The sequence below is a fragment of the Flavilitoribacter nigricans DSM 23189 = NBRC 102662 genome, from assembly GCF_002646595.1.
Classification (GTDB): Bacteria; Bacteroidota; Bacteroidia; order Chitinophagales; family Saprospiraceae; genus Flavilitoribacter; species Flavilitoribacter nigricans.
The window spans coordinates 115,343-173,013 of the sequence record NZ_PDUD01000034.1 but is presented as its reverse complement, the minus strand read 5'-3'; the positions used below and the strand labels follow the sequence as shown (position 1 = coordinate 173,013).

Here is a 57,671-nt window from a genome sequence, read left to right as displayed (position 1 = left end):
GTTTCAGATCGGCCTGGGCGAGTTTTCCTCTTTCTTTTCGCAAAAAGAGCGGCATTTCAAAACTGAGTCCGATCTTATAATTTTCCGTGATCAGGTTGCTGATCGCGGCATCGTTGCTACTCTGGTAGTTGAGATCGAAACCATTGCCGAGGAAGTTGTATTCCAGGTCCAGTCTTGGTTTGAGCTGTTCGGCGGCCAGTCTGCGGTCAATTTCCAGTTCGGAGATCTTGATCTGGTATTGCCGGAGTTCGGGGTGGATATCCTGTAGATTGGGTAGGATCTCCGCCAGCTCAAACGGTAGTTGTTCATTCACCCGGAACAGGGTATCGGGTAAGGTAGTCATATCCAGTTCGAGCGGGATCTCTCCTTCTTCCCACAGATAATTGGCCAGTTGTAAGCCCGCTTTGCGAAAATCCAGTTCGGCCTGCTGGACTTCTAGCGTACGATTCTGGACCTGGACGAACGATTCGAGGGTATCGATGGCCGGTTTATCACCCTGAATAAAACTCTCTACAATGGCAAACTGACGCTCCCGGGCGTTCTCCAGGGCTCGCTGGTATACCTGCCATTGCTGGTACGCGGCCCACCATTCCCAGTAGGCTCTGGCCGATTCCCACTTCAATTCGTTCAGCAGTATTTTTTGTTCGGCTTCATTGCGGGCCTGCATGAGTTTGGCCTGCTGCAAGGTTGCCCGGCGCTCATCGATAAACAGGCCGCGCAGTGCCGACGCTTTCACTCCGACTACCGCCTGCCCAACCGCCGGCAATCCGTTCTCGGGATTAACGTAGGTACCCCGGGCGGTCTTATAGGAACCTTTCAGTTCCAGTCCGTACCAGGTCGGGATTTTCAGCCCGCTTTCGCTGAAGGTATAATATTCGGTCCCTTTGAATGATTTCTGCTGCCATTCGGCGTAAGCCTTGGGATCAAATGCGCCTCTGGCCGCCCGGAGTTTTGCCTCCGCCTGACGTTCCAGCAGGGCGGCCTGCAGCGCAACCGGATGGTGGTCCTGTATACGTTGGTAAACTGCTTCTAGGGAGAGCTGGCGGGGGGCATTCGATGACTGGGCCAGGATCGTCCGGGAGCCGAACAACAAGGTAACCGCAAGGAATGCCAAAAGTGAACCATTGAATTTCATGTCGAAAAATTGAATTGCGATTTGCAAAATCACTGCCTCGAAAAAGATAGCACGGAACGACCTTCCGCTATTTTATACTTTTCGCCGGAGCCTTCATCTTGGGTTCTTTCTCCGTTTTGTTCCTGGCGTAAAAGTCCGGAGGGAAGCCATTCAGTTGTCGCCAGATCTCGTACCACACCGGAACATCATTGAGCAACGCTATACCCCGGGCACCCGAACCGGGGCGTAAGGCCCGGGGCCATTCCATACTGTCCTGAGCCAATTTGGGAGATACGAGGATCCGGTAGCTGCCATTTGGACTAATGTTGTTATCAATAGCAACGACGTTTCCGCTGAAAGTACCGAAAGACTGTCCGGGCCAACCGGAAAAAACGAAAGCCGGCCATCCGTCAAAAATGAACCGCACTTCCTGACCGGTCGTGATGAGCGGGAGATCCATTGGCTGGACGTACATTTCCACGGCCAGTTCGTAATTGGCGGGCATAATGGTCAGGATCGGATCCCCTTCCTTGACGATCTCACCGAGGCCGGCCTTTATGGCCTGCGTGATGTAACCGTCCTGGGGAGCGGTGATGAAGTACATGTTGTTCCTTTGGGCGTAATTGGCCGTCTGTATCCTCAATTTGCTGGCCCCCGCTTCAGCTTCGTGTAAGCTGGATAGGGTAGCGAAACGATCGGACTGCGCTTTGGCTACCTTTTGGTGGTATTCGTATTCGGCGGTGCTGAGGGCCAGTTTGGTATTCGCCAGTTCGTTTTGACTTTCCGCCAGTTTGTTGCGGTTCGTGATCACTTTGGCGGCGGTCTCCTGTACCTTTAGCCTCTTTTCCTCCAGTTCGGTCAGCGATTTGATACCGGCATCGTAGAGTTCCTGGGTACGTACCAGCCGCTGCCGGGCGATGTCGGCGTCCAGCTCGCTCTGCACTACCGCGGCACTGTCGGCGGTGATCTTGAAAGCCATTTGCCGCACCTTGTTTTCCAGTTGTCCGCGTTTATTCTGCCATTCCAGGTGTAGGGCCCGGATCTGATCGTCCAGGGCTACCGCTTTGGAATTATAGGCGCGAATGGCGCCCTCTTTGGCGAATACCTGTTCCTGTGTCCGGTTGACGAGGTCCGGATCAAAATAATCCGTTTTCACCTCGGTGATGTGAACAATGGTGTCTCCCTTTTTAACGAGTTGGCCTTCCTGTACGTACCAGGTGTCGATCATGCCGCCGATAGCAGTCGTGATCACCTGTGGACGTTCGGAAGGGCGCAGGGTCGTCACTTTACCGTCGGCCTGAACGTTTTGCGTCCAGGGAAGGAACAGGATCAGAATGACGGTGATCAGTATCCCGATCAGCCAGCGCTGAAACATCCGATGGGAGCCGGATAGGCTCGTTTGCTGAAAGGATTGGAAATGCTCCGTAACAACTTTCGGATTGATGGAATTTTTTGAAATATTAAGCATGGCATTTGCCGATTTTAATCTGGATAATGAAGGCTTATAACTTAAACACGGCTTTAAAATGGTGCTGGTCCTTGAGTTCCTCGTAACTGCCGGAAGCAATGATGTTTCCGTCCTGCATAATGATGATGCGGTCGCATCGCTGGGCCAGTAGGGGATCGTCGGATATTGCCAGCATCGTCCAGGTGCGATTCGGTGCGGTCAGGGAGTTGATCACCAGCTCGCGATCTCCTTTTTCCATTCCCGAGAAAAAGCCCTCTACGGTGAGCAGCAGCGGGTTGGCGAGGATAGAGCGGGCCAGCATCAGGCGGGTACGCATGTGGTGCGGAATGTTTCGCCCCTCGGGCAGTAATTCCGTATGGTAAGCATCAGGCAGGGAGGCGATGAATTCATGAAGGCCGAGTTCCTGCGCTGCAGAGATGACCTCTTCGATCGAAACACTCGGGTGCCCCAGGGTGATATTTTCCAGAATACTGCCTTTGAAAATGTCCTCATATACAGAGTAATCGCCGATGTATTTGCGCAGGCTTCCCAGGTTGAGATTATTGACCGGGAATCCGTTGAAACACAGCTGGCCCGAAAAATCGGTTAACAGCCCGGAAATTACCCTCATCAGCGTAGCGCGGCCGGATCGGTTGTAGCCGGCAATGACAACTTTCTCGCCGGAACGGACTTCCAGGTCCAGTCCCCTAAGCGTCGGTGAACGCGCATCGGGAAACTGAAAGTGAAGATTGCGCAGTGATATGGAAAGTCCTTCGTTTTCCTGCAGATCGGTGAAGGTCATATCACCTTCTTTTTCCAGTGGAATATCCGTGACTTTCCCCAGTTTTTCCACACTTGTGAGCACATCGTAGACCACATCCATATTGATGATCAACTTCTCAACCGCAGCGATCACCAGAATGATGACGATCTCCGCGGCAACGAATTGTCCGATATTGATCTGATTTTCGATCACCAGGTATCCACCCAGCAAGAGCAGACTTGCCGTAATGATGGTCTTAAAAGCCACGATACTACCGTACTGCATCAACAGGATCCGGAAGTGCTTGCTACGGGCAAACAGGTAATTACTCACCAGGTTGTCGGTCTTATTGAGCGCCATGGTGTCATTACCGGCCAGCTTGAAGGTATTGACCGCCCGGGCCTGTTCTTCCAGCCAGTAAGCTACCTCGTATTTGTAATCGGACTCCTTGAGGCTGGTCCTTAACCCCTGAGGCCCGGTATACCGGACGATCAGGTAGAATAATACCAGCAGGAAAGCTCCGAAAAACACAAAGAACGGATGGTAAAACGCAATGAGCACCAGCCCGAAAAGGATCTGCAGGGCAGCGGCCGAAAGCTCTACAATGATCTTCGGTAAGCCCTTTTGGAGGGTCACTGTATCGAAAAATCGGTTAACCAGTTCCGGCGGATAATAGTTGGCCAGTGAGTTCAATTTCATGCGGGGCAGCCGGTAGGAAAAGTCAAAAGCCGAGCGGGCGAATACCCGTCGCTGAATGGTCTCCATAACCGATAACTGCATCACCTTCAGTATGCCCGCGAAAGCGGTGCCAACCGTTACTATGGCAACCAGCACGAACAGCGAAGCCGAAAGGCTGCCGCCCGCAATGAGTCCGATGATCGCTTGTACTCCCAACGGCAGACTCAGGGTGATCAATCCGGAAATGATCGCGTAAATGTAAACGTAGGTGATGTCTTTTCGATCCAGTTTCAGTAAACTGAAAAACCGTTGGTGTGGTTTCATCTTAGGAGTAGGTGTGGCAACCATAATATATAGTTAGTAAGACTTTGTGTTATAATAGTAAAACTATCATGTAGTTACATCTATCTGAACGCATAAATTCGTTTAAGGTTTGCGTAATGACGATTTTTTGCAGAAAAAAAATAGAGCCGGTCGTATTTTCTTTACCGGAATATATTGATCTGCAGGGCCTAACCGTTCCCAGTACCTTAAACAAATTTTTTCTGTAATTGATAACAGCCCGGATCGGCGATTGTAAAGATCTTTGCTCGAATTCAATGTCGATCGGATGCCCGGGCCGGGAATGTTCTGCTAAAATAACGCGCTGCACGGTATGGAATATTGATTTTCCGCACTTTGGGGCAAATTCTTCCTGAGAAATCTTTGATGGGTAGCCGGGCGTACTTTATACGCTACCTGACGCCTTTTGCCGAATTTCATTCTAAGCATTCGCCGAAGTGGGCGGTGTTCGTTTTAGCACTTACCCCATATTCCGCTTTTTCCAAGCGTAAGCGCCTGATTTACTGTTTCCTTTTGACAATTATCTGATAGTCAGAATTTGCATTTTTCTTTTGATTATCAAGACAAAAGCCTATTTTTGCGCTGGTTTTTAGAAAGCCCTTCGAAAACGGCACTAGGTGCTGTTGGAGTTGTGAGTCCGGAAGGCCGGAGTGGATAGCGGTTGATTTTTAATGGCTTCCATTCGATTTTCGGCCCTGGATTTGTAACGTCAAGACTAGCTGACAATCAAAATACAGTTCAAATAATAATATCAGTATGGCAAATATCGGTCAGGTAAAACAGGTGATCGGGCCTGTAGTTGACGTAAGTTTTTCGGCAGAAGGCTCTGCACTTCCCGAGATCTTCAATGCACTTGAAATTATTCGTCCGAACGGAGAAAAATTGGTTCTTGAGGTGCAGCAGCACCTGGGAGAGGATAGTGTTCGGGCCATCGCAATGGATTCTACCGACGGACTTACCCGCGGTACTAAAGTAACCGACACCGGCCTCGCCATCGCGATGCCTACCGGTGAAGCGATCAAAGGACGTCTGTTTAACGTGGTGGGAGAAGCCATCGACGGTATGCCGAACGTACCTAAGGGTGAAAATGCCCGTCCGATCCACGCCAAGCCGCCTACCTACGAAGAACTTTCTACTGAGAAAGAGGTACTGTATACCGGTATTAAAGTGATCGACCTGATCGAGCCTTACATGAAAGGGGGTAAGATCGGTTTGTTCGGTGGTGCTGGTGTAGGTAAGACCGTACTGATCCAGGAATTGATCAACAACATTGCCAAAGGATACGACGGTATTTCCGTATTTGCCGGTGTGGGTGAGCGTACGCGTGAAGGGAATGACCTGATGCGGGAGATGCTGGAAGCCGGTATTATCAAATACGGCGAACACTTTATGGAATCTATGGAGCAAGGCGGCTGGGACCTCAGTAAGGTTGATGCCGAAGAGCTGAAAGAATCCAAAGCGACTTTCGTGTTCGGTCAGATGAACGAACCTCCGGGAGCACGTGCACGGGTGGCACTTTCCGGACTGACGATCGCCGAATACTACCGTGACGGGGACATGAGCGACCCGACCGGTGGCCGTGATATCCTGTTCTTTATCGATAACATTTTCCGTTTCACGCAGGCTGGTTCTGAAGTGTCTGCACTCTTGGGCCGGATGCCTTCAGCGGTAGGTTACCAACCTACACTGGCTACCGAGATGGGTCTGATGCAGGAACGGATTACTTCTACCAAGCGCGGTTCCATTACCTCCGTACAGGCAGTATACGTACCTGCGGATGACTTGACGGACCCCGCCCCCGCAACCACTTTTGCTCACCTTGATGCTACTACGGTACTTAGCCGTAAAATTGCTTCTCTGGGTATCTACCCGGCAGTGGATCCTCTGGATTCTACCAGCCGTATCCTGGATCCGGCAATCGTTGGTGATGAGCACTACCGCACCGCTCAGCGCGTGAAAAACATTCTGCAGCGTTACAACGAATTGCAGGATATCATCGCGATCCTGGGTATGGAAGAATTGTCTGACGAAGATAAGCTGGTCGTTACCCGCGCCCGCCGGGTACAGCGTTTCCTTTCTCAGCCTTTCCACGTGGCCGAACAGTTCACCGGTCTGCAGGGAGTACTGGTACCCATCGAAGAAACGATCCGTGGTTTCAACATGATCATGGACGGAGAAGTAGATGAGTATCCGGAAGCCGCCTTCAACCTGAAAGGTAACATCGATGATGCGATCGAAGCAGGTAAGAAGTTGCTGGCTGACGCCGAAGCGAATGCATAACGATTAGGCGAAGGCCGAATCGTAGTCGTCAGTCTCAGTCGGCGAAAGATTGAGCTTAGGCCGGATGAGGCTGGCGAAAAATATATTATTTAGTTCAGGTTGCGCTACCAGAGCGGGTAAGTACCGGAAATAAAGACCTGCCGGCAAAGGTAGCCACCGAGATATTATCGAAGATCGATTATGACAATTACGGTATTAACTCCGGATCGCCAAATTTTCAATGGCAATATCACTTCTGTGAAAGTGCCCGGTACGCTGGGTGAATTCCAGGTACTCAAAGGCCACGCGCCCATCGTGTCTTCTCTGGAAGCCGGGAAAGTGAGCCTGGTGACCGCAGACGGTGAGCACCGTGTTTTCGATGAAGCCAGTGGTACACTGCATACGGCAGCCGATGCCGGCAAAAAGATCACCTTTCAGATCGGTGGCGGTTTCATCGAAGTGTTGAACGACGAAGTTTCACTGTTGGTGCGGGGAGTGAAAGAAGTAGTGAAGTAACCGACAGTTGAAGAGATACATAAAAAGATCCCGGATCTTCCATTTTGGAGGATTCGGGATCTTTGTTTTTGGGAATATGCTCCGGCAACTCCCGCCGGAGAAATGCCGTCTCGGTCAGTTGGATTTCTTCACGTATTTCGTCAGAATGACGATCTGTTGCCCCTCTACCTTACCTTCGATCTGTTCGGCATTATCCGGTACCAGCCGGATGCGACGCACGGCGGTGCCCCTTTTGGCCGTAAAATTGGCCCCTTTTACGTTGAGGTCCTGAATGAGCGTAACGGTATCGCCGGCTTCGAGCTGATTGCCGTTGCTATCCAGGTGGATCACGCTATTGCTGCCGGCCTGGGCCCACTCCAGGGTCGCTTCGTCCAGATACATCATATTCAGCAGATCGGCGGCCCAGTCCGTTCCGCTTAACTGCTTCAGCAAACGGTAAACGACAACCTGTACCGCCGGTACCTGCGACCACATGCTTTCGTTCAGGCAGCGCCAGTGTTCGGGCTGTAGCTGGTCCGGATTTTCGAGCTGATCCAGGCAGACCGGGCATACGGCCACCTGATCGTCGGGATTTTCTCCGGAGCGCGGTGGCACGGTGTAGGCCTCCAGAGGCTCGGTAGCGGAGCAGAGTTCGCATTTGGATTCGGAACGATCGATCAATTCGGATGGTAAGGACATTTTCGTGTATTTGAGCCAAGCAATAAATTCGCGCGAATTTAGTGATCTTCTGACTGGATCGGGCGGCAAACCCAATTTTATTTTGAGACTCCGGCTGGACTGGAAGGCAAAAATGCCCTAGCTTAGCGCTATGTTCGAACAGGCCTTTCAGCAAATATCCATCCGGCACGATGTCTTTTCTTACCTGATCGCCTTCGGCGCGTTTTACGGCCTCTACCTCGCAGTGCTCATTTTTATCCGGAATCGCGGGAGCAACAACCAGGCGAATACTTTGCTGGGCGCCCTGCTGCTGTGTATCGGACTGGCTCTGGCCGATCTCTTCCTGGGCTATACGGGCCTCATGAAATACACGATCCATCTGAATGATACGACCGAAAGTCTCGTACTATTGATGTTCCCGCTGGTTCACCTGATCCTACTGGCGATCATTCGCCGGGAAAAGATCCAACTGCGCACCCACTACCAGCATTTTCTAATCCCGGTGTTCTATTTTCTTTACGAGTGGCTGTACTTTATCCAGCCCCGGGAGATCAAGATGAACGCCCATATCGGGGCTTTTCATCAGGGAGAGATCGACTATATCCGGGCCCAGTGGATCATCGATCCGCATTGGATGTGGCTCAAGGAAAACTTTCGCCTGCTGATCTACCTGATGGGGACTATGTATCTGATCCTTGGTTTTCGCCTGGTCTCCCGTGCTATTCGGGAAGGTCAGCTATCCCTTTTCAAGATCCGGCAAAAGAGCAAGCTGCGGTATGTGCGCAACCTGATCCTGGTTACCGTTCTTTTCCTGCTGGCCATTATCGTGGTCTATTTCAATTACGAGACCGATGCCGGCGATCATTATATTGGAGTGGTACTGGCCTACGGCGTGTTGGCGATCGGATCTTTCATTACCAGCGAATCGCGCATTTTTGAAAATGCCTGGATCGCGGATAAGTACGAAACTTCCGGTATGGCCTCCGAGCACCGCACGGTATTGGAAAAACTCCGTCGCCTGTTAGCGGATGATCCCTGTTATCTGCAGCCGGATTGCTCCCTCAAAACCCTGGCGCAAAAACTGAATATTCCCGCCAATTATCTTTCCCAAAGTATCAATACCGAGCTGAGCCAGAACTTTAATGAATTTATCAATACTTACCGCATCGAAGCGGCACAATTGCGTTTGCTTGATCCGGACTACCAACATCTCAATATCGAAGGTATCGGCAATTCGGTGGGCTTTAGATCCAAATCGGCTTTTTACGCCGCATTTAAGAAACAGACCCAACTGACGCCCAGTCAGTTTGTGAAGCAACAGCGGGGATAATTACCTTACCGGACTTTTTTTAAAAATAGGCGGATAGGGACCGGAAGACCCGGAGAAAGGGAAAGGGCATTGCTTTTCTCACCTTCTCCGAGTCTCCTGGTCACCCTCTCATTCTCATTTCATCCAGTAGCCAGGGAGATAGTTCTCACCGAACTATCCTGTAAATCGGAAAAAGACCCGGATTTCCCTCCATTCCCGTTCGAAATTGCAATTCTGCACTTCCGTACGCCCCAATTTCTGGCATTTTCCCCTTTCTCCCCGCTCCTTTGTGATCAAAAAAAACAGAAAATGGAAACAAAGATTAGACGGTACGACCTCGACTGGATCCGGGTAATTGTCTTCGGATTACTTATTTTTTTTCACATCGGCATGTTCTTCAATTCCTGGGGCTGGCACATCAAGAACAATGTGATCTACGACTGGCTGTATTTACCGATGGGTTTCTTGAGCCAATGGCGCCTGACGGCCTTATTCCTGATCTCGGGCATGGGCACCTATTTCGCCTTATCGTATCGATCGGGTAAGGTTTTTGCCCGGGAGCGACTGATCCGCCTGGGGATCCCGTTCTTATTTGGCACCCTGGTGTTGATCGCGCCGCAGGTTTACGTGGAACGATTAGTGGAAGGGCAGTTCACCGGCAGTTATTTTGAATTTTATCCGATAGAATTTTTCAAGGGCATCTATCCCACGGGTAACTTCAGTTGGCATCATTTGTGGTTTTTACCCTACCTGCTCACGTACACCCTGCTGCTGGCGCCGCTGTTTCTGTACTTTCGCCGACACCCGGAGAACCGCTTTTTGAACTGGTGCCGAAAGCAGATCCGGAAAAAATATGGATTGTTCCTCTTCATCATTCCGCTGTACTTTCCGGAGGCCTTCATCGAGCCTTTTTTCAACGTCACCCACGCCTATTACGGGGACTGGTTTGCCCACGCTCATTACGGCATCATTTTCTTTTACGGTTTTCTCTTTATGCTGCTGCGGGAGGATTTCTGGGCCGCGCTGGATCGCCTGAAGCAACCGGCACTGATCATCGGATTGGTCACGTTCAGCCTGCTGGCGGGAGTATTCTGGCAAATTGAAGATGGGGTAATTGTGCATTTTACCGAAGCAGCCGTTAAGGTGACGAACTGTTTCATGTGGCTGGTCGTCATATTCGGATATGGCGCCAAATACCTCAACCGGCCAAGTCCGCTACTGGCGTATTGCAACCGGGCGGTGTATCCCTTTTACATTTTTCACCAGACCCTGATCATTATTTTTGCTTATTTCCTGATCGAAAAGGAATGGTCTCTGGGCGTGAAATTCACGATCCTTACAGTGGCCACCTTCTTTTCCTGCTGGGGATTGTACGAACTGGTCAGGCGGTTCAAATTAGGCCGAATCCTGTTCGGCATCAAAGAGAAAAAAGCCGTTGAAACCGTTCCGGAACCCAAAGTACAACTGGATCCGCAGCTCACCTAGCGCTGATCTAATTGCCGGCGAGGGCTGTGGCACATGGATTGAAAATTGTCCGGCCCTTCGCCCGACTTTCGGTCAATCGTTTACTGGTCTCGGTAATCTACGGCTTCAATGTCACCCGACGGGCCTACAACATTCGTCTCTTTGCCCGGGATCTGATCCGTATTGTGGGCGGAAATGCAGATCCAGCCCGCTTCCCGTCGCTGGACCACAAAAGAAAAGATATTAAAACGTACCCCGGGCTGGTCGACCATTCCGTGGGCGGTCTGCCCGCTCAGACGCATCCGGGAGTAGACGATGGCGAAGTCTTCGGATAACTCCCTTACTTTGGTCTGGCGGATCTCCAAATGGGAATGATCAAAAATATGCTTCAGGCCGTAATCGTGTGCTTTGAAGATCGCCTGCCGATCGTGCCACCAGAGGCCGACGACATTGATGAATTCGGCATCTTCGCTAAACAGGCCGGCAATGGCCTCGGCTTTCCGCTCGTTCCAGGCTTGTGCGAAGTGTTCCGGTAGCGCTGCGGGCTCCCGAAAATAGATAGGAGGAATGGAGGTCATAGGCATTTGCGTATTTCAACTGTCCAATCAACAGCACAATAGTCGATTTGTTTCTTATCTTCTCTGCGGAAAACGATGACGTCTAAATACTCAATCATGAAGTATCCCTTATTGCTCGCCGTACTGTTATTAGGCAGCTGCCGATCGTCCGAACCGGAAGAACCGGAGGATCGCTTTGCCCAGGTCCAGGATTTGCAGGCCCGCGCGATCATCCGGGAAGCGATCGCCTACGCCGGCGGCATGGACCGCTGGGAAGCCATCCGCCGCCTGCAGTATTCCAAAGATTTTAGTTTGTTGCTGGAGTCAGGGGAGGAAGAGCGCCGGTACGAGCAGGTGCACGATTACCGCTATGATCCCCTGAAGCTGGAAATCGTTTCGATTGAAAATGGAGATACCATCCGGACGATACTCGACAACGATCGCTATACCCGCACCGTGAATGACACGCTGGTGGAAGCATCCCAGGAAAGTTTGGAGCAGGCGGTCAATACATCTACCTACGTAGTGGGACTGCCGTTCAAATTACTGGACCCCGGTTCCCGCCTGGAATATCGGGGTGAGCAGACGCTAGCAGACGGACGCGTGGTGGATGTCATTCAGGTCAACTACGATGCGGACGCCCAGGACAATCACGCCACTTCGGATATATGGCGATACTATTTCGACCGCCCGGATCGCAAGATCGTAGCCAATTGGGTGAAAACCAGTGATCACTTCAGTCTGGTAGAAAACCTGACCTACGAGCGGGTAGGGGGTATCCTTTTTAATAAAGCGAGAAAAAGCTATCGCATAGACAGCCTGGGCAACAAGTTGTACCTCCGGGCCGATTATCTGTACGGTGATTACCGGGTAGAATAAAGGTCCTGGGCTGAGGTCATCGATGCAGTGTCGAATACGCCAGAGTCTCTTGGGTATGTCCGTTGCGAGACGCTTGGCCCCGGAGGATCGATAACCAACATTTACATTTGAACAATTTCGGGGAGTGAACGTATCCTTTAGAAATCATCTGAATAAGCATGTCTATTTCCAGTGTCCAGAAATATCGCTATCAGGAGCCGCTGACTACCGGCACACCTACTTTTTTTGAGGTACAGCGCATCCAACTGGAAACTAGTTGTGTGGCCAATCACAACCATCGTGCGGATCATTACCAGATCTATTTCCTGGAGGAAGGCATGGGCAAGTATCAGATCGACTTCCAGGATGTGGAGATCAATGGCGCCGGGATATTTTGTTTATCTCCCGGTCAGGTGCTTACCGTTGAATCCGAAGCGGTAAAATCCGGCTATCAGATCGGTTTCAACCGGGAATTTTACTGCGTGGAGACCCATGGCAAAGAGATTGCCTGCAATGGGGTGCTGTTCAACAATGTGCACCGGGCCACTACGCTGCAGTTGTCTCCGGCGGAAGCCGCGCCCTACCAGCTGTTGCTCAGCAATATGATCCGCGAACTGGAAAAACCCGGTAAAGCGCACCGGGAAATGCTGGAGACCTACCTACGGATGTTCCTGATCGAAGTCTTACGAATGTACGATGAACGCGCCGGTTGGACCGGGGAGGCCAATGATTCGGAAAGCCGTCTGGCGGAGGATTTCATCGCTCTGGTGGAAAAACACTTCCGTACCATTCACGCCGTTTCCGATTATGCGGAAAAATTATTCGTTTCGCCCAAATCCTTAGCCAAACGTCTCAAAGCGCACGGCTATAAAACACCTACCGAAACCATCCGGGACCGGATCGTGCTGGAAGCCAAACGCGATCTGCGCTACACCGCGAAGACCATCAAGGAGATCGCATTCGAACTGGGTTTTGAAGACCCCGCCTATTTTACCCGCTATTTCAAAAAGGCCGCCTCGGAATCTCCCCAGGCCTACCGGGATACTTACCAGAATGATCGCGTAATTTCCTAGTCCGGACTCTTCTGCCGGCCCGATTATACCTATTTGTCCAAGTGTCGGGAACTTCTGTCCATTCTATCCGCTTGTTTTTGCCTGCATCTTTGCATTGTCAATTATGACAAAGTAATCAAAAACAAGATCATCATGAGAACGATAAAAAATGCAGCCGACTTCCAAGCCATCACCGAAAGCGGCAAACCTGTACTGCTGGATTTCTACGCCGATTGGTGCGGTCCTTGTCAGGTATTGCTGCCGACCGTGGAAAAACTGGCCGAAAAGCACGCCGATGATTTTATCATCGCCAAAGTGAATGTGGATAAGTACCCCGAGCTGGCTCAGCAATTCGGTGTCCGCAGTATTCCAGCGCTGTTCTTCCTGCAAAATGGAGAAGTACAGGAAAGCCTGGTGGGCGTCCAAACCGAAACTGCTCTGGAGAATAAGATCCGTGAGTATTCGGTCACTGCTTAGTCCGGCATCACCCGACAAATCACTATAGGCCAGTTCAGTGACTGAGGACCTATGGTTTGTTTAAAGTTTGATTAGGTATTACTATGTGATTGTTAAAGAGGGGCGGGACTAAAGTGCCCGCCCTATTTTCTCATCCTTGCCGCCGGTAAATTGAGTCGGTGTAACGACCGACCGGGATACAATCGGCCAATTCCTTAAAAATCGAAGATCATGTCTGTTCAAAAATGGATCAATAACCTGCTTACGCCCAATCTGGCCATCTGTGAGATCAATGACTGTCCGAACTGTTGGGGATTTTCTCAGTGGGATAAAGAAGTACCGGCTTATTTCAATCTGGATAAAGGGCAATGTGCCGAGATTAACAGCCGTAATGGATTTATCCGGCGGTTTGTAAAGAAATACATCGGCTACCGGCGCTTGTAAAAGAGCGCCGGTTAGGAGATCTCGTAAGAGTCTCGAATAAAGCGGAGCACCTTTGCGTTGATCTCCGCTTCCCGTTGTAGTCGAATGTGATTTTCGTACTTGCTGTTCCAGGGGATGGATTTCACGATCGGAAATTCATGACAGACCTCCGTCAGGTAGAATTTTAGGTTTACCTGGTTTTTCAGAGGTTTTAATACCAGAAAGGTCTTATTGCGCACAAAGACCACGCAGTTTTTGGTCGGACTGAAAGAAACCCCCTCCCAGCCGATCAGTTCCGCCAGAATAGTGTCGGCAATCAATACCACTTCATCACTCTTACCCACAAAAAGACTGTCGAGATCCACCTTGCGGCAATAATGCCAGGCGTTCGGGTGAGGTAAGGTCCTTTCGCATTTGGGGCAAATATTCATGAGGAAATATGGTTTATGGTAAAATTGAGCTACCTTATCTAACTTTCTGTACTCAATAAGGTTGAGCGATCTGCCCATTAAACCGGCAGACGCCATCCTGCCGTCAAATACTTTGCTCATGTCCTACGATCAACTCTTTCAAATTGCCAATGCCATGGTGCTGCCGGGCTGGTTACTGCTGATCATTGCCCCCAAATGGCAATGGACCAGCCGCATTGTCATCAGTATCATCATTACGCTATTGGCAGCCTTGTACGTTTATCTGGTATTTGGCAGTATCAGCTTTGGAGACTTCGAAAGTTTTGGTAGTCTGGAAGGCATCATCCAGTTGTTCGGAGATCGGGGAGCGGTGCTGACCGGCTGGGTACATTATCTGGCCTTTGATCTGCTGGCGGGTTGGTTTATTACCTTTGATGCGATGCGAAAGGGCATCAATCGCTATTTGATCATCCCGTGTTTGTTATTTACTTTTATGTTGGGGCCTTCGGGACTGCTGCTGTATCTGATCCTGCACTGGATCGTAACCAGGAATTACTTTATCGATTGGACGCAGTCTTCCTAGAATATTCCGACAGCTTTCGCGACGTCGTAAGAAGACAACAGTCCGTATCATTGCGATACCCGGAAAAAATGCCCGTACCGGCTGGGCGTAGTTACTCAACAATCCTTTTTTCTTATGATCAGACCGTACCGGCTTGAAGACAAACCAGTTTTGCTCGAACTACTGAGACTCAATATCCCCCGATATTTTGCCCCTTCCGAGGAGCAGGATTTTGTGGAATACCTCGATCAGCACCTGGAAAGTTACTTCGTAGTGGAAGAAGACGGGCAACTGATCGGAGCGGGCGGTATCAATTACACACCGGACGGTACCGAGGCCCGGATCTCATGGGATTTTCTGCATCCCAACTGGCAGCGGCGGGGGATCGGAAAAAAGCTCATTCTGCACCGGATCGCGGAGATCAAAAAAGATCCGGATATTCGGGCAATTACGGTCCGGACCTCCCAACTTGCCTATACTTTCTACCAAAAAATGGGCTTTGAGCTATTGAAGACCGAAAAGGATTTTTGGGCGGAAGGCTTTGACCTGTACGAGATGAAATTAGTGGTACAGTAGCATAGGAAAAAAACTTAAAGTGATCCCGGCAATTGGAAGATTTCCAATGATTGGCGTTCTTTAGGGAATATTTGAAAACAGAACCCATGATCTACAATCTTCCGCATACCCGCCAGTTTGATGAAAACACCGCAGTCTGCTACAATTCGGATTTTACCGTTGCCGTACCCGTGGTGAAAAACGTCTGTTATTTCAACGAAGCGGACTTTTTTTCCGAAAAACTCCTGCGCCAAAAATGTGAAGACCTACTGCGCGCCAGCGCCGGATTTGAGCAGGAATACGAAAATTTTGTGCGGCAGAAAGCCCGCCGTCCGAGTTACGATATATACGCCTGTTTTCAGTCGTTCAACGAAGCCTGCAAGGCCTTTTTTCCGTTTATCAAATTACTGCAAAAGAAGCTGCCCGCCGGGGCCACCATTCTCAATCTGTGGGATCGTACCGGCTGGCTGGGCGCTTTACTGCAGGGTTTTTTTCCCGAACAAAGGGTGATCACCCTATGGGAAGGGGACAAGGATGTACTGGGTTACAAAGGTTTTCATTTCTGGTATCAGGACGAAGTGGCGCGCCGCGAAATGGAGGTCGGTTTTGCCAATCTGAACAAACCCCTGCCATTTGAGGATGATAGCGTGGCCCTGGTCTTTGGGCTCGATACCTTTCATCGTTTCGACCAGTCTTTGCTGTTGCAGGAATTGCTACGCATCACTCCGGAAAACGGAGCCATTCTTTTCCCGCACGTACACCTGAGCAATTCCGAACCGGAGCCCTTTTTTGAGCGGGGCTGCCGGCAACTACACGGTTTGGATTACGATGCCTTTTTCGGTCAGTTATTTGAGAATACCGGAAGGCAGGGCTTCGTGTTCCCCGAGCCGGAAATGTTTGCGCTGAACGAGCTATACGAGCAGCAACCCCATCCGATCGTTTCCCAACCGAATAGTCATCACTATAATGCAATGCTGGCCATTTTGCCCCAATCCTGGGCGGAATCAGAACAGCTGGAAGCCTATCGTTTTGCCGATCTGCAGGATCCGGAATCCTGCCATATCCTGGTCAATCCGCTCCTGCATATCGACTACAGCCGGCAACTGGTGCGCATCGACCGGGCCAAATATTCGGACCGGGTGGGCTACCTGCTGGATCGCCACCCGATCTATCTGGAAAAACTATCCAGAGCAGAAGATTACCGCTTATCGGGAGTGGCCGCAAAAGCGCTGTATCTGGCTGGTCAATTGTATACCGTACAGGAAATAGCGGCGGAACTGGAACTCCCCGTTGCCGATCTACTGCCAATTCTGCAGGATATGCAGGAACGGGATATTGTGCAATTGGTACCGGTCACCAAAGATCAGATGCGCCTGCAACAATACATCACCACCCAGGAATACGTTTTGCCGGAATCGCAACTCACTCTGACCGTCCTCTGGCAACGATCCGTTGCCCGGTACGGCGATGAACTCTTTCTGATCTCCGAGTGGGACGAAAGTGAATTTACCTACGCCGACTGCCAGGAGATCATCCGGCAGATCCGGCTAAAATTTGCGGCAGAAGGCTTGCAGCGGGGAGATCGGCTGGCGCTGATCACCATCAATAATTTCGAAGCGGTGCTCACTGTTCTGGCGGCGGTGCAAAGCGGCCTGGTCGTGGTACCGCTGGAATATAAGCTGGTACCTGCCACGGTTGCGCATATCCTGGAAGAGGTTAGGCCCCGGCTGACCTTTATCGACGAACACGTTGCCGGTGTTTTCGGGGACCTGCTGACCGACCAGCGGGTGGTTCAGTTTGACGGCGAACACGAGCCGGAGGCATTCGAATTGTTCTCGGACTGGCTGGCCGATCAGGAAGAAGATACCGCATTTCCTTCGGTGGAGGTGTCCCCCGGCGATCTGGCTGTGATCCTGTATACTTCGGGCTCCACCGGGATCCCGAAAGGTGTCATGCTTTCCCACGCACAATTAGTGAGAAGCAGCCGACTGGTCACGGAGAGTTTTCACTGGCAGACGAAAGACCGTTTCTTCGCCGTGGGTGAACTGGATGCGATGAGTGGGCTGCGGAATGCCTGTTTCGCACCCCTGGAAGTAGGAGCCGCCGTGGTGATCCCGACGGTGATGAGTAAAAGTAATATGTTCGGCCTGTGTGAAAGCATCGCTCAGCACCAGGCCACGATCCTGGGTACTACTCCGGCACTGCTCAATCAGATGGTCCAGTTCGAACGCCGGGTACGGGCGGATCTGACCAGCTTGCGCCAGGTGATCTGCACCGGTAGTGCGCTTTCCGTGGAACTCAAACAAGCCTTCCACGAAGCTTTCGGGATCGCAATCCTGAATTATTACGGCCTGACGGAAACTACCGGTATCTGCATCACCGAAAAAGAAGGAGCTGCGGACCTGAATAGCTCTACCATCGGGCGGGCCTGCGATTGCATTGCGCAGGTGGTCGATGAAAGCGGGGAGATCGTTGTGCCCGGTGCGGAGGGAGAGCTCCGGATCTTCAGCCGGAATATTATGCAGGGCTATTACCAAAGGGAAGAACTCACCCGCAGTGTGATTCGGAAAGGCTGGTTCTATACCGGCGATATCGCCACTATCGATGCCGCCGGTAACGTACAGCTAAAGGGGCGGAAGAGAGAGATCATCAAAACGGCCGACGGCCTGCTGGTGTATACGTCGGAGGTCGAACAGATACTGGAACGTTACCCTTCGGTGCAGGAAGCAGCAGTGGTGCCGGTGATCGAAGCAGAAAAAGAAAAAATGTTATCTTTCATCGTCCTGACCGAAGCGGTTACGGACCAAGAGCCCATCCGAATAGCACTCAAAAAATTCATTACGGAAAAGATCGGCGACCGGAATGTACCGGTTGAGATCCATTTTACCGATGCTTTGCCCCGTAATGCCAACGGCAAAGTATTGAAGACTGCATTAACGATATAATCCCGAGAGTAGTGTCAGATATTACAGAGATCTTCCAGCGGTTAGAGCAAAAATCCGTTCAGAATAAAACGTTTGCTCAATTAGAGAAAGCCTATTCCTACGCCGAACTTACCGATACGGTGCACCGCATCGGTGGGGTTTTCCAGGCTCAGGGCCTGACGATCGGCGACCGGGTCATTCTTTCCAGCCGGGATAATTTTGCCCTGGGCAGTCTGGTGCTGGCCGGCCTGCGCTACGGCATCACCGTGATCCTGATGGATCCCGATCTGGGTTCTATCCGGGCCGCGGAACTCATCGCGCTTTGTGCACCCAAAGGCTTCTTTGTGGATGCTTCCCTGGTCGATAAATGGGATCTGGAAAAAAAGGAAGGATTCCTTTTTCGGTGGGTGAAAAGAGCCAAAAAGAAAGGTACGCTCTTTAAAAAAATGCTCGGCGGTAAAAAGTCGACGGGAAAGGGAGAGCAATCCTTCCTGGAAACCCTGGCCGAAATGCCGAAAGCCGATTTCCCGGACCGGATCGATCCGGCGACCATCGCCTACATCCTCTTCACTTCGGGGACGACCTCGACGCCGAAGGCCGTACAGATCAGCCATAAGGCGTTGTGGGCCAATCTGGATACCATCACGCGGGTCTACGAGCTGGACGAGCATTCCCGGATTTTCAATATTCTCACCACCTATCATACCGATGGCATTATGCAGGGACCGGTACTGGCGGCTCTGAATACGGCCGGCTGGTACCATCCCATGGAATTTACCGTGGATCAGGTGCCCCGGATCTTCGATGCGATCTATAAATATCGGATCAGCCATTTCATTACCGTACCGACGATGCTTGCGTTCCTGCTGAAACTCGCCGAAGGTTATGAGGACAGTTTTAGTGGAGAGGAATTTCGGTATATCGTTACTTCAGCGGCGCCCTTTGAAGTGAAATTGTGGGAAGATTTTGAAAAGACCTTCCAGACCCGGGTGGTCAATAATTACGGGCTGACCGAAACGGTGGTCGGAGCGAGCTACAGCGGTCCGGAAGAGCAAACGCGGAAGGTCGGTACCATCGGTAAACCCATCGACTGTGTGTTCCGGATCGTTGATGATAAAGGACGGGAACTCGACTCCGGGGAGGCGGGGGAATTGCTGATCAAGGGAGATAATCTTCTGACGAATTACCTAAATAACGAAGAGGCCACCCGGCAGGCCCTACAAGATGGTTGGTTCCATACCGGGGATATCGCCGTGCGGGATGAAGAGGGATTTTATAAACTGGTAGGCCGGAAGAAAAACCTGGTGATCTCCGGCGGTATCAATATTCAGCCCGAAGAAGTCAGTGAGATCATCAATACCCATCCGGCGGTAGTGGAGTCGGTTTGTTTCGGCGTGCCGGATCCCGTATTCGGAGAAAACCTACACGCCTGTGTGGTCGGAGAAGCCGGTACGGACCTGGACGCGGTGGCGATCATCGAGCACTGCCGCACGCAACTCGAACCGGCCAAGATCCCCAAACAGGTCTTTTTCCTGAACGAACTGCCCAAAACGATCTCCGGGAAGATCAAGGTACGGGCCGTTCGCGAATTGCTGGAAAAGGAAGATGTTGCGGATGCTGTTCAGGGAGAAAGCCACCGGGAGGGCATTTTTGCCGCTGCCGCTGAGGCATTTAAAGTGCCCCGTCAACAGATCAATATCAACACTACGGCCGAAAACCTGGACGGTTGGGATTCTATGGCCCATCTGCTCTTTGTTACCAAATTGGAAGAACAATTCAAGATCCGGCTCAGCTCGAAGGAGATTATGGTCATGAGTACGATCCGGGAAGCGGAAAAGATCGTATCGCAGAAGGCCAGGTAAACGGTAATTACCCATTCAGATTAACGATCCAACTGCTAAACATTAACCCCTCAAAACTTTAACACCTTAGCACTGAAAATTGGACCTACTGACCTACATCCTGTTTTTCGGTCTTGCGCTGACGCTCATCACCTGGCTGAGTCCCGCCCGCTGGCAGATCTGGGTGATCCTGGCCGGCACGGTCCTGTTTCTGGCACTGGAAGCGCCGGTCTCATTACTCATTCTGGGTTTGACTACCGGCAGCAGTTACTGGATCTTTCGGACTTCACTGTCTTTAACAACCGCCACCATACTGATACTAGTCCAGAACATTACCATCTTTGTACTCTACAAAATAGGGATTGGCGCTGCACTACTTTCTCCGGTCGACCGACTGATACCACTGGGCTTATCTTACTACTCCTTTCGGCAGATCCACTACGCTATCGAGCGGTATAAAGGCAAGGTAGGACCGCACAACTTCGGGGATTATGCCGCCTATATGTTTTTCCTGCCGACCATACTGATCGGGCCTATCAATCGCTTTCAACCCTTTTTGCGCAATATCTACCGCCGTCGCTGGGATGCCAATCTTTTTTCCGAAGGGCTGGAACGAATTTTGTACGGCTACGCCAAGATCGTGATCATCGGCAACTTTTTGCTTACCAACAAATTGACCGCCGTGGTGACCGCGCTGGAGGGAAAGAACGAATGGCTGGCTACCTATCTTCGGGTGCTCAATTACACATTGAATACCTATTTTCAGTTTGCTGGCTATTCCGACGTGGCGATCGGGCTGGCGCTGTTGCTGGGCTTTCGCGTTATGGAAAACTTTAATTATCCGTTTCTGGCCCCGAATATCAATGAATTTTGGAATCGCTGGCATATATCTTTGTCATCCTGGTGCCGGGATTACGTGTATACGCCCATGGCGAGCATTACCCGCAAGCCCATCATCGGGATCATTATGACGATGCTGGTCATTGGGTTGTGGCATGAGATCTCCCTCAAATACATCATCTGGGGTGTTTACCACGGTTTGGGCGTAGCGGTCTGGCATTTGTACAATCGATCCGAACTATCAAAGCGGCTGCAGAACAGCCTACCCGCATACGATTACTGGGCTATTCTGCTGACCTTCCACTTCGTTTTATTTAGTTTCGTGATCGTGAAGGAGGAGAACTGGCAGGCGATTGTGCAAACGTATCGATTGTTGTTGGGACTGGCTTAGGGATCTATTACACCGATGAAGGGCAGGGGCCGAGGACTAACTGTTGGAAATGCCCTTTTAACCAATGAGTATGTACGAATTTCTACAAAAATATCTAAGTCGAAAATGGAGTACGGTCCTGACCGGATTGTGGTACCTGATGCTGATCCTGCTGATCCTGTATATGAGCCTGACGCCCGAAGGTGAACTGCGTTACCTGAATTATTGAGCCTTATGTTTGGAAATATTTTCAGATCCGAAAAAAAGCAAATGTTGCCTCTGGGGGCCTGGGCCGTCGTGATTACCCTGGCCGTATTGGTTTTTGGTGGTCTGGGGGCAATGCGTCTGCCTGGGGATACTGCTTTCCTGGACTCTCACGAAATGCGGTATGCCAATTATAAAGTGCGGTTACATAATCTGATCCGTAACGAAGTAGTGCCGGAAGAAGCCTATCACGTAATTATTTTCGGGTCTTCATTGACCGCTCAGGGCGTATTGAGGGATTCCTTCTTTGAGCACTTTTTTCAGCAGCTCGGCAAACCCGTACACGTAAACCGGGTATTTTACGCAGGAGCCTCCTACAAAATGCTGGAAGATCCCGACCTGCTGGCGTACCTGGAAAATGCCCGGCCGGATCTGCTCTGCATCGAGGATCAGGTTCTTTTTTTTGAACCGCTGCCGGAACTGGATTGGCCGAATCCTTTACCGGTCCAATTCCAGAAACGCTACGTTCACAATCTCAATGTCCTGAAACACCGACTCCTTCCTTCGGCTTTTCCTAAGCCGGGACTTAAGCGACAAATAGATTCGACGATCACTTTTGATGTCCGCTATAAACAGGCCGATTCGGTGATCAGTCACCGGGATAGCATCCAATTCGAAATTCAGGAACGCAGCGTTCGCAAACGAAGATATACCCGGAAGTTTAACCGACTGGCCGAACAGCTGACCGATAGCGGCACGGATCTGGTGATCCTGAATTTGCCCCGCCCGGCGGCCATTGAGGGACAATATATGTCCGAGCGGGAACTGCGCCGCAGGGTATCCCTGCTGGAGGCTTACCGGCAGCGATTCGAAGTGGATTACTGGACCTTTGAACGGCCATTGCCATTTCGCTTTTACTGGGACATCAGTCACCTGAATAAATACGGACAGCAGATCTATTCGGAGTGGCTGGCGGAAAGGATCGAACAGCATTATAATGGAAGTGCGGCGGATTCCCGTCAGTAAAGTAACCCGAGAATTTACAGAAACTTAAAAAACAGTTTCCATCGGGGTTTTGCAATTTGCCTAGCTTCGCCGTTTATGAAATACCTACCACTTTTTATGGGCCTGCTCGCCTTTTGGTCGACGGCGGGCTATAGCCAGGAGACCGGCCGTACGATCATCGGCGACTGGACCTTCCATCCAAATTATACGCTCGCCCGGAACGCGGCAAACTATCCGGGGGAGAAAATAGAACCGCCGAAAGGCAGGTTCCAGCGATTTAAGACCCAGGGAGCACCTATTCTTTTTTACGAGCAGCATCCCACCGAGCGCATCACCAATTTTGTGGAAACGGAGACTTTGCCCACCGGACCTTTTTCCGTAGAAATGTGGCTTTTGAACCACGTCAATTTGCCGGTTGGCGCCCTGATCAGCGTACGGGGCAAATCCGAACCGGAAGAGGCTGCCTGGTTATTGGGTAATTACGGCGATGAGGTATTGTGGCACGTGCGGACCGACGGCGGAACCGCATCCCTGACCAAAAAGATCGGACGGGGCTGGAAAAAATACTGGGGCCATCTGGTCGGTACTTATGACGGCCGGAGCACAAAACTGTACCTGAACGGGGAACTGCTGGCGGAATCTGGTGAAGCGTCCGGTTCGCTCCAACTTCCCCCCAATCCGCAGATCGAAGTGGCCGGTTATTTCGGGGAAGAACGTTACATGAAAATCGCCAATCTGGTAAAAGCTTCCCGACTGTATAACTATGCCCTGGAACCCGGGGAGATCAATACCCGTTTTAAGGAATTGCAGCAACGGGTGGAGAGCGGACAACTTTTTCCGGAGACCTTTCACTTCAACGCCGGACCCTATCTGCACTACGCCACGCAGAACAGCATGAATATCCTCTGGGAAACGGATCGCATGGCCCGGGCTGAGATCACCTACGGAACCACTTTACCGTTGGAATATAAGCTCACTATTGACGAGTCGGCCTACATTCAGGAAATAACGCTGGAAGGATTATCTCCCGGGACGCCTTACTACTACGAGATCACCGCCATCGCCGCCGATGGAAGCCGTACGTCTTCCGGTACGCTTACCTTCTCGACGACCGTAGCGGATCGGTCCGCCTTCTCCTTTTGTATCATCGGTGATACCGAAAGCCGGCCGCACGTTAACCACCGCCTGGGGGAATTGATGTGGGAAGAACGCCCCAACTTCATCATGCACCTGGGCGATGTCACCGACGGCGGACAGGAAGATCACAAATTCGAGTGGAATTACGAATATTTTACCGGCATCACGCCGGTGGCGAGCCGGATCCCATTCTATCCGGTACCCGGCAACGGCGAGTCGGATCTCTATTGGTACAATCGCTACCATCGCCTGCCGGATCCGGAAGCCTATTATTCTTTTCGCTACGGAAATGCTGACTTTTTTATGCTGAACAGCAATGCCCGCGCGGAACTGCAAAAAGGGGGTAAACAGTACGAATGGCTAAAGTCTGGGCTGGCCCAATCCAAGGCGAAATGGAAGATCGTTGCCCACCACCATTGCCCGGTCTCTTCGGACGAAAATGATTTTGGGGATACCTGGCGGGGCGAGTCCTCGCGCCGATCGGATCCCCGCTTCGATGACCTGATCGATCTGTACGAATCGGTCGGAGTTGATGTGGTTTTCTACGGGCACGTGCACGCCTACGAACGGACCTGGCCGCTGAAGGACGGCCGGATCGACCAGCAGGATGGCGTCGTCTACATCAAAAGCGGTGGCGGTGGCGGCCATCTGGAAGATTTTACGCCCACACCTTCCTGGTTTTCCAACAAGGTGCAGCGCGGTAATCACTTTTGTAAAGTGGATATATTTGATGGGACTTTTTCCTTCCGTATGTACGATCTGGAGGGACGACTCCGGGATTTTATGGAACTGAAAAAATGATCCTTTATCGGGGAAATGCTATCTTAGGTCACTTAATTTGAACTGCGAAAACTATGTCCGATATCCGCAAATCCAATTTCTGGGTCAATCTGCTCAAAAAGATAGCCAAGATCATTTTGAAAAATATGGGCGTTCGTACGAGCGCCCGCACGCACCACCAGCACGTAGTGCCCTACGAGGACGGCTGGGCGGTACGGGGCGAAGGTAACGAGCGGGTAACCGCTACCTACAAATACCAGAGCGATGCCATCGATCGGGCCAAATCCATCGCCCGCAACTATAAATCGGACGTGATAATCCACCGGGAAGACGGAACGATCCGGGACCGGGTGAGTTATGATTAACCGAAGTCCGGTCATCGGCTGCAACGCATTGTGTCAGACACCCACTTTCTACCTTTATTATTCGGCAAAATCTTAGTGAAACAGGAAGAAGAGGTAGGTTATGACCATTGTCATATTGTATCGCCATCTGGGCCGGGATTAGTTCCCCCGCAGCGGGAAGCCTTTCTTTCTCCAATGATTCCCGCTGCGGATTGAACAACGATCCTACCGGAAAATGATCCGACCGAAGCGTTCCGGTCGGTGAAAACTACCTTCCGTTGGCGACCAGGCCATATATTCGATCGGGCTGGCGTCGTGATTGATCCGGTAGAAGTTGATCTTCCAACTGTTACCCGCCAACTGATCCGGATGGAAATCCTCGGCAATTTCCGCAAAGGGAATAGCCATTTCCACCGTCCAGAAATGGTCCGTATCCTTTCGGTTGTCGGTAGTACCGGACAGGGCCACGGCGGTTTTTATGCCTTTCAGATTGTACTTTAGCGTTTCTTCCACATCGATATTTTTCGGATCGACAATGTAGCTGTCGTACAGCACATTTTTGGGAGAGACTTCCAGCTCCAAATAGTTGTTCGGTTCGTCGTCGGTATCGATAAATACCTCGACGGCTTCTTCTTTCCAGAGGTGCTCATCTCTTTTGCTAAAACTGCTGTGAATATCCCGATCCGGACAGTGAAAAGCTACGTAAAGATGGGTGTCATCGTAGGCTACCTGTACGGTGGTAGCGTAGGCCGGATCATCAATGGCTTCTTTGTTGACGCTATTTCTCAGGTAGACCAGACCGGCCGTTTCGTAAACCGATTCGTTCAGATAACCGTCGATCCGCATGGGTTCCAGGGTTTTTTCGGCCCGGATACTCGGGGTATTTACGCCCAGCATCGGGAATAACTGCCGAATGGCCGCATCATCGGGCTGCCGCCCGTATTCACAGATCTCGAAAGCTTCCGCATTTTGTATTTCCGAAGCGAAGTCGGGCCCGTACCATTTCTCGAGGGCGGTCTTGATGGCCGGATTGATGGGGCGACGTCGGTTATTCGCCAGCCATTGTTTGCGTTTCGTTACATCCTCGGGTACCTGATCGAGGGCCTGTACGGTCCAGGGTAGCCATTCGTAAAACTGAGAGACGTGCGCATCCAGTCCGTCTACTTTCTTTTCAAATACCGGATCGATGTTCACTGCGATATCGGCCTCGAAGGGATTCGGCTTCTGAAAGCGATCCTGGCAGTAGAGGAAGACCGGATTTTTCTCCAGTGGGGGCGTATCCGACGCCACGTTCGGGACAATGACCATATAGGCGGCGTCCTGCACGACCAGTCCGGTATTTCGGTGATCGGGGTGGTAATCGTTTGGCCGGGGCAGGATGACTACATCGGCGTTCCAGCGACGGATCCGGCGGATCACCTGCAGGCGTACCTCGAGGGTAGGAGTGAGCTCTCCGTCGTGGTTATCCAGTACTTCGTATTCAGCAATGCCCAGGCGGCGGGCGGATTCTTTGGCTTCTGCACGGCGGCGTTTGGCCAGGGCACCGCCTCCCGTATCCTGGTGCCCGGCATCACCGTTGGTGAGGGAAAGGAATTTGACATTGTGCCCCATACTGGCCCATAGCGAAGCCGTACCGCCGGCACAAAGATCGGCGTCATCGGGGTGGGCGCCAATGACGATCACCTGCAGGGGAACTTCCTGAGCGGAAAGTGCCGATAAGTTGCACAGCAGGAAAATGGGAAATATCGTTAGGAGCCGATAAAGGTGTTTAAGATGGTCTTTCATGATACTGGGTTTGTAGTGTTAGCTGGTCAGGAAGGGTAACGGTTAATCCTTCGCCCGCTCCTGACTTTCCATCCAATTTATGGATTTAATAGTTAATAAGTACGGAATGGGAGAATTCTGACGGAAATCCTCCTGCCGGTTCCCATCTTTCCCGCTCCGGAACCGGTTGACTGGATTTATTGAAGGATAAAGGTCCGGCCGCATTCCTGTGGAAGACCCTAAATAAAAACAGGCTTCCCGGCTTGCTTAAATTTTAAATGGTTACATTTACCAGTGACAGATTATTTTCAGTCTTAACTAGATACTTTGAAATTCCACAAACTATCCGTTTAATGCTGATCATAGCCATTATTTTTTCGCATTAATAAGCATTTATGGCGGACAGTTTCAACAAAAAGGAAAGAGAGAAGAAAAAGCGAAAGCGGCAGAAGGAAAAGCAGGAAAGAAAAGAACAACGCAAAAACGACGATACAAGTACACCCGAGTTCATGTATGTGGACGAATTCGGCAACCTTACCCCGACCCCTCCCGATCCTGCCAAAAGGAAAAAGATCAAAGCGGAAGACATAGATGTGAGTACCCCGAAACAGGAGAAATCAGACGCTTCCGATTTTGTCCGAAACGGTACGGTGAAATTCTTCAATGAGGAAAAAGGCTATGGCTTCATTATTGATCAGGAGACCAAAGACAGCTTTTTCGTTCATGTAGAAGGCCTGATCGATCGGATCAAGGATAATGATAAAGTCAGTTTTGAGGTCGGCAAAGGACCTAAAGGCCCAATTGCCATCGAAGTAAAACTGATTTGATTAAGGATCGTTTTAGGTGGGATCTGCCGGAACTGCAATGATCGGGGAAGGATAAACGGCAAATAGAAGTGTAAATATTTTTTCTGATCATCAATTCCCAGGCAAAATTATGCGTACGATTCGATCTCTACGGACCTTGGCCGTCCTGGCCATTATCTGCACACCTTTATACTCATTTTCACAAGCAATACCTTCGGAGTGGCTGGAAACGCTGGAATACCGTTTTGCCGGGCCGTTTCGCGGAGGTCGGGCTACAGCAGCTACCGGAGTGCCCGGACAGCCTTTCGTCTTTTACGCCGGCTATACCGGTGGTGGCGTCTGGAAAACCGATGATGCGGGAAATAGCTGGACCAATATCTCCGACAGCGGCATCGAATGCGGCAGCATCGGTTCGATCGCGGTGTCCCATCGCGCTCCCGAGACCATCCTGGTGGGCACCGGTTCGGATAGTCCGCGAGGCAATGTGAGTCCCGGCGTGGGCATGTACAAAACCATCGATGGCGGTGAAAACTGGAAAAAGGTCGGCATGGAAAAATGCGGACAGATCGGCGATATCGTTTATGATCCCCACGATCCGAACGTAGTGTACGCTGCCGCCCTGGGCAATATCTTTGGCCCCAACAAAGAACGCGGCGTTTACAAATCTACGGACGGCGGCGACAGCTGGGAGCAGGTCTTCTTCCTGAACGATACAACCGGCGCGGTGGACCTGGCCATCCATCCGGAGAATTCGGCGATCATCTACGCGGGAATGTGGCGGGCCGAACGCAAGCCATGGACACTGATCGACGGCGGCGAAACCGGCGGCCTTTACCGCTCCGTGGATGCCGGTAAGAACTGGGAACGCATTACCAACGGTCTGCCCGAAGGACTGATCGGAAAGATCGGTGTCGATATTTCACCGGTTAATCCCAAACGTATCTGGGTGATCCAACAGACTGCCGCGGAAGAAGCCGGCGGCGTATACCGCTCGGATGACGGCGGTGCGAGTTTTAAACGCATTAACCGCGACCATAAACTCCGCCAGCGCGGCTGGTATTATTCCCGGATCTTTGCCGACCCGCAGAACGAGAATACGGTCTACGTGACCAATACCGGCTTTTACAAATCGATCGACGGTGGCAAAACCTTTGATACCCGCTTCGGGGTTCCCCACGGAGACTGCCACGCCGTATGGATCAATCCCGACAATCCCGATATTTTCATCAATACCAATGACGGCGGTGCCACCATTACGCTCAACGGGGGCCGGACCTGGACGACACAAAATAACCAGCCTACGGCCGAATTCTACCGGCTGACGGTCGACAATCAATTCCCTTATCGCCTGTATGCGGGCCAGCAGGACAATACGACTATCTCGATCCCCAGCCGGGTTTCCGGTGGGCTCGACGCCAAACAGCACTGGTATGAAGTTGGTGGGGGAGAGAGCGCGGACGTTGCGGTCCATCCCACCGATCCGGATATTGTTTACGCCACCACTTACAGCGGCATCATTACCCGAATCAATCGCAAAACGGATGAGTACCGGGATGTGGGAGCCTATCCACACTACACGGAAGGTACCGAACAACGGAAACTTAAATACCGTTGGCAGTGGAATTTTCCGATCCGGGTATCCCGCCACGATCCGACGGTGATCTATCATACTTCCAACTATGTACATCGCTCTACCGACGAAGGTCAGAACTGGCAATTGATCAGTCCGGACCTGACCAATAAGCTGGATAAATACCACGGTATTCCGGGCGGGCCCATCCAGCACGATGCTACCGGTGTGGAAGTGTACAGTACCATTTTTAGTTTTGAAGAAGACCCCCACGATGCGCGTACGCTGTGGGTAGGTTCGGACGACGGACGGATCCAACTGACCCGCAATGGTGGTAAAGACTGGCAGGATATCACACCCAAAAATATGCCAGCCGAGGGTACGGTCAACGCCATTTGCCCTTCTGCCCACCAGGCTGGAAAGGCTTATGCGGTCGTGTACCGTTACCGGGATAATGATTTCAAACCCTATATTTTCAAAACTGAAAACTACGGTAAGAACTGGGAAAAGATCACCAACGGTATTCCCGATGGCCATTTTGTGCGGGCTATCGATGAAGATGAGGAAATGACGGGCCTGCTTTTTGCCGGCACGGAATTCGGGATCTATTACTCGATGGATGATGGCGCCAACTGGCAAACCTTACAGCGAAACCTGCCGTATACGCCCATCACCGACCTGGAAGTGCACCGCGGGGATCTGGTAATTTCGACGCAGGGCCGTGGCTTCTGGATCATGGATGACATTAGTCTGCTGCGGGAATTGAAGCGGGAGTCCAAGTCGGCATCCGTGCAATTATTCCCACTGGCCGATACGTACCGGACTAATCTGGGATGGAGCGAAGGTGGATATTCGCCTTATCGGGCCAATATCCGCTTTTATCTGGAAGAAGTGGATTCCAGTGAAAAGGTCGAACTCAGTATTTTGGATGCCCGGGGCGAAGAGATCCAAAGCTGGTGGACCGGAGCGGAGGAAAAAGAGGAGCAACTCGAGGTGGAAGCCGGTATCAATCAGGTGGAGTGGGACCAAAGTTATCCCCGTCCGGAACTGGTGCCCGATCTGATGATGATGGATATGCGCTATCCGGGTGAGGGGCCACAGGCGGCTCCGGGAAAATACACGGTACGCCTCCGGGTGGGAGAGAAAGAATTTACTCAGGACTTCAATATCCTTAAAGATCCGCGTTGGGAAGTATCCGACCGCGATCTGCTGGCAAATTTCAAACTGGCATTCGATGTAGCCGCCCTCCTAACGGAAAGCCAGCGGCGACTGCAGAACCTACGGGCCATCCGGGAACAGATCGGGCAGACGAATAAAAATCTGACTTCCCGCGACGAATTTCCGCAGCTCCGGGAGGCCGGGAAAAAACTAAGTGACCGGGCTTTGGAACTGGAAGATATGATCTACCAGCGACAGATCGAGACCAGTCAGGATGAGATCAATTATCCCCGGAAATTCACCAATCACCTGATTCGCCTGTACCGGGTGGTGATCAGTCAGAATGATCAGCCCTCTGCCGGTGAACTGGAGCGCTGGACCGATCTGCAACGGGAATACCAACCTTTTGACGAGGCCTACCAAAAACTGATCCGGGAGGAGCTTCCGGCTTACCAGGCGGCCATCGAAGAGGAGGACATTCCATATATCCTGCTACCGAAGAAATAGTGGGAATAAGCAGGTGCTAAACGGGAGCTTAATGGAAACGGGCAACGGACCAAAAAACTCCGGATGAATTGGAAGAACAGAATACGGAAATGGCTCAATGTGGATATACTGGAGCCCTGGAACTGGGCCGACGCTCCGGAGGTGGCCAACCTGCGTGAGGATCGGGTTCTCGACGAAACTATCGTTCTGAATGGGAACAACGAAGCGCACCTGCTGCTTGCGCCCGGAGTGCATTTACATCTGGCGGGCACCCTGCGGGGCAATGTTTTGGGCCAGTCGGAAAATACGATTAAAATAACGGGTGAATTTCATGGGGATCTGAAGTGTGAAAAGCTTATCCTCATAAAAGGTGCCGTGGTAAAGGGGCAGATCACCTATTACACCCTGGTCATTCAGGATGGAGTTTTTCTAGATGGCAATGTAAACACGGTTATCCCGGAAGATTTTGTGAATCGGCTGGATCCGGGGCGAAAGCGCTGAAGACCGACCATCCAAATTGTATTTCCGGTGGATCAGACCCGTTTCTCTATGGATTAACGTAAAAGATCTCCATGCGCAGACCTTCGGCGTCAAGTGGCGGAGGATGGGGCAAACTTTGACCGCAGTCCGGCGATCCTGTAGCGATTTTCGACGCTATGCCCAGTACCAGTGCATCGATGAGATCATCTGTCAGAGCGGTTTTCCGCAGGATACGGTTTTGTGCTTCCTTCAGTATCTCTTGCATACCGGGATGATGTTGCTCCAACAGGTTCAGCCGTTCCGATTGCCCTTCCTTGCTTTTTTTATTGAAAAACAATGGGGTGCCGCTGTTCAGAGCGGTAAAAACCACTTCCGGGTGGCTTTCGCGGATCCGTTGGCGAGCGGTTGGAGGCAGGTTGCGTAGCCATTGATCAACCTCCCGCATTTTAGGCATAATATTGATGGTCTGCCGGGAAAGCTTTTTGCCGGTCAGTTGATAATTGACCGCGGATGCTTCCAGTATCGGAGCGTACAAAGCCTGGCGACAGGGTGGGGTGAACACGCTGCTGTGCCTTCTCGGGCTCAACATCCGGCGCGCCAGACGGTCGCAGCTGCGCCCTTCCGGACCGCCATCGGAAACGCCGATCGGCATATCGATGAGCAGTAAGGTACAGGTCGGGCCGTACTGCTGCCAGAGCTGGTCCAGGTCCGGAAACACTTCCAACCTGATCTCACCGGATTGTTGTAAGGCGGCTACCCATCCACTTTTACACCCGTCAATACCGATCGTCATGTACTCCCGATTTCCTAACTTCCAAACAAATACCGTTCAATCGGCAACTCCCGCACCCGTTTTCCACAGGCTGCATACACTGCATTGGCGATAGCCGCTCCCGCGGGACCCTGTGCGGATTCACCGGCACCCAACGGTGGAAGGTCCGGCCGGTCGATGATCACAACTTCGGTTTCGGGAATGGCGTCGTAGCGAATAATGGGATATTCCGTCCAGTTTTTACTGAGGATCTCCTGCGTATCGAATTTGACTTCCTCTTTCAGCGTCCAGCTCGCGGACTGGATCATCCCGCCTTCCGTTTGATTTTTCAGTCCGTCCGTATTAATGGCTTCGCCGGCTTCCAGCACGGCCCACATTTTGAGGGGGCGGATCTTTTTCTGTTCCAGATCGACCCGAACTTTGGCGGCGACCGCACAGTAGGACGCACTGTTCTTATAGCGGGAAAATGCGATACCCAGTCCTTCACCGGCAGCAGCAGGTTCACTTTTGATCAGATCGCGCAGAGCCTCCAGGACGGCGACGGAACGCTCGTCATCGGAATGCTCGATCCGGAAATCCAGTGGATCTTTACCGGCTTTTTTGGCCAGCTCATCCATAAAGCTTTCAATGGCAAAGATGTTGGCGTAGGCGCCCAGACTGCGCAGGGCGGAAGTGCGTAGCGGACCGGCAACGTGGTGATCGCTGACATCGACTTTCGGAATGCGGTAGTAGGGCTCTGAGTTACGCGTGCCGCCACCTACCCGCCCGGATCCACCGAAGACGGCGGGTTCCGCCAGCAGGCGGGCACCGATCAGATTACCGGCGTTCCCACGTGGCCGGGTACTGTGACCATCGGACCACAGATCGTACCGCCAGGAATTGATCCTCCCGGAATTATCCAGGGACGCGGACAGCTCCATACGCATGGCCGAGCCGTAGGGTTCCCACTGGTGCTCATCGGACCGCTGCCACTGCAGGCGTACCGGCCGGCCGGGAAAAGCCACGGCGATCAGCGCGGCATCGCCGCCGACATCATCCGCCCCGTTGTGTCCATAGCAGCCGGAGCCGCGCACCCCGGTGACGCGAATGGACTCCTCCGGTATGCCGGTCATATCACTGACGGTAGCCCGGAGGTTATATACGCCCTGGGAATGACTCCAGATGTGTAGGCGCTCTTCATCGTAAACCGCAATGGCACAGGACGGTCCGATAGAGCCGTGCATGACATAAGGTTTGGAGTAGATTGCGTGGTGGGCATTACCGGAAGCAGGAGCCGGATGATTGGCTTTTTCGCCCTGCTCCAACATATAGTCTGCCCAGGAACGGACCTCAGGCAGGGCGGTGCCACTTTCCCACTGTGCACTCTTTTGCAGGGCATCGGCCGCTTTGACCGCCTGGTATTCTTCCTCGGCGATCACCGCCAGGAAAGAACCGTTCTCCACGATCTGCAAAACACCCGGCATCCGTTCGATAGCCTGGTCCCTGCTTTGCAAACGGGCATCGTACACCGGTGGTCTTACCAGTCGGGCGTGCACCATTTCCGGCAAACGCATATCCTGAATGTAGACGGCGTCTCCCCGTACGATCTTTTCCAGATCCGGATGGGGAACGGGACTACCCACCCACTGGTATTGATCTTTGGGTTTCAGGGAAACGTCCTGCGGGATCTCGGTATCTAACTGCTGACCGGCTAAGAGATCGGTGAAGGATAAGATGGTTCCGCTATTGTTTTTGACACCCTCCGGTGTCAGCTCCAGCGCATCCGCATCGGTTTCCCATTTTTTGGCGGCCAGCTGTTTCATGTACTCGCGGGCGGCGGCAGCGGCGCGGCGTACCGTCATGGCGCTACGCTCAACTGATCGGCTGCCGGCCGTGACGCCCTCATTCTGGGTGCGGCCGGTATCGGCGATAAGCACGTCGATCCGCTGGGGAGGGATATTCAGTTCTTCGCCGGCTACCTGTTGCATGACTACTTTGAGGCCCTGGCCCAATTCCATTTTTCCGGTCAGCACCCGCACCTGTCCGTTTTCGAGTACCTGCAGCCAGGCGTCGATCCGGGAGCCGTCCGGGAGCGGAGCCATCTGGGGATCGAGGCTGAAATCTGCCGCTTCACCCAGAGGTGTTGGTGTTGCCGCGTTGCTGCCCTGAGTACAACCGAGCAGGCTGAATCCAATGGACAGATAACCGCTTTTTAGAAGAAATTCACGACGTGCTATATTTTTCATGTTAGGGTATACTTTAAGTGAGCAATGGGATGAAAGAAAGGGAGATTGGCTACTGCATGGATTCCTGGGCCTGCTTTACGGCGCGGAGAACCCGGGACTGCGTGCCGCAGCGACAAAGATTAGTCTGCAGGGCCTGGCGGATCTCTTCTTCCCCGGCATCCTTGCTCCGTGTAAGGAGCGCTACACTGGCCATGATCATCCCGTTGGTGCAATAGCCGCATTGGGCGGCCTGCTCGTCGATAAAAGCCTGCTGGATAGGGTGCAGACTGCCGTCGATGGCGGCCAGGCCGTCTATCGTTACGATCTCTTTATCGGTCACGGCGCTGACGGGAAGCAAACAACTCATCACGGCCTGGTTATCCAGCAGTACCATACAGGCACCGCACTGGCCGTAGCCGCAACCGTATTTGGGTCCGTTTTTCTGTAATTGATTGCGCAGTACGTAGAGTAGTGGGGTTTCCGGATCAACGTCCAGTGTATACTGCTGACCGTTGACGGAAAGCTGGAGGGAGGTTTTGGAGGATTGCATGGTTTTTCGTTTTACTTCAATATAACGAAAAATCAGCAGAGGTGTTTAGGGAATATCGGAAGAGTTTTCCGGCTGACAGGAGTAGGAGAAAGAGCGGATGGCTGGGAGCCGGGCCATGCTAATCCGGTGGCTTCCAGCCGTTAGTATCGATTACTGTTCCAGGCCGGTCTGTTCCGGGCGCTTTTCGCGACGCGATTTACCGTTCTTATCCCTGCGGGTTCGGAAACGTTTGGAGAAATCGTCCAGTTTTTGCAGTTGATCGCTGGTGAGCAGGGGTTTGATCTCTTCGTGCATGGCGTCCACGAGCACTTTGCGTTCTGCCCGGTGTTCGCGCCACTGCTCACCCATTTGCTGGGCGTAGCGGCTGATGATCGGTTCGAGTTGTTCCCGTTGGTCAGCACTCGGCTCGAGGAACTGTAACAGGTGCCGTTGGAAACCGGGAGCTTGTCCGATCTCCCGTACCTTCTGCACCTGTTGGATGGTTACCTGGCGGTGGGTGAAAAAACCACCGACAAAACCAAGTGACAGTAAACCAATTATTGTTAAAAGGCCCTTTATGCTTTTCATGTTTTTAATATTCAGTCAAAGCAACAGCTTCTTCTATCGACAGATCTTGCAGCCCTACCAGTGCATCGGTAGATAAGCTACCTGCTTCAAAATACAAAAATAAACCCAAGGCCAGGATAACCGCCACACAGGCTGCCGCCACCCGGGGAAACAATTGTACGACCAGCGCTACTTCTTTTCGCCCTTTCTGGAGTCGTTCCAATACCTTTTGGGAAAATCCCGGATCCGCTGCGGGGATCGCCTGCTGCACCAGTTCCCGGGTATAGGTCAACTGTTCCTGTTCCCGGCGCAGCTCTTCGGATACCTCCAGGGCAGCGCGAAGTTGCTCCTGTTCCGCGGCGGACATGGGCTCGGTGATGGAGCGAAGTAGTAAGTTTTTAATGTTGTTTGGTTCCATACCAGTTAATTTTACGGTAGACCGGTGCCGGATCTTTTAACCCGGATTTGCTTTTTAAATACCATACGCCTGGGGCTTTTCTTACCAGGGCATGCCCCGGATCTCGGTGTCTACCTTCCATCAATTTATCCAGATTTCACATCGCTTTCCAGCGAACGATCACTTCTTTTAGTTTGTCCAACCCACGGGCCAGCCGGGAAGCGACGGTCCCCATGGGAATATCCAGAATCTCTGCGGTCTCTTTTACCGAATAACCATCCAGCAATCGCAAAATGATCACGGAGCGGTAATCAGCGTCAATGTATTGCAGCGCCTGTCGCACCAGTTGCTGATCGTCCATTCTCGCCGGATCGGCGTGTTCATCCGCCGGATCGGGGATCGTAGTGTCCGATCTTTGCCAGAATAAAAAACGTTTCTGTGCGCGCTGCCGCCGTTTCAGCTCGTTTAGAGACAGGTTGATGGCGATTCTACTAAGATAAGTAGTTAACTGCGCATCACCCCTAAAGTTGTCCAAAGAACGAAAGAAACGGATGAAAACTTCCTGTGCGACATCATCCGCCTCCGCTACCGGGCCCAGCATACCCAATACGGTAGCCCGTACCTGCTGCTCGTGCCTTTGCACAAGCAACTGGAAAGCTTGCCGGTCGTTTTGCTTAGCTTTCTCGACCAGCGCTGCATCGGTAATCGGTGGTGCTGTAATGATCTCGCGTTTTATTTTGTCCGAAGGTCCGGCAAAAGTACTTACCCGAAAAGATCTTTTCGGTTTCGCTTTATCCTTTTGACTGAAGAATATGCCTGGGTTTTGGTCTTTCGTTTATTTTTTGTGTAAGCATATTCGAAACCTTCTATTGCTTAGACAACCTAAGTTGCCGATTTTTTCCCGAAGCCCGCAATTTCTGTACGAAATGAGTGCTTACATGGAATTGGAGTGGCCCTGAATTTGCAAACCCATACGATAATCTGAAATGAAACCCCTGAGCCTATGTTGCGAAAATCTGTCAGAATAATAGTGCTGCTGGTCCTGCTGGCGCTGATTGGTAATCCTTATACGGTGATCTTCCTGCGGCAGAGTTGGTACGATATATTGCACCCAAATCCCACTGTCATCCAAAACAGCGAAATTGATCAGATCCTCAAGCGCTGGAAAATGGTCGCCTTTTCCGACTTACCGGCAGCATATATAAAAGCTACCGAGTCCGATCTGCCCAAATACCGGAAAATGCTGAGTTCGGCCAGGTATTACCAAATTCCCAATACTGACCTTTTCCAGAAGATCGCCGGTGATTTCCGGATCCGGGACTTTGTTTCCAGAGACTGGGTTTACTGGAAGGCGGTATACGGCCTGGAGGAGGAGGTATTTTGGCTGACGGATGTCCGGATGTTGAAAAAGCTAGTGGCATTACAGGAGATACTGCGGCAGACGGGGAACCGGCCGGATGCTTTCCGGATCCGGTATGCCCACCGGGATCCTCGTTTGAACCGAGAGGTGAACGGCGTTGGGAACAGTCGCCATATTCTCGGACAGGCGGTCGATCTGGTTATCGGTGATGTGGACGGAAACGGACGTTATACCGGTGCAGACAAGGCGATCGTGCTGAAGATACTGGAAGAAAAAGTTATTCGGGATGCGGGTGGAGTCGGCCGGTATCCCGGCTCCCGGACGGTCCATTTTGATACGCGGGGTTACCGGGCCAGATGGGACGCCCAATAAGCGGAGAGGTGGAGATCACAGGAATCCGCGCAGCCGGTGAAATTTTTCCAACCGGCCACATTCCAACCTTCCCACATTTCCACCTTTCCACTTTCAAACGTTTCCTCCTACATTTTATGAATACCGCCGGAAAACAGCGTGCGGGTATTTTTTTCTTTCGGCTGACCGCGGTAATTGATACTGCCGCCGGTATTCGCCGAAGCATCCAGCGCTTCGTGGGCCACTACCGTGATCTCCCCGCCGGTACTGGCCCGGGCGTGGGTCCGATTGGCCTCGAGGTCATAACCTTCGTAGCGTCCGCCGGTAGAGGCGCTGACATCAACGGTATCCGCTTTACCGGAAATTTCGATAACGCCGCCTTCACCGGCGCGGGCGTCCAGTGAATTGGTCTCCACTTCCAGATCGGCAAATCCTCCACTGCCGACCCGCACGACAAAACGATCGGATTCGATCAGGTCGCGGCCATACACCCGGGCACCGGCCGTGGCTCTTACGCCATGCAGTTCTTTATAGGTCAGGTAGACTTTTACCTGACGATCGTCGATCTTGGAAAGATTGAGTAATTGTATTTTCAGGGTTCTGCCCTTTACAAAAAGGTCCACTTTTTCAACGTCGATCCCCCAGGTGCGGATCTTCGCCTTTTCGGAATCTCCCTTTTCCAGAATGACCTCAATACCGCCCGTGACGGATACGGCTTCGAAAGGCGCCAGCCCTCTTTCTTCCTCCTGACCGTGCAGAGGTACGAAGTACAATAAAGAGGCGGCCATTAAAACGATGTAGAACAATGTGGTACGTAACATATCGAGTGAATTTTTGAAGATCCGACCGTCGGCCGGAATAGTCGCCAAAACGTTTAACTGGCGTATGATCACTCTTAAGATGCAGTAAGTAGCGGGGAACCCCTATTTGGGTATAGACAAGGTTAGAAAATTCGGTGGCCGATACCGGTTAGTCCTTGATGGAAGCTTCGATATCCGCGATCAGGGCCAGGGTTTGATCGTAGGTTTCCTGCATAGCGGCCGAATTATCCATTCCGGCGTAGAGGGCGATCTCACAGTTCTGTTTGATCTTCAGGAAACGTTCGATCCTGGCTTCTTCTACCTGCAGGGATTCCAGCCGCTGGCGCACCACTTCCCGGCTCAGCTCGCTTTGCGGAATGCGGAGTTTATCGCAGACATAACCGTCCATGGCGTGCTCAATGGCATCGTAGAAATCGCGACTGTTACCGGATTGCAGATGTCCTTTGGCTGTTTCCAGTCGTTTGAGGGCAACTTTACGGGCCCGCCGGTGGCGGATCACGGCCGGATCCAGTGCACTTCGCTGTACATTGGCCCGGCGCCAGAAAGCGGCCCCGCCGACCACGATGAAGGGAAGGATGGTAAGGATCCAAAAGCCGGAAGAACCCAGAAATGCTTCACCGGCCTGCGTTACGCTGGTCTCGTTTTTAATAAACCGAATGTCGGTGGGCGCTTCGGTTTCCACACCCGAAGTGATGGGCGTACTGGGGCGTTGACTACCCTGACTGATATCTACCCGAAAAGCCGGACTGAGAAATGTGACGTAGGCTGCACTATCGGGATCAAACCAACTGAATTCCGGACGGAGCTGAAAATTACCAGGTTCGGTCGGTACCAGCAGGTATTCGATCTCTTTTTCACCGGCCAGAATGCCCTGACTCTCGTAGGTGTTTTCCCGAAGCGTTTTGGGATCATAGACTTCGAATGCCTCCGGAAATTCCTGGACCGGGGGTTGGATACGTTTGGCATCTCCGTTCCCTTTGATCATCAGCTTGAGAGAGATCGCATCGTCGGTAGAGAAGGTATTGCGGTTGATCTGACTGCTGATCTCAAAATCGCCCACCGCGCCGGTGAAACTTTCCGGCGCATTATCGGGTAGCGGCTTCACAGAAATATTGATCGGTTCGGTCAGGGCCGGAATGCGGCGCAATTGCCGGTTAAAGAAAAAGCCGCCGCGTCGCTGCCCTTCCGCCAGGGCGCCCAACTGTACATTCAGCGGATCGATCGTCAACTGCCCGGCCCGCTGGGGGAAGAGCGCTATCCGCTTGATCACCTTGGTGACGTACTGGACGCCGTTGACCACTTCCCGCACCAGGCGGGAGTCGTAGCGACGGATATCCTGAGCGTAAAAACCCTGGTAATCCGATTCGTCCACGATATTGTAATTCTCGATCTGGATCGTGGTATATAATTTGTAGTCCAGTACGATCTGTTGTCCGACCCAGGCATCCGTGGCGGTAACCTCCGCGCGGATAAAAACTTCCTGATCACTGGTTCCGGGAGCCGCCGTGCCTTCTACTACTTCCACTGAAACGGGATCGGTCATCATCCGGTTATTCCCCACCAGGATGGTGGCCCGGCCGATGGTAAAACGACCGGTGCGCTGGGGTTGCAGGGTATACACAAAGCTCAGTTCCTGCGACATCTGCCCGTTGATGATGGTCGTACTGGACGAACGGGACGGACCGGATACTACGGTGAAATTGGCAAAATCAGGGGGCTGAAAGTTCGTCCCCTTCGCATTTTTGAGGGTAAAGGATACCTCGAGGTACCCGTTGGTCACAACCTGTTTGGCGTCCGTAGTAGCTACGAATGCAGCATTGTTCTGCGCCTGCAGCGTGCAGGAGAGCAAAAAAATGAAAACCAGTGTGTACCAATTTGCCATCATACTTTGTAGATCTTCCGCTTTTTCTTGCGTTTACCTTCTTTAGGTTGTTCGCCTTCCTGTAATTCCTCCGGGATCTGCATGCGCAATTCCGGCATCATCCGGAAAAATTCATCGAGATTGAAGGAGGGCATGCTGTCCTGGAAAAACTGGAAACCGTCCATATCGCCGCCGTTCGGCATCATATTCCGAAACATTTCATTGATCTGGTTCAGGTCGGGCATCCCGTCTCCCCAGCTGTCCATCCCTTCAAATCCGAATTGCTGCATATTAAAACCGGAATTGTTGTCCGGGCTTTGCCGGATATTCTCCGGATTGGGAACGACCATGACCTCGATCGGTTGGGTTTCCATGACTTTATCGCCAACAGCTACACTGGCCGGTAAAATATAAAAGTTGCCGAGGTCTTTCGGTTCGAGATAGTAGGCGTAAGAGATCGACTGGGTCACCTGCCCGTTGACGATGCTCATGCTGGAGGCCTGGTTGGGACCGCTCACTACGCGGAACTCAGAAAAGTCCGGCGCGGAAAACTCACCGCCCCTGGCGTTTTCGAGACTGAAAGTAACCTTGAAATAGTTTCCGAAAAGAATGGAATCGGTGCTCACCTCTACGGTAAATCGAGCGCCCTCCTGCGCCGCTAAGCCCGCTGTGATCCCGATCAAAAATAGGAGGCCGAGTAAAGTCCTTTTCATATTTATGGTTTTTGGTTTGCCGGATGCAAAATTAAATATATTGGGGGCTTACTTTCAAGTATTCTTTATGGATATCCGAACAAAAACTGTGCCGTCCGCTACCAGTCTTTGGCCGAATTACAGGCTTTGGACTGGGCCTGCCTCAGTTTTTCCATGGTCTTTTGTTCTTCATTGGCCATGATCTGGAGCAACCGCTCGGCTTCTTCCCGACTCAGGTTTTCCTGCTCCTCCCGCGCTTCCGCCGGGGATTGCTGGTCCTGTTGTTGCTGGTCCTGTTCCTGCTGATTTTGCTGTTGCTGCTGTTGTCCGGAAGATTGCTGATCCTGTTGTTGCTGTTGCTGATCCTGGTTCTCTTCGTTTTGTTCTTCCGATTCGCCTTCCTGTTGCTCCTGTTCCGGAGGCGGTGGCTGGATCAGTCGCTGGGCCTGCGCCAGGTTGATCTTGGTTTCCTGATCGTTGGGGTTCAATCGCAGGGAGTTTTTGTACGCTTCGGCACTTTTGGCATAGTCTCCCTGCTGGAAATAGGCATTTCCCAGATTGTGGAAAGCGTGGGCGCGCGCCTGGGGCTCCCGGGTGGTTTCCGCCGCCCGTTCGTAGTGTTTGACGGCCTCGTCGTAGCGGCCCTGCTTGTAGATGGTATTGCCGAGGTTATAGGTACCCTTGGCGCTTTCTTTAGCTTCCAGCGCTTTCCGGTAGGCCTCCTCTGCGGCACCAAGATCGTTTTCTTCGTAATTGCGGTCTCCCTGCCGCAGATAGCGGTGGTCCTTCTGGGCCAGGGCCAGTTCAGACAGGAATAGCAATAAAAAAAGTCCGATCCATTTCATATCTTTTGATTTTGCTGTTACTAAAGCATATCTAAGAGACTGTTTGAAAACTTCTGCTGCCGGAGAAAAACCCGGATTTTGGCGTCAATTGAAAGCTATTTTTCACTGCATAGCCCAGCTATGGAGTTAAAAATAGGTGCAAAGTGGCGGCCCGTACGGGTAACCCAGTGAGAGGTTTTCAAACAGTCTCTAAGCAAAAATATCCTTATCCGCCAGGTACCGGCTCTTCCGGTACGAGATGATGAACTCGATGATCAGCAACGCCAGTCCCAGTGCGATGAATATCTGGAAATAGCTGGCGTAATCCGTGAAGGATTGCTGTTCGAATTCCTGCTTCTCGATCTGGTCGATCCGCTCTCGCAGCGCGCTGATGATCTGCTGATCACGCCCTGCCAGGTTAAAATATAGTCCGTTACCCGCCTCGGCCACACTTTTCAGGGCATCCTCGTTCAGGCGGGACCGAATGGGGTTACCGGCATTATCGCGTTTATAGTCCTGCCGTCCGGCCACCTTGGTCGGGATGAAGCTACCTTCCGGATTTCCGATACCGATGGTGAAGATGGTCAGCCCGTTGTCATTGGCTTCTGAGGCTACGACCGCCGCCGCCCCGTCGTGTTCCTCACCGTCAGAAATGATCACCAGGGCTTTATTGCGTTCGTTTTCCTCGGGGAAAGACTCCTGGGCCAGTTGAATGGCTTCCGCCAGGGAAGTACCCTGCGAGGGCGCCATTCCGGGATTGGCCGTGCGCAGGAAAAGGTCGGCAAAGCTGTAGTCTACCGTCAGGGGCACCTGTAGATAGGCATTACAGGCAAACAAGATCACCCCGATATTTTCGCCCTTTAGACCTTCCACCAGATTTTGACTAAAACGTTTGGCGCGCTCCAGACGACTGGGAGAAATATCCTCCGCCAGCATACTCTGGGAGATATCCAGTGCAATAAAAAGGTCGATACCCTTCCGGGTAACGGTTTCCTTTTTGCTGCCCCATTGCGGATTGGCCCAGGCGATCACGAGGATAGCCATACCGATGACCAGGAGTACGAACTTCAGGGTGTGTTTATATTTGGACATGTCCGGAGCGATCTGCTCCATCAGCTGCAGGTCCCCGAAACGGGTGAGTGCCCGCCGGCGGTGCAAACGACTGGCCGTAAAGAACAATACCAGGAGCGGTATGGCCAGTAAAGCGTACAAGTGTTCCGGATGTTCGAATCTAAACATGTAGTCGTTAAACTGTTTGTGTGTCAAAACCGGCGCTTAGCCGGTAGTGCTCACCTGCTATGGAATCGTCCGCAGTATGGAATAGCGCAGGATCAGCTCCAGCAGGAGGAAGATCAGGCCCCAGAATGCGAAACGATGAAATTCTTCTTTATAACGCCGGAAGGAGGTCACTTCCATTTCCGTTTTTTCCAGTTGGTCGATAGAGGCATAGATCGCTTCCAGGCTTTCGGCATCCGTGGCCCGGAAATACTGGCCGCCGGTCATATCGGCGATCTCTTTCAGCAACTCTTCGTCGATCTCCACCCGGGCGATCCCAAAAATAAATTTACCGTCACTGCGTCGGCTGACCGGTGCCAGGGTCTCGCCCATGGAGCCCACGCCGATCGTATAGACCTTGATCCCGAATTCCTGGGCGATCTGAGCCGCCAGTTTCGGAGACTGGTATCCGGTATTGTTCACTCCGTCCGTCAGCAGGATCACGACCTTGCTTTCGGCTTCGCTTTCCTTGAGCCGGTTGACGGCGGTAGCCAGTCCCAGCCCGATTGCCGTTCCGTCTTCCAGCAGGCCGCACTGCAATTGCGAAAGGAAGGTCTTCACCACATCGTGATCAATGGTCAGTGGGCACTGCGTAAAGGCCTCACCGGAAAATACGATCAGTCCGACGCGGTCAAATTCCCGTTTATCCACAAAATCGGAAGCGACGCGTTTGCTCACTTCCAGGCGGTTGGGCTCAAAATCTTCGGCCAGCATACTACTGGACAGGTCCATGACCATGGCAATATCGATACCCTCGGCTTTTACTTCCTCCTCTTCCAGGATCTGCTGCGGCCGGGCCAGAGCAATGATCAGAGCGCCTACCGCCAGTACGCGCAGGATCGGAAGCAATGCCCGCAGCCGGCCCCGGATGGATTGAATCCCTTCAATTCCTCTCAGGGTGGGCATTCGTAAAGTAGCATAACGCTGCCGCCGCCGGTAATAGTACCAGACGCCCAGAGCGGGTATCAATAAGAGCAGTATCAGTACTGCCGGGTTTGCGAAACTTATACCTCCAAACATTTGCTATCGTTGACGGTCCGGTGGGTGCAGTGTAAAAGGGCGGGCAACCGGCATGCCGGTTAATGTGTAGCCCCTGGTGGCCCATCCGGCCTATCGTTATTCTTTTATTGCTTCATTTTCCGGGGATTCCCCGTTTTCCTCATTCGGCTCTTTGGTTTTCTGCTCCTCGGCCGCCGTCACCGCTTCGGTTTCCTCCATATTTTCTTCTTCTTTTACTTCCTCCTGCGGTTTGGCCTGGGTGATGATAATAAACTGCCGGGTCTTATCCATGGCTTCGGTATGGAAGGCGGCTGCCGGTTCGGCTTTCGCGAATTTCACCATATCCGAAGAGGTCAGGATCTGGCGCAGGGTCTGGAGCCGGTCCTGATCGATCTCCGGGGCTCCGTTCAATTTTTGCAGGATCTCGCCGGTTGTATTTTCCAGTGCGGGGATCTTAAAGCGATTTTCCAGATATTCTCTGGCCACATAGGTCAATATACTATAATAGTCCTTGATCCGTCCTTTCTGCCAGAGTTCCTGTTTTTGCAGTTCTTCGAGTTTGTCCAGCGCCACTTCGTGAGCCGGGCGGATAATAACAGGCCTGGTTTTTCCCTGATCATCGTGTTTTTTGAAGAAGAACCACCAGATCAGCAGACCGATAATGATCACTCCGGCACCACCCAGCAGATAGGGCAGGCTGTCCTGAAAAGTGAAATCCTCCCGTTCAATATCCTTGATCGGCGCCAGTTGCAGCGAATCCGATGCGATGGGGATCGTATTGACCGTAAGCGGGATCGGGTTGGTCTGCAGGGTTTCGATCTGGCCGTCGGCTCCGATCAGCCGTACGGGAATTTGCGGTACGACGTATTCTCCCGAATCGAAGGAGGTGATCATCACGTTCTTTTCCAGATAGTTCACGCCCGGATCTTCTTTGGTTACCGGCGCGGTCTCGCTCACAATTTCCAGGCCTTCTACTTCTGAGATCGGATTCAGGTCGATATCTACTTTGTCATTACCCGGTTGGGTGACCCGGATCTGCAGCTTTACCTGGTCGCCGATCATGATGACGGTATTGGATAGTTCCGCCGTTACGGTAGACTGGGTCAGCGCCGCTACCGGTAAAAGGAGTATCCAGAGTATGCAGATTAAAAAGCGTTTCGTCATGATATTCTTCGCTGAAAAAACCGTAACAGGGCGTTTACATAGGATTCGTTGGTGCGGATGGTCACCGTATCGGCGCCGCTTCGCAGAAATACCCGCTTGAAATACTGGGAGTGATCGGTGTACCACTGGGCGTATTCGGACCGGATGCGTTTGGAAGCCGTATCGATCCAACGCATCTGGCCGCTTTCGGCGTCCAGGGCCCGGATGAGCCCGATATTCGGCAGCTCTTCTTCCCGAGGATCCACGAGGTGCACGCCGATAAGGTCGTGTTTGCGGGCCACAATGCGGAGCGGTGCTTCGTAGTTTTCCGTCAGGAAATCCGAGAGCAAAAAGCAGATACTACGCTTTTTAACCACATTGTTGAAATACTCCAGCGTAGAACGCATATCGGTACCGTGACCGGTCGGTTCAAAATCGATCAATTCGCGAATGATGCGCAGCGTATGCTGACGACCCTTTTTGGGCGGGATGAATTTTTCCACCCGGTCCGAAAAGAAGATCACGCCCACCTTATCGTTGTTCTGAATGGCCGAAAAGGCCAGCACGGCACAGATCTCCGTAAGGATCTCGTTTTTCAACTGATTGACCGTACCGAAAAAGGAAGACCGGCTCATATCGATCAGCAGCATCACGGTCAGTTCCCGTTCTTCCTCAAAGATCTTGACGTGCGGATCGCCCGTACGCGCCGTAACGTTCCAGTCAATATTCCGGACGTCATCCCCGTACTGGTAATTGCGAACTTCGCTGAAGGACATACCCCGCCCCTTGAAAGCACTGTGGTACTCTCCGGAAAAGATATGCTTGCTCAGACCTTTCGTCTTGATCTCTATCTTGCGGACCTTCTTGAGGAGTTCGCTGGTTTCCATTTTTTGAAACGGTTGATGGTTGATGGTGGACGGTGGACGGTGGACGGTTGACGGTTGAGGGTAGACGGTAGAGGGTTGACGGTCGACGGGTGAAATACCATCCACCGTCGACCGTCCACCGTCGACCATACCTAAGGTACCTCTACCGAATTCAGCACCTGATTAATAATATCTTCCTGCGTGACGTTCTCGGCTTCGGCCTCGTAGGTCAGGCCGATGCGGTGACGCATTACATCGTGGCAAACGCTCCGTACATCTTCCGGAATAACGTAACCGCGGCGTTGCAGAAAAGCATAGGCCTTAGCGGCCATAGCCAGCGCGATACTCGCCCGCGGCGAACCGCCGTAGTTGATGAGCAGTTCCAGATTCTTGAGCCGGTAATCGGCCGGGGTCCGGGTGGCGAAAACGATATCCAGAATGTACTGTTCGATCTTTTCGTCCATATATACCTTGCGGACAGATTCGCGGGCTTTGATGATCTCTTCCGGTTTGACAACCGCATTGACATTTTCAAAGTCGCCCTTCAGGTTGCGGCGAATGATCTCCCGTTCTTCCTCCTGTTTGGGATAGGTGATCTTTACCTTCAGCATGAAACGGTCGACCTGGGCTTCCGGCAGCGGATAGGTACCTTCCTGTTCGATCGGGTTCTGGGTAGCCAGTACCAGAAAGGGTTCCTGCAATTTGAACGTTTCGTTACCGATCGTCACCTGGCGTTCCTGCATGGCCTCGAGCAGTGCACTTTGCACCTTGGCCGGCGCCCGGTTGATCTCATCCGCCAGTACGAAGTTGGCAAAAATGGGACCTTTCCGGACGGAAAACTCATTTTGGCTGGGGTTATAGATCATGGTACCGATGATATCGGCGGGCAGAAGGTCCGGTGTAAACTGGATACGGCTGAATTTGGCATCGATGGTCTTGGACAAGGTTTTGATGGCCAGGGTTTTGGCCAGACCGGGCAAACCTTCCAGCAGAACGTGGCCACGCGTAAGCAGGCCGAGGAGCAAACGTTCTACCATGTGATGCTGCCCGACAATGACTTTGCCGGTTTCAGCGTTTAATCGTTCAACAAAGGCGCTATCGAGGTAGATCTGTTGGTTGAGCGCTTCGATGTCAATCGAATGGGTCATATTATTTATTTTATAATGGCGGATGAGTTAGTGCCTGATCCCGGAGATATCAGAGACAAAGCACTGGGTTCAACAAAATTGCTGCTCCCGCGTAAAATTTAGAGGTCACAAATTTGCTAAAAAAAAATTACAATGTGGGCAGATTGGCCAGGTAGCTACAAAAGCTTAATGGCTCCTTGACTCAATTAACAAAACTTTAAGTTTCTTTTGATCTTTTTCTAGTCTTTATACCGGGTAATACTTGTTTTATGAACGCAAAAGCTATTTTTCTGTTTTCCCTGGCCCTTGTTTTTATTGGATTTTCTCCGCTTCGGGGCCAAAGTCTGGAAGATTCACTCTACAATGGTCTGGACAGGACGATTCTGATCGTTCGGCTGCCGAGTCAGGAAAAGAAAATGCAGGCCATCAAAGCCACGATCGCCGATCCGGAGCTCAGTGAATCGGCCCGCGCCCGCTTGCAGGCCCAACTGGAAAGCGTACAAATGGAAACCAAACTGAAAAATCTGGCCATTCTCGAGGCTTTCGACGAAAATTTCGACGCCATGCCCATCGGGTTTGTCTACGATACTACGCGGAACGTTTATCGGACGGATTTGCTGAACCGGCAGTTGGAAGTAACCGAATCTGTAGACATACCCGGCAAGGTCATTCAACTGCGTTTCGGTCGACCGGTGCTGTATTCCGGTAGCCGGGCGGAATCTATGGTGCTTACGGATAGCGAATTGACGGACCTGGGCCACCCTTTCCCCAAACCCGTACTGATGACCGGATTCGGTTATGGCTTCAATAAGATCCTGGCTCCCGAAACGGCCTTCGAAAAACTACTGGAAAAGCGGGTGAAGAAACTCAACCGCAAATTGGAAGAACTATTTTTATAGAAGACGGATAGACGCTGGCAAGCGGATGCCGAGAATGTTGAAAAAAACATGAAAACAACGATTTATATACTGACCCTGATCTCTGCTTTTGCTTTTACGCAATCGCTTTTCGGACAGGAAGGGCAAAGTGCGAAAGACCTCAGTCGACGCCAACAAAAGCTGTACGAGCAGATCCGGATAAGCAACAGTCAGGGCCGTCTGGACGCCGCCATCCGGGACCTGAATGAACTGCTGGAAGATGCGCCGAATTTTACGGAAGGCTATCACATGCGTGGTACGATCCATTATGATACCCGTTCCTACGCGGCTGCGGAAAGCGATCTTGAAAAAGTACTCGCCCTGGAGCAGCAATACGACGTGCTGGTACTGTACCAGCTGGCGCTGGCCAAGAAAGGACTGGAAAAATTTCCCGCTGCTGCCGATCTGCTGGAACGTTTTATCGGCAGTGGTTACAAACGGGAATCGCTCGTAGAGCGGGCCAAAAAACATCTGGAAGACGCGCGGTTTGCGGCCGAAGCGATCCGCAAACCCATTCCCTTTGCTCCGGAAAATATCGGAGCGCCCATCAGTAGCCCTGATCTGGAATATCTGCCCTTGCTGAGTGCGGATGGTAATACCCTGGTGTTCACCCGCCGGATCGGGGATCAGGAAGATTTTTACGTAGCCGAGAAAAAGGATGGCGCGTGGGCGAACGTGCAACCGCTCGCTGCGCTGAACACTCCCTATAACGAAGGAGCGCAGAGTATTTCTGCGGACGGTCGACTTATGGTTTTTACCTTTTGCCAGTCCGGCCCCGATCAGGGCGGATGCAATCTTTTTTATTCCGAAAAATGCGACGGCAACTGGACGAGACCGGCCAAGATCGAGGGGAGCTTGAATACCGGTGCCTGGGAGGCACAGCCCACCCTGAGTGCCGATGGCAGTCTGCTGATCTTTGTCAGTAATCGCGAAGGCGGCTACGGCGGGAATGACATCTGGGCCTGTCGCCGCAGCCTGAGCGGCAAGTGGGGCAAACCGGTCAATATGGGCGAAGCCATCAATACACCCGGCAACGACCAGTCGCCTTTTCTGCACGCCGACGGTCGCACGCTGTATTTCAGTTCGGACGGCCGCCCGGGAATGGGTGGAATTGACCTCTACCGGGTTCAACTGCAGGAAGACGGGCAATGGGGCCCAGTAACCAACCTGGGATACCCGATCAATACCCCGGATGACGAAGGGGCCATTAGTATTAGCCTGGACGGTAAAGCCGGTTTTTTTGCCAAAAGTCCCAAAGGCGTACAAGACCTGGATATCTTCACTTTCCCGGTCTATCCGGAGATCGCCCCATTACCGGTGACTTACGTGCAGGGGCATATTTATGACCGTAAAACGGAGGCAATGATCAGCGCCCGGGCCGAACTGATCGATTTGGCAACGGGGCGGCCGGTAGCCATCGTGGCCAATTGCGATGATGGTTCCTACCTGGTTTGCCTGACGGCGGGCCGGGATTATGCGCTCAATGTAAATAAGGAAGGCTATCTGTTCTTTTCCGAGAATTTTGCCCTGCAGGAAGCCGATCTGAGTGATCCCTTCGAACTGGATGTGCCGCTGCAACCCATCGAGCCGGCCGCGGAAATGACGGAGGAAGACCGGCAGCCGATCGTATTGAAGAATGTATTTTTCGCCACGGCTTCCGCCGAATTGTTGCCCAGTTCCACCAATGAGCTGGATCGTTTATTCGGCCTGCTGGAAGACAATCCTGACATGCGGATCCAGATCAACGGACATACGGATGATGTGGGCAGTGATGAAGACAATCAACAGCTTTCCGAAGCCCGGGCGCGGGCGGTTTACAGCTATCTGATCGAGAAAGGAGTGGACGGAGAAAGGTTGAAATACAAAGGATTCGGGGAAACGCGGCCCATTGCGGGTAATGATTCGGACGAAGGCCGGCAGAAAAATCGCCGAACCGAGTTTGAGGTCTGGTAAAGATCGGTATAGCAATAAAAAAAGTCGTAAACCCCGAGAGGTTTACGACTTTTTTTATGGTGTTTTCGCGTCGATTTAAAGCGGTACGATGATACCACCGTTGATTCCGAATACGCGGTTTCTGCGAGAGAAAGTAGTGGGGTCACTGTCGTCAAGGTCGTTCAGACCCATCAGGTAACGGCCGTCTACGAAGAAGCGCAGTGCATCGCGGCTTCCGAACTCTACACCCAGGGCAGTAGCCAGAGTGAAATCGGAACGCTTGTAATTATCTACGTCAAAATCGATATCTACTTCGTTCTGGTCATTTTTGATCTGACCGGCGATAGCATAACTCAGGTACGGACCGGCACCGATGTAGAAACCAATACCGTCTCCAAAGCGCAGTTTGGCCAGGGCACCAACGTCAACATAAGCTACGTTATAGGTTCCGTCGGAAACCAGGGAGTTACCGGCGATCTTATAACCACGACCCATATAGGTCAGCTCCGGCTGGATAATAAATGCCTGCGAAACGGGCAGTTCAAAGAACAGACCAATACTTAGGTCACTTTTACCTTCGGTATCGATATCCAGGTCACTGGCATCAACGGTTACATTGGAATAATTGTATCCTACTTTCGCACCAAAACCTGCCTGGCTAAAGCCTACACCTGCTGCAAACAATAAGCACAGGGCACAGACTAGTGCTCGCATTACGTGATTGTTTTTCATGATTATTTCTGTTTTATTTGGTTTTGTTGTGAAACAGCGGGAACCGGGGCCAAGTTCGAACGGGTAAAAAAAATCATGAAAATCACACTCTATCAGATCATTAAATCATCTGATAATCAGATCATAAGATGATTACTGCACTTCATTCAAGCGGTATTCCTCAATAATGCGTACGATCTTTTCCGCATAGAAGGGGTCAGTGGCGTAATTGCACTGCTTCAGTCCGTAGGCCCAGCTCGGATAGTCCCACTCCGCGTAGCGCAGCAACTGACGGTAGGGATCGCGTTGGGTGAGGAATATCCCGAAATCACTGTAGCTTTCCCGGATCAGCTTATATTTTCGGAAACACTGCTGGGCTGACCCACCGTAGTACCCCCAGTACTCCTGGGTACTTTTACAGTAGCGTTCTTCCCAGGCATTTTTGGCTTTGATTCCGAAATGGTTATTGGCATTCTGGGCAAGGTCGCTGGTACCCCAGTTGCTTTCCAGTCCGGCAATGGCAATAATGATGGGGATCGGTATGGAGGTGGCCTGATTGAGCTCGACGGATAAATAGCGATATTTCCAGAGGTACCTTTTCACTTTGAAAGGGCGTTCCGGAAAGTCGAGCGTTGGGTCCTGGGCGTTGAAGCTGCAGCAGAACAGGCAGACCATCAATAGGCAGAAAGGTTGGTAAAGATGTCGTCGTTTCATGGAAGGTTTTGTGTTTATTATCACCAATTTTAATACGTTTCAAGGTAAAAAAATCTTTATTTTCGGACAAACGACCCGTTCGGCCGGTCCTGATAAGATCTTTTCATTCCGGAAAGTAAAAAACACTTTCCGGCCTAGGCGAATTCCCACAGTACCCGGCCCAGCAACACAACGCCGAAGAGCAGCAATGCGATGCCCGCAATGCGACGCAACCACACCAGATGCTTCCATTTCAGGAACCGGCGAATGCGTTTGGCCAGAATGACTTTTGTGAGATCCGTCAGGATGATGGTACCTAATATGCCCGTAAAGAATAGAGTGGCGTCCGATTGATCGAGGTCTTTTGCCAGCACAATACCCGTCATTACGCTGATCCAGAAGAAAAAGGTAAAGGGATTGAAGGTATTGATCGCAAAACCTTTCAGCCACAGTAGATGGTAGGGGGATCGTTGGGTGCCGATCTCGGCAACGTATTTCATTTTGGGAGGCTTGGAAAGGAGTGTACCCAGTCCGATAAGCATAAGGATGATACTGCCGATAATACCTAACCAGCGAAGAACACTATCATTAGAAACGATAGATTCGAGGAAAGCGCTGCTCATAAACACCGTGAGGATGAAAAGCAGATCACTGATCCAGATCCCCGCGCCGAGAGCCGCACCGGCCCGAAAGCCTCGTTCTACTCCTGCCTGAATCAGTGCAAACAGGATGGGCCCCGTAATGAGTGATAGTGCCAGCCCCAGTTGTATGCCGTTCCAAAGATTTGCCACCTCAAAATAATAATAGGATGAGGCCAACCAAGGGCTGCATTTCACCGCGGAGCTTTTCAAAAGAAGATCAGCACCGGCAAATTTTGCTCCACAAACAGGCGAACTTATGCGGAGCACGCCGGGTGGGACTGTCGACGATCAATCCCATGATCTTTTAGTAACGGCTCCTGACTATCGTAGAGCCTGACGATGAAAAGTATGCACAATTTTGCTCTTGATTAGCATTATGATGCACCGATAATCCAGTAGTCCGATATGCTTTTGTGAAAAAGATCAGCTCTTCCGATCATCTGCCATCAACACAAAGGTAGGGAATGCGGTCAAGTTGCCCAAATTGGACCTACTTCCGGATCAATGGCAGGCTCACCTGGAAAAAACCGTTCTCATCCTGAATGACCACCTCTTCATCGGTAAAAAAGGCATAGCGGTTGCGGATATTCTGGAGGCCGATCTGGGTGGAGGAAGTCTCCTGGTGTTTGCGTTGTAAGGTATTGCGAACAACGAGAAAATGATTCTCGATATACACGTCGATCTCCAGTGGCCGCTGTTTGGAAATGATGTTGTGCTTGACGCAATTCTCCATCAGGATCTGGAGGGAAAGGGGCACGATCTTATCCTGTAGGTGTTCATCGGGTATCGCTTTCCGGATGCAGATATTGTCACCGAAACGCTCTTTGAGCAGAAAGAGATAGGATTTCATAAAATTCAGCTCTTCCGCCAGGGGAATGAGCTGCCGGTCGCGAATTTCGAGAATATAGCGATAGACCTTGGAAAGCTGACGCACAAAATGTACCGCTTTATCCGGATCTTCGGGAATGATATAAGTGAGGGTATTCAGACTATTGAACAGGAAGTGCGGATTGACCTGACTTTTCAGCCCTTCGAGTTGGGATTCGATATTGGCGCGTTTGAGCTGAGCGGTCTCCAGCAGCGCTTCCTTCCAGCGGGCGTAGAAAAAGATGGTTTCGTAGATAGTGGTCACCAGCGCCAGAATGGTGAAGGAGGCTACATTGTAATCCAGTTGGGTGACTCCTTTGGGGTGGTCAAATCCCACCCAGCTTTCGATATAGCTCATCAGTACGTTTACGATCAAAAAGATCAGAATAATACTGAGGCCGGTAAAAATGATCCTTTTGGCGGTACTGTCCGCATCCCGGTATTTACAGCGCAATTCGAGCAGTGCCCAGCGTACGGGGATCCAGTAGAAAGTGGTATACAAAAAAGAGACGCCCCATTTGGGCAGATAATCGGCCAGTCCGTTATTGAGGGTCGCATCAAAAAAAAGCAGGGGCACCAAAAATGAGATCACCGGTACGCCGGCCAGGACGAGCCAGAGATCATTGAAGCCAAGTAATTCCCGTTTTTTTCTGCGTTTAATCATATGCCTGGGACAAAGATATCTAAAATTGTTTTCCGCAAAACAGTGGGTTAAGCGGCTAAATGCAATAAGGGCGTACGGTGGTGATTTATTTACAACAAATTTGGGCAGATTTTCGTCCGCTTACCCGCCGAATCCGCTGAATTGTCGTTTTGCCGGGTTGAATCGTTGATTTGCCGACTTATTTTCTACAGATAGGGTCAACACTTACTTGACAATGCCAGCATTTTTACATTACTTTGCAATTCAAAGTACTTTACCATGACTCAAAGCCATAAGAAACATTTCGAGGCCCTGCAGGATATCCGTTCCATGATGGAGCGGAGCAGCCGCTTCATCTCTCTGAGTGGATTATCCGGTATTGCCGCCGGAGTGATCGCCCTGTTGGGAGCTTCCGCCGTATACTGGTATCTGGACCTCAGTCCTTTCGATCAGAAACAGGCGTATTATGTGGCGGCCCGGAACAGCGAAAAATGGGGGCTCGATTACGTGCGTTTCTTCCTGTTGGATGGGTTGTTGGTACTGGTACTGGCCTTCGCTGCGGGCGTGTTCTTTACCACCCGGAAAGCCCGGGCCAAAGGGCAGAAGATCTGGGATGCGCTGACCCGCCGCCTGTTGATAAATTTGATGATCCCGCTTATCACGGGTGGAATCTTTTGTTTAGCTTTGTTCGCTCACGGTTTTGTCGGCCTGATCGCCCCGTCCACCCTGGTTTTTTACGGTCTGGCGTTGATCAATGCCAGTAAGTATACCTTCAACGATATTCGTTATCTGGGTGTTAGTGAGATCATACTGGGTATGATCGGACTTTTCCAACTGGGCTACGGTCTGGAACTTTGGGCGATCGGTTTTGGCCTGTTGCATATTTTGTACGGCAGCGTGATGTACTTCAAATACGAGCGAGCCTAAGGAACTTTTATGAAAAATATTATCACCAATCTCAATAAGGCATTCGATCACCGCACTCGGCTGGGGATCATGTCGCTGTTGATGGTGAACGAGTGGATGGATTTTAACGGCTTCAAGGAAATGCTGGACGACATCAAGGACGGCACGCTGGCGAGCCACCTGAAGGCCCTGGAAAAAGAAAAGTACATTGAAATACGAAAGCAGTTCGTCGGCCGAAAGCCGAATACATCCTACCGGGCCACGGCGTCGGGGAAAAAGGCTTTCAATGATCATTTGAACGCGCTGGAAGCCATCCTGAAAATGGTCGAATGACAAATACGCCCCGGGAGCACACTTCGAAGAAGTCATTCCCGGGAGCACAACTGAATGATATATTTTTTTGTCTATAAACTTTGAATAACAAAGTACTTTGAATGAAAACTTCGGACGCAGAAGCACTCTCTTATGGAATTCGTTTACGCGAACGGCTAATGATCTGGCTGGTCGGGATCACCCATCCGGTATACGAACGCTGGTTTCGCCGGCGCCGGCCGGCCTGGCAGCACACTACGGCCCGGCTGCTGCGCTACGAAGCCGGAAGTCTCGGTCGGGCATTGGGCATTTTTTTGACCGATAACCGGATCTCACTCATCCCCCGATTTGAAGACCACGATGTTTTCCACGTCTTGCTGGAATACGACACCACCGTGGCGGGGGAATCAGAAATGCAATTTTGCTTGCTGGGCAGTGGAAAGCGCTCTCTCTATGTTATGGGTACTTGTGCCATTGCCTGGCTTGCTTTTCCCGAATACTGGCCGCGATTTCGCACGGCCTACCGGCGGGGACGGGGTTTGCGCCGGTTCCACCACTGGTATTTTGAATACCTGCTGGGTGAACCCCTCGAAGAGATGCGGGCCTTCATCCGCGGGGAGAAGCTGGATAGTTTCCCCGATTTTTAATCCAATAATACCCGCACACGATCAAAAACCAAATGCAATGCACAAGACCACCTCTTTTTATCTGCCTGCTTTCCGACCGGGCCAGATTAAAGTAAGCCGGCTCACTATTTTCCTGACCCTGACGGTGCTGTTTAACTGCAGCCTGATCCTGTACCGCAACCTTCATCTGACGGATCACTGGTGGGGCGTCCGGCATTATACGGATCTTTTAGCGGAGGGTAGAGGGCCCAGTTTTCTGTTCCTGGTATGGAACCTTTTTCTGGCCTGGGTGCCCTACGGGATCTCCCTGCTGATCCGCCCGGAGCAGCCACGTTGGTGGCGGTATATCCTGCTTGGTGCCTGGTTGCCGTTTTTTCCAAATGCACCGTATATCATTACCGATCTGTTGCATTTGCAGGAGCGCCTGCCCGTGCCGCTGTGGTACGATATGCTGACGATCTTCTCCTTCGCCTGGACCGGGCTGATCTTCGGCTATCTGTCCCTGATCCGGATCCAAAAACACTGCTTTGATCAATGGGGGCCGGTAATGAGCAATCTCATTACGGCCGGGGTATGGTTGCTGGCCGGGCTGGGGATCTACATCGGTCGTTTCCTGCGCTGGAATAGCTGGGATGTCCTGACCAGCCCCCGGGCACTGGTGGCCGACCTGGGATCCATATTTGCCGATCCGGCTGTACACTGGCCGGCAATCGGGTCCGGGCTCCTGCTCTCGGTATTGTTGTTCCTGGGGTTTGCCACGATTCGGGAAATGCGGTGAAGGCTGGAAAATTCCGGGCAAAAGTTAAAAATGAGTTTTCCGGAACTAAATCGTTCGGAAATTTCATTACAACTAAAAAATCGCCTGCCAGCAGGCGTTTCAATACCCCTGGATTTTCTAACCAAACCCTAATATATGCAATCCCTGACCCGCTCTTTCTCCTGGCTGATCACAGCCGTACTTTTGTGTTTCGCTTTCGTCCTGCCGGCCCAGGACATGCCCTCCATCGACCGCTTTCCCCGACCTTCCGGACCGGTCACCAAAATGGAATTTGAGGAGACTACTTATGATTTCGGCACGGTAGCCGAAGGGACTAAAGTCTCGCAGATCTTTACTTTTACCAATACCGGTGACGAACCCCTGGTACTTTCCGATGCCAAAGGCAGTTGCGGATGCACCGTTCCGCAGTGGCCCATTGAGCCAATTATGCCGGGCGAGTCCGCGTCCATAACCGTTGAATTCAACTCGAAAGGTAAAATGGGCAAACGCATGCAGCGTATCACCATCACGGCCAATACCGAACCGCCGCAGACTTTCCTGGCCCTGACCGGAGAAGTGGAGGTCCAGCCGGGTGCGGATCTCTCCATCCATGAGTCGACCCCGGCGGAATCGGAACTGAGCCCCGATTGTTTCGCCATTTTCCCGAATCCAACCTCGGAGATCCTCAAATTGAAAATGGAAGAATCCAGCCTCGGCAAACCGGCAACCATCAGTATTTTCTCCAAAAGCGGCCAGTTGATGGCCCGGCGTATTATCGAAGCTATCGACGGTACCCTTGAATTTAATGTAGCGCACTATCCGGCCGGTACCTATATGGCCAATGTGCAGATCGGTACGGGCAAGCCGGAAACCCGTTGCTTCGTGGTCGTGAATTAATCATCGTGCCACAGTGGGGGACAGGGTTGCCGGCGGAAATAGATGCCGATGTAGCGCTGTCCCCTCTTTAAATCGTAGTCGGTTAAAGCTGCCGGGGAATCAGACTGACCGCTTCCTGCCTGAAGTATAGGGCAGTCAAAAATAAGGTGGAATGCCCGCTCATCCCCTCCCCGCTATTCCCGATTTTTTACCCTTTAAGATCATGCCGCACGGCGCGGCTCCTATCCTGATTTTTCTAGCATTTGTAGAAAAATCGTCTGTTATTGTTTGGCTAAGATTTATTTTCAATTTGTTAAAAGTGAAGGAGGTATTCAAAAAATACCTATTTTAGTATTTGAACGAACGGAGGAAATCACTGTTCTTTCATATGCGTTCAATTAGAAAAGCCATCATGAAAAATAAATTGAAGCCATACGTGGACCGCTTTTCCGAAAGTGGTTTCTGGCAAAAAATACAACATTTCGCCAAGCAGGCGGGGATCAAAACGGTTTATTCCGCCCTTTTGCTCTTCTACGCTTACCGGCGAAAAGATACTCCGGCCTGGGCCAAGACGACCGTCCTCGGTGTACTTGGTTATTTTCTTGCTCCCATTGATGCTATTCCCGACCTCACTCCGATCATTGGTCTGACCGATGATATCGGCTGGTTGAGCTTTGGTCTGGTGACCATCGCAAGTTATATCAATGGCGATGTACGTGAACAGGCCCGGGGCCACCTGCAAAAGTGGTTTGGTGAGTATGACCCTAAGGACCTGGAAGCTGTTGATAAAAAACTGTAATAGTTGCCGGTTGGCAGTTGACAGTCAGCAGTCCTGAGCTTGTTCAAACTGCTGACCGTTCGCCGCCGACCG

General features: G+C 51.8%; 55 protein-coding genes (1 of these 55 cut by a window edge). 29 read left to right on the top strand and 26 right to left on the bottom strand.

Going from position 1 to position 57,671, the window contains the following annotated elements:
- From CRP01_RS29135 to CRP01_RS29125, 3 genes are all read right to left on the bottom strand, one after another.
- Window positions 1-1,135, bottom strand: the 5' portion of a protein-coding gene (locus CRP01_RS29135) for a TolC family protein (protein ID WP_099153590.1). It extends 305 nt beyond the left edge of the window; the window shows 1,135 of its 1,440 coding nt (coding positions 1-1,135); it begins with the start codon at window positions 1,133-1,135; the stop codon falls past the left edge of the window.
- Between the two features lie 67 nt (window positions 1,136-1,202).
- Complete coding sequence (locus CRP01_RS29130; RefSeq protein ID WP_099153589.1) at window positions 1,203-2,582, bottom strand: HlyD family secretion protein; 1,380 nt, start codon at window positions 2,580-2,582, stop codon at window positions 1,203-1,205.
- Between the two features lie 34 nt (window positions 2,583-2,616).
- Complete coding sequence (locus CRP01_RS29125; protein WP_099153588.1) at window positions 2,617-4,326, bottom strand: peptidase domain-containing ABC transporter; 1,710 nt, start codon at window positions 4,324-4,326, stop codon at window positions 2,617-2,619.
- Window positions 4,327-5,100: 774 nt separating this feature from the next.
- Here CRP01_RS29125 and atpD point away from each other — a divergent pair.
- A complete protein-coding gene (atpD, locus tag CRP01_RS29120; RefSeq protein WP_099153587.1) occupies window positions 5,101-6,624 on the top strand; it encodes a F0F1 ATP synthase subunit beta in 1,524 nt (507 codons plus the stop codon).
- 180 nt (window positions 6,625-6,804) lie between these two features.
- The gene (locus CRP01_RS29115; RefSeq protein ID WP_099153586.1) at window positions 6,805-7,119 is read left to right on the top strand and encodes a F0F1 ATP synthase subunit epsilon; all 315 of its coding nucleotides are present in this window, start codon (window positions 6,805-6,807) and stop codon (window positions 7,117-7,119) included.
- 114 nt (window positions 7,120-7,233) lie between these two features.
- On the opposite strand, the gene CRP01_RS29110 is transcribed toward CRP01_RS29115, so the two are convergent.
- Window positions 7,234-7,797 (bottom strand): PhnA domain-containing protein, encoded by a 564-nt coding sequence (locus CRP01_RS29110; RefSeq protein ID WP_099153585.1) that lies wholly within the window; start codon window positions 7,795-7,797, stop codon window positions 7,234-7,236.
- Window positions 7,798-7,927: 130 nt separating this feature from the next.
- Between CRP01_RS29110 and CRP01_RS29105 the strand changes: the two genes are divergently transcribed.
- Together CRP01_RS29105 and CRP01_RS29100 are read left to right on the top strand one after the other, a co-directional pair.
- Window positions 7,928-9,106, top strand: a complete 1,179-nt coding sequence (locus tag CRP01_RS29105; RefSeq protein WP_099153584.1) for a helix-turn-helix domain-containing protein — start codon at window positions 7,928-7,930, stop codon at window positions 9,104-9,106.
- Between the two features lie 288 nt (window positions 9,107-9,394).
- Window positions 9,395-10,570 carry an acyltransferase family protein gene (locus CRP01_RS29100; protein ID WP_099153583.1) on the top strand — a complete coding sequence of 392 codons (1,176 nt, stop codon included), beginning with the start codon at window positions 9,395-9,397 and terminating at the stop codon, window positions 10,568-10,570.
- Between the two features lie 80 nt (window positions 10,571-10,650).
- On the opposite strand, the gene CRP01_RS29095 is transcribed toward CRP01_RS29100, so the two are convergent.
- A complete protein-coding gene (locus CRP01_RS29095; RefSeq protein ID WP_099153582.1) occupies window positions 10,651-11,127 on the bottom strand; it encodes a YybH family protein in 477 nt (158 codons plus the stop codon).
- Between the two features lie 96 nt (window positions 11,128-11,223).
- On the opposite strand from CRP01_RS29095, the gene CRP01_RS29090 reads away from it, so the two are divergent.
- The 4 genes from CRP01_RS29090 to CRP01_RS29075 all read left to right on the top strand — a co-directional run bounded on the left by CRP01_RS29090 (window position 11,224) and on the right by CRP01_RS29075 (window position 13,916).
- Window positions 11,224-11,985, top strand: a complete 762-nt coding sequence (locus CRP01_RS29090) for a DUF6503 family protein (protein WP_099153581.1) — start codon at window positions 11,224-11,226, stop codon at window positions 11,983-11,985.
- Between the two features lie 158 nt (window positions 11,986-12,143).
- A complete protein-coding gene (locus CRP01_RS29085) occupies window positions 12,144-13,037 on the top strand; it encodes an AraC family transcriptional regulator (protein ID WP_099153580.1) in 894 nt (297 codons plus the stop codon).
- A gap of 132 nt (window positions 13,038-13,169) precedes the next feature.
- Window positions 13,170-13,493, top strand: coding sequence for a thioredoxin (gene trxA / locus CRP01_RS29080; RefSeq protein WP_099153579.1), 324 nt, complete (start codon window positions 13,170-13,172; stop codon window positions 13,491-13,493).
- Window positions 13,494-13,703: 210 nt separating this feature from the next.
- Window positions 13,704-13,916, top strand: coding sequence for a hypothetical protein (locus CRP01_RS29075; RefSeq protein ID WP_099153578.1), 213 nt, complete (start codon window positions 13,704-13,706; stop codon window positions 13,914-13,916).
- An 11-nt stretch (window positions 13,917-13,927) separates the two neighbouring features.
- On the opposite strand, the gene CRP01_RS29070 is transcribed toward CRP01_RS29075, so the two are convergent.
- Window positions 13,928-14,326, bottom strand: coding sequence for a DUF5655 domain-containing protein (locus CRP01_RS29070; RefSeq protein ID WP_143473576.1), 399 nt, complete (start codon window positions 14,324-14,326; stop codon window positions 13,928-13,930).
- 118 nt (window positions 14,327-14,444) lie between these two features.
- Between CRP01_RS29070 and CRP01_RS29065 the strand changes: the two genes are divergently transcribed.
- The 9 genes from CRP01_RS29065 to CRP01_RS29030 all read left to right on the top strand — a co-directional run bounded on the left by CRP01_RS29065 (window position 14,445) and on the right by CRP01_RS29030 (window position 24,888).
- The gene (locus CRP01_RS29065) at window positions 14,445-14,888 is read left to right on the top strand and encodes an ABA4-like family protein (RefSeq protein WP_099153576.1); all 444 of its coding nucleotides are present in this window, start codon (window positions 14,445-14,447) and stop codon (window positions 14,886-14,888) included.
- Window positions 14,889-15,002: 114 nt separating this feature from the next.
- A complete protein-coding gene (locus CRP01_RS29060; RefSeq protein ID WP_099153575.1) occupies window positions 15,003-15,443 on the top strand; it encodes a GNAT family N-acetyltransferase in 441 nt (146 codons plus the stop codon).
- A gap of 86 nt (window positions 15,444-15,529) precedes the next feature.
- The gene (locus CRP01_RS29055) at window positions 15,530-18,367 is read left to right on the top strand and encodes a class I adenylate-forming enzyme family protein (protein WP_099153574.1); all 2,838 of its coding nucleotides are present in this window, start codon (window positions 15,530-15,532) and stop codon (window positions 18,365-18,367) included.
- Between the two features lie 11 nt (window positions 18,368-18,378).
- Window positions 18,379-20,208, top strand: coding sequence for an AMP-binding protein (locus CRP01_RS29050; protein WP_099153573.1), 1,830 nt, complete (start codon window positions 18,379-18,381; stop codon window positions 20,206-20,208).
- Window positions 20,209-20,287: 79 nt separating this feature from the next.
- A complete protein-coding gene (locus tag CRP01_RS29045) occupies window positions 20,288-21,418 on the top strand; it encodes an MBOAT family O-acyltransferase (RefSeq protein WP_099153572.1) in 1,131 nt (376 codons plus the stop codon).
- 70 nt (window positions 21,419-21,488) lie between these two features.
- Window positions 21,489-21,626 (top strand): hypothetical protein, encoded by a 138-nt coding sequence (locus tag CRP01_RS42500; RefSeq protein ID WP_170110587.1) that lies wholly within the window; start codon window positions 21,489-21,491, stop codon window positions 21,624-21,626.
- Between the two features lie 5 nt (window positions 21,627-21,631).
- Complete coding sequence (locus CRP01_RS29040) at window positions 21,632-22,627, top strand: hypothetical protein (RefSeq protein WP_099153571.1); 996 nt, start codon at window positions 21,632-21,634, stop codon at window positions 22,625-22,627.
- 75 nt (window positions 22,628-22,702) lie between these two features.
- Window positions 22,703-24,544, top strand: a complete 1,842-nt coding sequence (locus CRP01_RS29035) for a metallophosphoesterase (RefSeq protein ID WP_099153570.1) — start codon at window positions 22,703-22,705, stop codon at window positions 24,542-24,544.
- 53 nt (window positions 24,545-24,597) lie between these two features.
- Entirely contained in the window at window positions 24,598-24,888 is a 291-nt protein-coding gene (locus CRP01_RS29030; RefSeq protein WP_099153569.1) for a DUF2188 domain-containing protein, read from the top strand.
- 204 nt (window positions 24,889-25,092) lie between these two features.
- Here CRP01_RS29030 and CRP01_RS42495 read toward each other — a convergent pair whose 3' ends face one another.
- Window positions 25,093-26,652, bottom strand: a complete 1,560-nt coding sequence (locus CRP01_RS42495; RefSeq protein WP_170110586.1) for a carbohydrate-binding family 9-like protein — start codon at window positions 26,650-26,652, stop codon at window positions 25,093-25,095.
- 374 nt (window positions 26,653-27,026) lie between these two features.
- Between CRP01_RS42495 and CRP01_RS29020 the strand changes: the two genes are divergently transcribed.
- The 3 genes from CRP01_RS29020 (at window position 27,027) to CRP01_RS29010 (ending at window position 31,152) form a co-directional block, all read left to right on the top strand.
- Entirely contained in the window at window positions 27,027-27,458 is a 432-nt protein-coding gene (locus CRP01_RS29020) for a cold-shock protein (protein WP_099153568.1), read from the top strand.
- 109 nt (window positions 27,459-27,567) lie between these two features.
- On the top strand, window positions 27,568-30,672 hold the full coding sequence (locus CRP01_RS29015; protein WP_143473575.1) for a WD40/YVTN/BNR-like repeat-containing protein: 3,105 nt from the start codon (window positions 27,568-27,570) through the stop codon (window positions 30,670-30,672).
- A 63-nt stretch (window positions 30,673-30,735) separates the two neighbouring features.
- Window positions 30,736-31,152, top strand: a complete 417-nt coding sequence (locus CRP01_RS29010) for a polymer-forming cytoskeletal protein (protein WP_099153566.1) — start codon at window positions 30,736-30,738, stop codon at window positions 31,150-31,152.
- Window positions 31,153-31,198: 46 nt separating this feature from the next.
- Here the strand turns inward: CRP01_RS29010 and CRP01_RS29005 are convergent, their stop codons facing one another.
- The 6 genes from CRP01_RS29005 to CRP01_RS28980 all read right to left on the bottom strand — a co-directional run bounded on the left by CRP01_RS29005 (window position 31,199) and on the right by CRP01_RS28980 (window position 36,291).
- Window positions 31,199-31,924 carry a DUF429 domain-containing protein gene (locus CRP01_RS29005; RefSeq protein WP_099153565.1) on the bottom strand — a complete coding sequence of 242 codons (726 nt, stop codon included), beginning with the start codon at window positions 31,922-31,924 and terminating at the stop codon, window positions 31,199-31,201.
- A gap of 14 nt (window positions 31,925-31,938) precedes the next feature.
- Window positions 31,939-34,128, bottom strand: a complete 2,190-nt coding sequence (locus tag CRP01_RS29000; protein WP_222845831.1) for a xanthine dehydrogenase family protein molybdopterin-binding subunit — start codon at window positions 34,126-34,128, stop codon at window positions 31,939-31,941.
- 49 nt (window positions 34,129-34,177) lie between these two features.
- Window positions 34,178-34,657: a (2Fe-2S)-binding protein gene (locus CRP01_RS28995; protein ID WP_099153564.1), complete on the bottom strand. Its 480-nt coding sequence runs from the start codon at window positions 34,655-34,657 to the stop codon at window positions 34,178-34,180.
- Window positions 34,658-34,807: 150 nt separating this feature from the next.
- Window positions 34,808-35,224: a hypothetical protein gene (locus tag CRP01_RS28990; RefSeq protein ID WP_099153563.1), complete on the bottom strand. Its 417-nt coding sequence runs from the start codon at window positions 35,222-35,224 to the stop codon at window positions 34,808-34,810.
- Window positions 35,225-35,228: 4 nt separating this feature from the next.
- A complete protein-coding gene (locus tag CRP01_RS28985; protein ID WP_099153562.1) occupies window positions 35,229-35,621 on the bottom strand; it encodes a hypothetical protein in 393 nt (130 codons plus the stop codon).
- Between the two features lie 136 nt (window positions 35,622-35,757).
- A complete protein-coding gene (locus tag CRP01_RS28980; protein WP_262510342.1) occupies window positions 35,758-36,291 on the bottom strand; it encodes an RNA polymerase sigma factor in 534 nt (177 codons plus the stop codon).
- Window positions 36,292-36,603: 312 nt separating this feature from the next.
- Between CRP01_RS28980 and CRP01_RS28975 the strand changes: the two genes are divergently transcribed.
- Window positions 36,604-37,332 (top strand): D-Ala-D-Ala carboxypeptidase family metallohydrolase, encoded by a 729-nt coding sequence (locus CRP01_RS28975; RefSeq protein WP_099153560.1) that lies wholly within the window; start codon window positions 36,604-36,606, stop codon window positions 37,330-37,332.
- 107 nt (window positions 37,333-37,439) lie between these two features.
- Here the strand turns inward: CRP01_RS28975 and CRP01_RS28970 are convergent, their stop codons facing one another.
- From CRP01_RS28970 to CRP01_RS28930, 9 genes are all read right to left on the bottom strand, one after another.
- Window positions 37,440-38,132 carry a head GIN domain-containing protein gene (locus tag CRP01_RS28970; RefSeq protein WP_143473574.1) on the bottom strand — a complete coding sequence of 231 codons (693 nt, stop codon included), beginning with the start codon at window positions 38,130-38,132 and terminating at the stop codon, window positions 37,440-37,442.
- A gap of 148 nt (window positions 38,133-38,280) precedes the next feature.
- Entirely contained in the window at window positions 38,281-40,017 is a 1,737-nt protein-coding gene (locus CRP01_RS28965) for a BatD family protein (protein ID WP_099153558.1), read from the bottom strand.
- Window positions 40,014-40,706 carry a BatD family protein gene (locus tag CRP01_RS28960; protein WP_099153557.1) on the bottom strand — a complete coding sequence of 231 codons (693 nt, stop codon included), beginning with the start codon at window positions 40,704-40,706 and terminating at the stop codon, window positions 40,014-40,016. Before CRP01_RS28960 ends, CRP01_RS28965 begins: the two co-directional genes overlap by 4 nt.
- Before the next feature lie 98 nt (window positions 40,707-40,804).
- On the bottom strand, window positions 40,805-41,530 hold the full coding sequence (locus CRP01_RS28955) for a tetratricopeptide repeat protein (RefSeq protein WP_099153556.1): 726 nt from the start codon (window positions 41,528-41,530) through the stop codon (window positions 40,805-40,807).
- Window positions 41,531-41,719: 189 nt separating this feature from the next.
- Window positions 41,720-42,748: a vWA domain-containing protein gene (locus CRP01_RS28950; protein WP_099153555.1), complete on the bottom strand. Its 1,029-nt coding sequence runs from the start codon at window positions 42,746-42,748 to the stop codon at window positions 41,720-41,722.
- Between the two features lie 57 nt (window positions 42,749-42,805).
- Window positions 42,806-43,804 (bottom strand): vWA domain-containing protein, encoded by a 999-nt coding sequence (locus CRP01_RS28945; RefSeq protein WP_099153554.1) that lies wholly within the window; start codon window positions 43,802-43,804, stop codon window positions 42,806-42,808.
- Between the two features lie 96 nt (window positions 43,805-43,900).
- Window positions 43,901-44,947, bottom strand: coding sequence for a hypothetical protein (locus CRP01_RS28940; RefSeq protein ID WP_099153553.1), 1,047 nt, complete (start codon window positions 44,945-44,947; stop codon window positions 43,901-43,903).
- Complete coding sequence (locus tag CRP01_RS28935) at window positions 44,944-45,813, bottom strand: DUF58 domain-containing protein (protein ID WP_099153552.1); 870 nt, start codon at window positions 45,811-45,813, stop codon at window positions 44,944-44,946. Before CRP01_RS28935 ends, CRP01_RS28940 begins: the two co-directional genes overlap by 4 nt.
- Window positions 45,814-45,944: 131 nt before the next feature.
- Entirely contained in the window at window positions 45,945-46,940 is a 996-nt protein-coding gene (locus CRP01_RS28930) for an AAA family ATPase (protein ID WP_099153551.1), read from the bottom strand.
- A gap of 248 nt (window positions 46,941-47,188) precedes the next feature.
- Between CRP01_RS28930 and CRP01_RS28925 the strand changes: the two genes are divergently transcribed.
- Both CRP01_RS28925 and CRP01_RS28920 read left to right on the top strand, forming a co-directional pair.
- Window positions 47,189-47,818 (top strand): hypothetical protein, encoded by a 630-nt coding sequence (locus CRP01_RS28925; RefSeq protein WP_099153550.1) that lies wholly within the window; start codon window positions 47,189-47,191, stop codon window positions 47,816-47,818.
- Between the two features lie 48 nt (window positions 47,819-47,866).
- Window positions 47,867-49,789 (top strand): OmpA family protein, encoded by a 1,923-nt coding sequence (locus tag CRP01_RS28920; protein ID WP_099153549.1) that lies wholly within the window; start codon window positions 47,867-47,869, stop codon window positions 49,787-49,789.
- Between the two features lie 75 nt (window positions 49,790-49,864).
- On the opposite strand, the gene CRP01_RS28915 is transcribed toward CRP01_RS28920, so the two are convergent.
- The 4 genes from CRP01_RS28915 to CRP01_RS28900 all read right to left on the bottom strand — a co-directional run bounded on the left by CRP01_RS28915 (window position 49,865) and on the right by CRP01_RS28900 (window position 53,344).
- Entirely contained in the window at window positions 49,865-50,500 is a 636-nt protein-coding gene (locus CRP01_RS28915; protein WP_099153548.1) for a porin family protein, read from the bottom strand.
- 132 nt (window positions 50,501-50,632) lie between these two features.
- Window positions 50,633-51,193, bottom strand: a complete 561-nt coding sequence (locus CRP01_RS28910) for a glycoside hydrolase family 73 protein (protein ID WP_099153547.1) — start codon at window positions 51,191-51,193, stop codon at window positions 50,633-50,635.
- A gap of 134 nt (window positions 51,194-51,327) precedes the next feature.
- Window positions 51,328-51,963, bottom strand: coding sequence for a LysE family translocator (locus CRP01_RS28905; RefSeq protein ID WP_170110585.1), 636 nt, complete (start codon window positions 51,961-51,963; stop codon window positions 51,328-51,330).
- A gap of 340 nt (window positions 51,964-52,303) precedes the next feature.
- Window positions 52,304-53,344, bottom strand: a complete 1,041-nt coding sequence (locus CRP01_RS28900; RefSeq protein ID WP_099153545.1) for a sensor histidine kinase — start codon at window positions 53,342-53,344, stop codon at window positions 52,304-52,306.
- 258 nt (window positions 53,345-53,602) lie between these two features.
- Between CRP01_RS28900 and CRP01_RS28895 the strand changes: the two genes are divergently transcribed.
- The 6 genes from CRP01_RS28895 to CRP01_RS28870 all read left to right on the top strand — a co-directional run bounded on the left by CRP01_RS28895 (window position 53,603) and on the right by CRP01_RS28870 (window position 57,599).
- Complete coding sequence (locus tag CRP01_RS28895) at window positions 53,603-54,250, top strand: hypothetical protein (protein WP_099153544.1); 648 nt, start codon at window positions 53,603-53,605, stop codon at window positions 54,248-54,250.
- Window positions 54,251-54,259: 9 nt separating this feature from the next.
- Window positions 54,260-54,562 (top strand): winged helix-turn-helix domain-containing protein, encoded by a 303-nt coding sequence (locus tag CRP01_RS28890; protein WP_099153543.1) that lies wholly within the window; start codon window positions 54,260-54,262, stop codon window positions 54,560-54,562.
- 101 nt (window positions 54,563-54,663) lie between these two features.
- Window positions 54,664-55,188 carry a hypothetical protein gene (locus tag CRP01_RS42490; protein WP_170110584.1) on the top strand — a complete coding sequence of 175 codons (525 nt, stop codon included), beginning with the start codon at window positions 54,664-54,666 and terminating at the stop codon, window positions 55,186-55,188.
- A gap of 37 nt (window positions 55,189-55,225) precedes the next feature.
- Window positions 55,226-55,945: a DUF1361 domain-containing protein gene (locus tag CRP01_RS28885; protein ID WP_170110583.1), complete on the top strand. Its 720-nt coding sequence runs from the start codon at window positions 55,226-55,228 to the stop codon at window positions 55,943-55,945.
- Between the two features lie 135 nt (window positions 55,946-56,080).
- Entirely contained in the window at window positions 56,081-56,821 is a 741-nt protein-coding gene (locus CRP01_RS28880) for a DUF1573 domain-containing protein (RefSeq protein WP_099153541.1), read from the top strand.
- Between the two features lie 391 nt (window positions 56,822-57,212).
- Window positions 57,213-57,599 carry a YkvA family protein gene (locus tag CRP01_RS28870; protein WP_099153539.1) on the top strand — a complete coding sequence of 129 codons (387 nt, stop codon included), beginning with the start codon at window positions 57,213-57,215 and terminating at the stop codon, window positions 57,597-57,599.
- Window positions 57,600-57,671: the final 72 nt, after the last annotated feature.

Excerpts from the sequence above, each read along its gene's own strand:
- CRP01_RS29130 (WP_099153589.1), bottom strand. The coding sequence starts at position 2,582 with ATGCTTAATATTTCAAAAAATTCCATCAATCCGAAAGTTGTTACGGAG.
- CRP01_RS29125 (WP_099153588.1), bottom strand. The coding sequence starts at position 4,326 with ATGAAACCACACCAACGGTTTTTCAGTTTACTGAAACTGGATCGAAAA.
- atpD (WP_099153587.1), top strand. The coding sequence starts at position 5,101 with ATGGCAAATATCGGTCAGGTAAAACAGGTGATCGGGCCTGTAGTTGAC.
- CRP01_RS29115 (WP_099153586.1), top strand. The coding sequence starts at position 6,805 with ATGACAATTACGGTATTAACTCCGGATCGCCAAATTTTCAATGGCAAT.
- CRP01_RS29110 (WP_099153585.1), bottom strand. The coding sequence starts at position 7,797 with ATGTCCTTACCATCCGAATTGATCGATCGTTCCGAATCCAAATGCGAA.
- CRP01_RS29105 (WP_099153584.1), top strand. The coding sequence starts at position 7,928 with ATGTTCGAACAGGCCTTTCAGCAAATATCCATCCGGCACGATGTCTTT.
- CRP01_RS29100 (WP_099153583.1), top strand. The coding sequence starts at position 9,395 with ATGGAAACAAAGATTAGACGGTACGACCTCGACTGGATCCGGGTAATT.
- CRP01_RS29095 (WP_099153582.1), bottom strand. The coding sequence starts at position 11,127 with ATGACCTCCATTCCTCCTATCTATTTTCGGGAGCCCGCAGCGCTACCG.
- CRP01_RS29090 (WP_099153581.1), top strand. The coding sequence starts at position 11,224 with ATGAAGTATCCCTTATTGCTCGCCGTACTGTTATTAGGCAGCTGCCGA.
- CRP01_RS29085 (WP_099153580.1), top strand. The coding sequence starts at position 12,144 with ATGTCTATTTCCAGTGTCCAGAAATATCGCTATCAGGAGCCGCTGACT.
- trxA (WP_099153579.1), top strand. The coding sequence starts at position 13,170 with ATGAGAACGATAAAAAATGCAGCCGACTTCCAAGCCATCACCGAAAGC.
- CRP01_RS29075 (WP_099153578.1), top strand. The coding sequence starts at position 13,704 with ATGTCTGTTCAAAAATGGATCAATAACCTGCTTACGCCCAATCTGGCC.
- CRP01_RS29070 (WP_143473576.1), bottom strand. The coding sequence starts at position 14,326 with ATGAATATTTGCCCCAAATGCGAAAGGACCTTACCTCACCCGAACGCC.
- CRP01_RS29065 (WP_099153576.1), top strand. The coding sequence starts at position 14,445 with ATGTCCTACGATCAACTCTTTCAAATTGCCAATGCCATGGTGCTGCCG.
- CRP01_RS29060 (WP_099153575.1), top strand. The coding sequence starts at position 15,003 with ATGATCAGACCGTACCGGCTTGAAGACAAACCAGTTTTGCTCGAACTA.
- CRP01_RS29055 (WP_099153574.1), top strand. The coding sequence starts at position 15,530 with ATGATCTACAATCTTCCGCATACCCGCCAGTTTGATGAAAACACCGCA.
- CRP01_RS42500 (WP_170110587.1), top strand. The coding sequence starts at position 21,489 with ATGTACGAATTTCTACAAAAATATCTAAGTCGAAAATGGAGTACGGTC.
- CRP01_RS29040 (WP_099153571.1), top strand. The coding sequence starts at position 21,632 with ATGTTTGGAAATATTTTCAGATCCGAAAAAAAGCAAATGTTGCCTCTG.
- CRP01_RS29035 (WP_099153570.1), top strand. The coding sequence starts at position 22,703 with ATGAAATACCTACCACTTTTTATGGGCCTGCTCGCCTTTTGGTCGACG.
- CRP01_RS29030 (WP_099153569.1), top strand. The coding sequence starts at position 24,598 with ATGTCCGATATCCGCAAATCCAATTTCTGGGTCAATCTGCTCAAAAAG.
- CRP01_RS42495 (WP_170110586.1), bottom strand. The coding sequence starts at position 26,652 with ATGAAAGACCATCTTAAACACCTTTATCGGCTCCTAACGATATTTCCC.
- CRP01_RS29020 (WP_099153568.1), top strand. The coding sequence starts at position 27,027 with ATGGCGGACAGTTTCAACAAAAAGGAAAGAGAGAAGAAAAAGCGAAAG.
- CRP01_RS29015 (WP_143473575.1), top strand. The coding sequence starts at position 27,568 with ATGCGTACGATTCGATCTCTACGGACCTTGGCCGTCCTGGCCATTATC.
- CRP01_RS29010 (WP_099153566.1), top strand. The coding sequence starts at position 30,736 with ATGAATTGGAAGAACAGAATACGGAAATGGCTCAATGTGGATATACTG.
- CRP01_RS29005 (WP_099153565.1), bottom strand. The coding sequence starts at position 31,924 with ATGACGATCGGTATTGACGGGTGTAAAAGTGGATGGGTAGCCGCCTTA.
- CRP01_RS29000 (WP_222845831.1), bottom strand. The coding sequence starts at position 34,128 with ATGAAAAATATAGCACGTCGTGAATTTCTTCTAAAAAGCGGTTATCTG.
- CRP01_RS28995 (WP_099153564.1), bottom strand. The coding sequence starts at position 34,657 with ATGCAATCCTCCAAAACCTCCCTCCAGCTTTCCGTCAACGGTCAGCAG.
- CRP01_RS28990 (WP_099153563.1), bottom strand. The coding sequence starts at position 35,224 with ATGAAAAGCATAAAGGGCCTTTTAACAATAATTGGTTTACTGTCACTT.
- CRP01_RS28985 (WP_099153562.1), bottom strand. The coding sequence starts at position 35,621 with ATGGAACCAAACAACATTAAAAACTTACTACTTCGCTCCATCACCGAG.
- CRP01_RS28975 (WP_099153560.1), top strand. The coding sequence starts at position 36,604 with ATGTTGCGAAAATCTGTCAGAATAATAGTGCTGCTGGTCCTGCTGGCG.
- CRP01_RS28970 (WP_143473574.1), bottom strand. The coding sequence starts at position 38,132 with ATGTTACGTACCACATTGTTCTACATCGTTTTAATGGCCGCCTCTTTA.
- CRP01_RS28965 (WP_099153558.1), bottom strand. The coding sequence starts at position 40,017 with ATGATGGCAAATTGGTACACACTGGTTTTCATTTTTTTGCTCTCCTGC.
- CRP01_RS28960 (WP_099153557.1), bottom strand. The coding sequence starts at position 40,706 with ATGAAAAGGACTTTACTCGGCCTCCTATTTTTGATCGGGATCACAGCG.
- CRP01_RS28955 (WP_099153556.1), bottom strand. The coding sequence starts at position 41,530 with ATGAAATGGATCGGACTTTTTTTATTGCTATTCCTGTCTGAACTGGCC.
- CRP01_RS28950 (WP_099153555.1), bottom strand. The coding sequence starts at position 42,748 with ATGTTTAGATTCGAACATCCGGAACACTTGTACGCTTTACTGGCCATA.
- CRP01_RS28945 (WP_099153554.1), bottom strand. The coding sequence starts at position 43,804 with ATGTTTGGAGGTATAAGTTTCGCAAACCCGGCAGTACTGATACTGCTC.
- CRP01_RS28940 (WP_099153553.1), bottom strand. The coding sequence starts at position 44,947 with ATGACGAAACGCTTTTTAATCTGCATACTCTGGATACTCCTTTTACCG.
- CRP01_RS28935 (WP_099153552.1), bottom strand. The coding sequence starts at position 45,813 with ATGGAAACCAGCGAACTCCTCAAGAAGGTCCGCAAGATAGAGATCAAG.
- CRP01_RS28930 (WP_099153551.1), bottom strand. The coding sequence starts at position 46,940 with ATGACCCATTCGATTGACATCGAAGCGCTCAACCAACAGATCTACCTC.
- CRP01_RS28925 (WP_099153550.1), top strand. The coding sequence starts at position 47,189 with ATGAACGCAAAAGCTATTTTTCTGTTTTCCCTGGCCCTTGTTTTTATT.
- CRP01_RS28920 (WP_099153549.1), top strand. The coding sequence starts at position 47,867 with ATGAAAACAACGATTTATATACTGACCCTGATCTCTGCTTTTGCTTTT.
- CRP01_RS28915 (WP_099153548.1), bottom strand. The coding sequence starts at position 50,500 with ATGAAAAACAATCACGTAATGCGAGCACTAGTCTGTGCCCTGTGCTTA.
- CRP01_RS28910 (WP_099153547.1), bottom strand. The coding sequence starts at position 51,193 with ATGAAACGACGACATCTTTACCAACCTTTCTGCCTATTGATGGTCTGC.
- CRP01_RS28900 (WP_099153545.1), bottom strand. The coding sequence starts at position 53,344 with ATGATTAAACGCAGAAAAAAACGGGAATTACTTGGCTTCAATGATCTC.
- CRP01_RS28895 (WP_099153544.1), top strand. The coding sequence starts at position 53,603 with ATGACTCAAAGCCATAAGAAACATTTCGAGGCCCTGCAGGATATCCGT.
- CRP01_RS28890 (WP_099153543.1), top strand. The coding sequence starts at position 54,260 with ATGAAAAATATTATCACCAATCTCAATAAGGCATTCGATCACCGCACT.
- CRP01_RS42490 (WP_170110584.1), top strand. The coding sequence starts at position 54,664 with ATGAAAACTTCGGACGCAGAAGCACTCTCTTATGGAATTCGTTTACGC.
- CRP01_RS28885 (WP_170110583.1), top strand. The coding sequence starts at position 55,226 with ATGCACAAGACCACCTCTTTTTATCTGCCTGCTTTCCGACCGGGCCAG.
- CRP01_RS28880 (WP_099153541.1), top strand. The coding sequence starts at position 56,081 with ATGCAATCCCTGACCCGCTCTTTCTCCTGGCTGATCACAGCCGTACTT.
- CRP01_RS28870 (WP_099153539.1), top strand. The coding sequence starts at position 57,213 with ATGAAAAATAAATTGAAGCCATACGTGGACCGCTTTTCCGAAAGTGGT.